Source organism: Gilliamella sp. W8128, assembly GCF_016100545.1.
In the GTDB taxonomy this organism is placed as follows: domain Bacteria; phylum Pseudomonadota; class Gammaproteobacteria; order Enterobacterales; family Orbaceae; genus Gilliamella; species Gilliamella apis.
Map to the genome: position 1 here is coordinate 57,672 of NZ_JACFSE010000001.1, position 57,671 is coordinate 115,342.

Here is a 57,671-nt window from a genome sequence, read left to right on the forward strand (position 1 = left end):
TCAGTCGGTGACCGAATTATTGGTGTAGGGCAAAGTAATTCTGCTATTGAAGATGTCATCGGTTGGCGTTTAGATGATATTGTTGACAAAATCCGTGGACCTAAAAATACCGTAGTAAAATTAGAAATTTTACCAGCGGGTAATAATAGTAAACCGAAAGTGATCGAAATCACTCGTGATAAAATTCATTTTGAAGATCGTGAAGCTAAATTAAAAACTATCAATAATAGCCGTGGAAAAATCGGTGTGATTGAAATACCAAGTTTTTATATTGGCTTGACCAAAAAAGTTGAATCATTAATCCTCGAAGCCAATAGTGAAAAACTACAAGGTCTAGTTATTGATTTACGAGATAACGGTGGTGGTTCATTAGCTGAAGTTATTGAATTAACAGGATTATTTATTGACAGTGGTCCAGTTGTACAAGTACGGGATAATTTACAAAAGATCACCACTTACGATGACAAAAATAAAGGTATTGAATACACAGGCCCAGTTGTTGTCATGATCAATCGTTATAGTGCATCAGCCTCAGAAATTTTTTCAGCAGCGATGCAAGATTATGGCCGAGCAGTTATTGTTGGTGAAACGACTTATGGTAAAGGAACAGTACAAACTTCTCGTAACATTTCATATCCTGTAGATGCGCGATTACACCCTAAATGGCCAGAACTTGGTGGTGCACAATACACGGTACAAAAATTTTACCGTATTAATGGTGGCAGTACTCAGTTAAAAGGTGTTGTACCTGATATCGAAATGACAAAAAGCCAATATGTCGATGATATGGGGGAACGATTCTTAGATAATGCCATGCCGTGGGATAAAATCCCATCAGCTGATTATCTCACTGTTGCTAACATTAAACCTTTATTAGCTAACTTAAAATCACAGCATCAAGCTCGAATTGCTAATAATCCTGAATTTAATTATATAGAAGAGGATATTAAGCGGTTTAATGATAAAAAAGATGATCAATATGTGGTTTCTTTAAATAAAAATGAGCGAGAAACTGAACAAAAAACTAACGATGATCGTGATTTAAAAAGAATGAATGAACGTTTAAACCGTGCTGGTTTAGCGCCAATTACTAAACTAAAAGATCTACCTAAAGGTTATAAACAGCCTGATGCATTTCTAGATGAGGCACTCGAAATCTTACTTGATTTAATACCAAATTATCCTAATCTTGAAGCTAGTAAGGTTAGAGGTGGATTTCTTTCTTTAGATAAACCAATTGAGTAGTTATAAACAAAAAGTAAGGAATAAGTATGATGAGTATTAATTTAAAATATGCTTTAGTTGCAACGGTTCTTATTTTAGCTGTTTTATTAGTATTCGGAACCATCGTTTACATGAATTAACACTTGATTAATTGTTTGCAGATAATTATAGTATGCACCCTGCTTTCAAAAAGCAGGGCTAAATTAAGGTGAGGTGTCCGAGTGGTTGAAGGAGCACGCCTGGAAAGTGTGTATACGGCAACGTATCAAGGGTTCGAATCCCTTCCTCACCGCCATGAATATTTATTCAGTCATCGAAGGAAAGAGCCATTAGGTTCTTTAGCATTGCCAACAAAATCTATTAATATGGTCTTGGCATTTACCTCAGCTTTAATGACCTGACGTGACGATTAATCTCTTCCTCTCCACGATCTTTCGGAGTTACTATGGAAAACTTACGCACTGTTCAGGATTATATACGCTGGACCACTTCGCAACTTAGTCAATCAGACATCTTTTTAGGCCATGGCACCGATAACCCTATCGATGAAGCTAAACAACTTATTTTAGCTACCCTAGGCTTATCACTATTTATTCCTCCTGAGTTTTATGCCGCAAATCTGACTAATGATGAAAAACAACAACTAAATGAGATCATCAACAAACGTATTAATGATCGCTTACCTACACCTTACCTCACTAATCAAGCGTGGTTTTGTGGTCATAGTTTTTACGTTGATGAAAGAGTCTTAATCCCACGTTCTCCTATTGGTGAACTGATTAATAATCAGTTTAAAGATATAATCAGTAGTGAACCAAAAAATATTTTAGATCTCTGTACTGGTAGTGGGTGTATTGGTATTGCTTGTGCTTATGCATTTCCTGATGCTCAAGTTGATATTACCGATATTTCATTAGAAGCATTAGATGTCGCTCAAACTAATATTGAATTGCATGATATGCAATATCAAGTTACACCAATTTTATCCGATCTATTTAATCAATTAGAGAACAAAAAATACGACCTAATTGTGACTAATCCTCCTTACGTTGATAATGAAGATATGAATGATCTTCCTGACGAGTTTTTATATGAACCAAAATTAGCACTCGAAGCAGGATTTGATGGATTAGACTTAGCAAAAAGAATTTTACACGATGCTTGTGACTATCTAACACCTGATGGAGTATTAGTCTGCGAAGTTGGTAATAGCTGGGTGTCTTTACAACAACAATATCCAGATGTACCCTTTAACTGGATCAGTTTTGAGCATGGTGGATTTGGCGTATTTGCAATCACTCAGGCTGACTTGAAGACTTATCAGCACTATTTTAAATAAATTAACTATAAAATAAAAAAATTGGAATAAGAACTATGGCAGGAAATTCAATCGGTAAATTATTTAAAGTCACAACCTTTGGTGAATCACATGGTTCTGCATTAGGTTGCATTGTTGATGGCGTGCCACCAGGAATGAATTTAAGCGAATCCGATATGCAACACGATCTTGATCGCCGTCGTCCTGGTTCATCTCGTTACACTACGCAACGTCGAGAAGCTGATCAAGTAAAAATCCTATCCGGGGTATTTGAAGGTGTGACTACCGGTACCAGTATCGGATTATTAATTGAAAACACCGACCAACGTTCACAAGATTACAGCAAAATAAAAGATATTTTTAGACCGAGTCACGCCGATTATACCTACCAAAAAAAATATGGTATTCGGGATTATCGTGGTGGTGGTCGATCATCGGCACGCGAAACTGCCATGCGTGTAGCGGCCGGTGCTATTGCTAAAAAATATTTACATGAAAAGTTAGGTATTACTATTCGTGGTTATTTAGCACAAATGGGTGATATCGAGTGCCAATTAAATGATTGGCAACAAGTTGATCAAAATCCTTTTTTCTGCCCAGATGAAAGTAAACTAGAAGCACTTGATCAATTATTAAGACAGCTCAAAAAAGAGGGCGATTCAGTTGGCGCTAAAGTCTGCATTGTGGCTGAAAATGTTCCGGTAGGTTTAGGTGAACCAGTCTTTGATAAATTAGATGCTGATCTTGCCCATGCATTAATGAGCATTAATGCAGTAAAAGGGGTTGAAATTGGTGATGGTTTTGCTGCAGTTAATAAACGTGGCAGTGAAAATCGTGACGAAATAACTCCGCAAGGATTTTTATCAAATCATGCCGGTGGTATTTTGGGGGGAATTAGTTCGGGTCAAACTATCATTAGCAGCATAGCATTAAAACCAACCCCAAGTATTGAAATTGCCGGACAATCAATTAATATTAATGGCGAAAGTGTTGAAGTTTCAACCCATGGCAGACATGATCCTTGTGTCGGTATTCGAGCAGTGCCTATTGCTGAAGCAATGGTCGCTATCGTATTAATGGATCATTATCTTCGCTATCGGGCTCAATGTAGTGATGTAAAATAATCATGAGTTACGAATTACTGGCTTTACTTTTTTTAATTGCGACGTTAGCAGGCTTTATTGATTCAATTGCTGGTGGCGGTGGACTATTAACGGTACCGGCACTACTGGCTGTAGGATTACCACCAGCTAGTGCGTTAGCCACTAATAAATTACAAAGTTGTGGCGGTTCGTTTTCTGCTAGTTTCTATTTTATTCGCCAGCGTATGGTTGATTTAAAACAGCAAAAATGGGCGATTGCTTGTGCATTCATTGGTTCCGCTATTGGCACATTATCAGTCATGCATATACAAGCGGATTTCTTAAAATTATTATTACCAATATTAACCATTAGCGTAGGACTTTATTTTCTACTATCACCAACAATCGGAGATAGTGATCGTAATAGTCGGCTTTCAATTTTACAATTTGCTTTGATTCCTGCGTTGATTATTGGCTTTTATGATGGATTTTTTGGGCCCGGTGCAGGATCATTCTATGCACTCGCATATATTACTCTGGCTGGATTCAATTTAACTAAAGCAACCGCTCATACCAAAGTACTCAATTTTACCTCTAATTTAGCAGGATTAATCTTCTTTATTGCTGGCGGTGAAGTAGTATGGTCAATTGGTTTAGTTATGTTAGTTGGCCAATTTATCGGCGCAAGATTAGGGGCAAAAATGGTTATAGCTAAAGGACGAAAATTAATAAGACCAATGTTAATTACCGTTTCAACCATCATGAGCATCAAATTAATTTATGAAAACTTCTTTTAATCATCGCTAATAAAATTTAGAACCAGTTTTAGTACCATCAATAAGCTAACAACCAAGAATACATTAGCCAATTAAAAACCCCGTTCCTCAAAATTTTGCGGAACGGGGTTTTTAAAACCTAAATCCCGCCAATAAATCGCTAACGTTAGTTATAACATCAGCTATTACTGATAATAAACGTTTATTTTTATAAATTAGTTTAGTGCTTCTTATTTAGCGACATTCGCAACGTGCTGACAACTGAGAGAGGTTAGCATGACAAACAGGGATGTTTGGCAAGGCTGTGTTTTGTCAGGAACAAATCACAGCCGGTGCGTTAAGACCGAACGAAGGCGGAAGGCAGTCACATCGTGACCACTTGCGTGGTCGCCGCGGGAGATTGTAAAGAGGGTTGGCGGCAACCCTCTTAACTCGGACGTATTCACCGTATAGAAACAACCACAAAACAACAAAACGTCCGAAACTCAAAGAATAAAAAATTTTGAGGAACGGGGTTTTTAAAGCCAAAATCCCGCCAATAAATCGCTAACGTTAGTTATAACATCAACTAGTAACCAAAAAAGTTGAGGAGAGGGGTTTTTAAAGCCTAAAATCCCGTCCAAGTTTCCCCGAAATCGGTTTTAAGCAAGTAATTAAGACATAATATTACATTAATCTTTACAAAAGTTAACAATTAAACCATCAAAAAAAGTTGCATGGTTTTTTGCAATCACTATACTTTTATAGCATATTTATACGAATGGATAAATTTTATGCCATTAGGCTTAAAATTTTAAATAAATCATAAAATTGGATTGACAAGGATATCTGATATGGATTATAATTTTCAACACGCAACACGCAACACGCAACCTGCCCAACCTATAATTTCACGTCTCTAAAGTTAAGCTCACACCGTTTATTATTTCACTGCAGTTTATTATTTCCGCAATTTCCGAAATTCCGGCAAAATTTTTCAAAATTTCTTGGTTTAGCCTTTTTATCTCGGCCGATGGTTTTGGTATTAACCATGGTTGTATTACAGTCTATCTCTTTTGCTAATTATGCATTAACCACAAAAACGACCAATATTATTTATGGCTCAGCACCTTATTTAACCTTTGATGGTGGTCGTACCCGGATAACAAATAGCGAAGCGCTACTTGGGATATCGCTTTCTGATGGAAGAACATTTACTCCGACAACCAATAATTCGAGTTTTGACAATCCTATCGTTTTACCTGTTATTGGTCAGAGTTCTAATGATATTGGTATGTTAGTACCAAGGGATACTAATTCTATTGCATTAAGTTCACTTATTGGCGCACCGTATAATTATTGGGGTGATGATGATGGCGATGGTCAGGGAGTTAATGGTATCACCGCTACCGGTAGTTTGAATTTATCTATTGTTGATAAATTCAATCATCGTGTTGCCCGTAATGAAGTGCTGACTGTTTGTAACGGTAAAGCGCCATATAAATTAACTTTATCTAATACTAGCGGTAGATTAACAACACGTTATGGTATACCTAATGAAAGTCGTTTTAATGCAGGTAATGCCACTTATTATATTAATCCTAAGACATTGTCAGCGATTTGTGGTGCAAGACCTCGTTCCGTGTTGGAGGGTAACGGTCTTTCTGCTGCCGTTTGGGACTGGATATATGGTTTTCTACCACAGTCAGTTACGCCGTCGTCTTATGGTTCAAACTTTCCGACTGCTGGTGCTAATGGTCTGTATTTTATTTTATATATTGGTGGTGTTGGTCGGTCCTTATCTTGGGCGCCGGTTAAGCATAGTGGTATTACGGCGACGATGACCGATGAACTTGTCTTATCTGATGGACGCCAACAAGTTAAAGTCACCCTAACGGGTCCTGTTGCTCCATCATCGCAATGGCAATCAGAAAATCCACGTAGAATTGACAAACCATCTTTACCGCAGACATTTGAGATAGTCGGTCGTGATAGAAGTGGTAATGCGGTGGTCAAATATGGATTTGTGTTAAAGCAGTGGTTTGTTAATCGTGGTAGTTATGTAAGTACCTCTTCTAGTGTGGAATCTTGGTGTAATAAGATTGGATACCGTCTTCCAAAGGTCAGGGATTTAACAAATGCGACTTGTCAACCAAGAAGGGGGCAGAGTCAAGATGTGTGTCAAGGTGTAGAAAGTGCAACGCCTTCGTCACCTGATCATAGGGTCCGGCGTCACATTGGTACAGGATTGTTATCGGAATGGGGGGAGATGTACGTGTACGCTGGTGCTAACTTCTTCAAAGGTTACTTTTGGGCGACAGCTGATTACAATTTTGTAATTAAACAGGGCTCTGATACTACCGAGGATCCCACTGGTATTATTTGGTTCTTGCCGACGTTGACTGAAAGCTTCCGCGGACTTTGTGTCTATCCTTAGCTATTATTTTTTAGTTCTTAGGTATTAAAGTTGAGGATAAGAAAAATAATGTTAGGACATTAAACAATCATTGCCATGCCAAGGCAATGGTGTTGACGTTGACGAAGTCGGCGATAAAAAACGATTTTGTGTCGCGACATTGGCAATGTGCTGACAACTGAGTGAGGTTAGCATGGCAAAAATGGATGTTTGCCAAGGCGGTGCTTTGTCAGGAACAAATCACAGCCGGTGCGTTAAGACCGAACGAAGGCGGAAGGCAGTCACATCGTGACCACTTGCGTAGTCGCCGCGGGAGATAGTAAAGAGGGTTGGCGGCAACCCTCTTAACTCGGACGTAATCACCGTATAGAATTAGCCACCAAACAACAAAACGTCCGAAACTCAAACAACTAAAAAAATTTGAGGAACGGGGTTTTTAAATGCAAAATACCTTCTAAAAACGATTATAAAATTGTCAAAATCAAAAACCTAATCTGCAAATTATTAATATTAAAAATAGTGATTTTTTAAGAGGGGATAAAGGGTCTATTATTTCTAATAAACAGCAAATAACCGATGCTGTTTTCGAGTTATCAGTGTCCTTCTTTACAAAAGTTAACAATTAAACCTCCAAAAAAAGTTGCATGGTTTTTTGCAATCACTATACTTTTATAGCATATTTATACGAATGGATAAATTTTGTGCCGTTAGGCTTAAAATTTTAAATAAATCATAAAATTGGATTGACAAGGACATCTGATATGGATTATAATTTTCAACACACAACACACAACACACAACCTGCCCAACCTATAAATTCACCTATCTAAAGTTAAGCTCACATCGTTTATTATTTCACAGTAGTTTATTATTTCGACAATTTCCAAAATTTCCGCAATTCCGGCAAAATTTTTCAAAATTACTTGGTTTCGCCTGTTTATCTCGGCCGATGGTTTTGGTTTTAACCGTAGTTATTTTACAATCTATCTCTTTTTCTAATTATGCATTAACCACTAAAACGACCAATATTATTTATGGCTCAGCTCCTTATTTAACCTTTGATGGTGGTCGTACCCGGGTAACAAATACTGAAGCGCTACTCGGGATATCTCTTTCTGATGGTAGAACATTTACTCCGACAACCAATGATTCAAGTGACAATCCTATCGAGTTACCTGTTGAGGGTCAGAGTTTTGCGGATATTGGTATGTTAGTACCAACGGATACTGATTCTATTGCATTAAGTTCACTTATTGGCACACCCTATAATTATTGGGGGGATGATGATGGCGATGGTCAGGGAGTTAATGGTGTCACCGCTACCGGTAGTTTATATTTATCTATTGCTGATAAAGACAATAATCCTGTTGCCCGTAATAAAGTGCCGACTATTTGTAAAGCGCCATATAAATTAACCTTATCTAATGGTGAAGGTAGATTAACAACACGTTATGGCGTGCCTAATGAAAGTCGTTTTAGTGCAAGTAATGCCACTTATTATATTAAACCTAAGACAGCGCCAGCGATTTGTTTTGCAAGACCTAACTTAGATGAGGGAAGGTATATTTCTGCTGCCGTTTGGAACCGTAATAAGGGTTTTCTAACCCAGTCAGTTACACCGTCGTCTTATGGTTTAAACTTCCCGACTACTGGTGCTCATAATTTGTATTTTGATTTAGATATTAGTGGTAATAATCAGGCCTTATCTTGGGCGCCGGTTTCTCATGGTGGTATTACGGCGACGATGACCGATTCAACAAGTACCAGCGTTCGAGTCACCCTAACAGGTCCTGTTGCTACACCATCGCAATGGAGTTCAGATAATCCAGGTAGAATCGATAGCCTATCTTTACCGCAGGTATTTGAGTTAGTCGGTCGTGATAGCAGTGGTAATGCGGTGGTCAAATATGGATTTAAGTTAAAGCAGTGGTTTGTTCATCGTGGAAATAGGAACCAATATAGCGCTTCTAGTGCATCATATTGGTGTAATAGGATTGGAGGATATCGTCTCCCAAAGGTCAGGGATTTAACTAATGCGAAATCTGGTATGGTAGGATGTCAAAGTGCAACGCCTTCGCCATCTACTAATTATTACTCGCGTTACATAGGTGCAGGATTGTTCACGGAATGGGGGAAGACACCCTATTACGCTGGTGCCAACTTCGGCACTTATGTCTATTGGACGAATGATGTGTTTAATAATAGTAACCGTCTCTGTGTGGTTTCGACTCATGGTCGTGTTTATACCGCTCCTAGGGAAAACACCCTCGGCACCTTCGGACTCTGTGTCTATCCTTAACTATTATTTCTTAGTTCTTAGGTATTGAAGCTGAGGATAAGAAAAATAACGTTAGGACGATAAAAAGCGATTTTGTAGCGCGACATTGGCAATGTGCTGACAACTGAGCGAGGTTAGCATGGCAAACAGGATGTTTGGCAAGGAGCGTTAAAAGCGAACGCAGGCGGAAGGTAGTCACATCGTGACCACTTGCGTGGTCGCCGCGGGAGATTGTAAAGAGGGTTGGCGGCAACCCTCTTAACTCGGACGTAATCACCGTATAGAAACAACTACAAAACAACAAACGTCCGAAACTCAAACAACCAAAAATTTTGAGGAACGGGGTTTTTGAAACCCAAAAATCCCGTCCAAGTTTCTCCGAAATCGGTTTTAAGCAAGTAATTAAGACATAATATTACATTAATCTTTACAAAAGTTAACAATTAAACCATCAAAAAAAGTTGCATGGTTTTTTGCAATCACTATACTTTTATAGCATATTTATACGAATGGATAAATTTTATGCCATTAGGCTTAAAATTTTAAATAAATCATAAAATTGGATTGACAAGGATATCTGATATGGATTATAATTTTCAACACACAACACACAACACACAACCTGCCCAACCTATAAATTCACCTTTCTAAAGTTAAGCTCATACCGTTTATTATTTCACCGCAGTTTATTATTTCGACAATTTCGAAAATTTCCGAAATTCCGGCAAAATTTTTCAAAATTTCTTGGTTTAGTCTTTTTATCTCGGCCGATGGTTTTGGTTTTAACCGTAGTTATTTTACAATCTATCTCTTTTTCTAATTATGCATTAACCACAAAAACGACCAATATCATTTATGGTTCAGCACCTTATTTAACCTTTGATGGAGGTCGTACCCGGGTAACCAATACCGAATCGCTACTCGGGATATCCCTTTCTGATGGAAGAACATTTACTCCGACAACCAATAATTCAGAAAGAAATCCTATCGTTTTACCTGTTGTTGGTCAGAGTTTTAATGATATTGGTATGTTAGTACCAAGGAATACTGATTCTATTGCATTAAGCTCACTTATTGGCACACCGTATAATTATTGGGGAGATGATGATGGCGATGGTCAGGGGATTGATGGTATCACCGCTACCGGTAGTTTAAATTTATCTATTGTTGATAACTTCAATCATCCTGTTGCCCGTAATGAAGTACTGACTATTTGTAAAGCGCCATATAAATTAACCTTATCTAATGGTGAAGGCACATTAAAAACACGTTATGGTGTACCTAATGAAAGTCGTTTTACGGCAGGTAATGCCACTTATTATATTAATCCTAAGGCATCGCCAGTGATTTGTTTTGCAAGACCTAACCTAGGAGACAGATACACAAGGCAAGGTCTTTCTGCTGACATATGGAACCCTGATAAGGGTTTTCTACCACAGTCAGTTACGCCGTCGTCTTATGGTTTAAACTTCCCGACTACTGGTGCTAATAATTTATATTTTTATTTAGATATTGGTGGTAGTAATCAGGCCTTATCTTGGGCTCCGGTTTCTCATGATAAGATTACTGCTACTATGACCGATTCAACAAGTACCAGCGTTAAAGTCACCCTAACGGGTCCTTATGCTACAGAACGGCAACAAGAAGTAGATGCTGCAAGTTTCATCGACAGACCATCTTTACCGCAGACATTTGAGTTAGTCGGTCGTGATAGCAGTGGTAATGCGGTTGTCAAATATGGATTTGAGTTAAAGCAGTGGTTTGTTAATCGTGGTGGTTATCAGCATACGGATACTTTTTCTTGGTGTGGTCGTATGAGAGCTCGTTATATTAGGGTTAAAGATTTAACAAATGCGTCTTGTCGGGGAGTTGGTTTATATTCTAGCTGCCAAAGTGCAACGCCTTCGTCACCAGATAATAGTTTTCGTCGTCACATTGGTGCAGGATTTTTCACGGAATGGGGGAGGGTGGAAAGTTACGCTAATGCCGGTTTCCGCAACGACTATCCGACGGAGGATTATAATGGTCGACCTGTGCATAATGGATATGGGCGTTTTTCGGTTTACACGAGTGGTAGGATATATGAAGAGTCTGCCGGCCGCGATGTATACGGACTCTGTGTCTATCCTAATACTTTTTAGCTATTATTTCTTAGTTCTTAGGTATTAAAGCAGAGGATAAGAAAAATAACGTTAGAGCGATAAAAAACGATTTTGTGGTGCGACATTCGCAATGTGCTGACAACTGAGAGAGGTTAGCATGGCAAACAGGGATGTTTGGCAAGGAGCGTTAAGACCGAACGAAGGCGGAAGGCAGTCACATCGTGACCACTTGCGTGGTCGCCGCGGGAGATTGTAAAGAGGGTTGGCGCCAACCCTCTTAACTCGGACGTATTCACCGTATAGAATTAGCCACCAAACAACAAACGTCCGAAACTCAGCGAACCAAAAAAATTGAGGAACGGGGTTTTTGAACCTTAAATTCCTACTTATTACTAACCCTTTTTTTTAACTTAAAATAAAATGATTAAAAATCAATATGTTGAAAAATGGCTCAAAAAAGGGTTTTTATTGGTAAAAATGGACTTTGTCTTTTTGCCAACTGCATTTATAGTATATTGGATTCTAGTTCACTGCCGTGTAGGTAGCTTAGAAATTGAACATCGCCGATAATGCTATTTAATTGGTGTTCACTACCGTGTAGGTAGCTTAAAGCTATTGCTAAATAAGCTAAAAACTGAACTCATATGTTCAGTTTTTTTGTATACTAACTTTTTGTATTCACTCGATAAGAGAAAATATAGGCAATAACAGCAATAATGCCAAATACAAGAGATAGAAAAAACATTATCTGATAGGCGCAATTCACTGAAATTATTTGACCTAGAGTTAGGTTGATTAATATTCCTGATAATACGCTTCCAAATGCACCTCCAATTTGCTGTATAACACGAGTGATAGCACTTGTGTCCTTAATTTGATTTTTTTCACAAAACTCGAATGGAGAAGAGAGAACAGCAATCGTGGCAACGCCTAATCCGGAGCCTCGAACAGTAAAACCGATGATTTCAGAGGCGCTTCCACCAACTTGAATTATTAATATACTTATTGCTGATATTATTAAACCTATACCAATAATTAGAAATGAATTTATCTCACTTAGTGATTTATAAACAAATTTTCTCGCCAACCAAGCTCCTACACCTTGTAGGGCAAGCAACATTCCAATATAAGTAATAGATATATGATCATTTATTGCTTGTATTAAAGGAAAAAAGATCATAAAACCGAAAAAGATAACTGATGTCAGAAATCCCATAATTATTGCCAGAGAGTATTGATGGCAATTAAATGCACTTAAATTGATTAGTTTATTGTCTGACTTATTATTAGTAACAAGCGAAACCATCATCAAACCAATACCTAAAACCAGCATAATAATATTAGAAATATCAAAAAAATGCCCAGAAGTAATATTTTTAATAGAGATAAAAAATAATATTAAAGCAATTAAAAATGTCATAAATACATAAATATTCATATTATATTTAGATGTTTTATTCTCTGGTATTGTCGTCCCACCAAAGAAAAAAGCTAAAAGCGCCAAAGGTATGTTGATAAAAAAAGCAATTCTCCAATTTAATTGTTCCGATAAGATTGCGCCAAAAACTGGTCCTAGTGCTGGGGCAAAGACTGACGGAATGGCAATCAATGCCATAACCGGCTTTAGCCTTTGCTTAGCAAAATGAGTCGCTATTATCGATTGAGTGATAGGTATTAATATTCCTGCACCAAAACCTTGTAGGCATCTAAACAGGATTAAAGAAACCAGATTATATGAAAATCCAACTAATATAGAACTAATAAGAAAAATAAAAATTGAGCTGACCCATGCGTTCTTGAGCCCAAAATTTTCATGTATATAAGGTGATAGTAATATGCCAGCTGCGCAAGCAAGCATATATATGGTAATCGCCCATTGTATATAAGCATAAGAGGCATTAATGTCATTCGAAATTGCGGGTAAAATAACATTAACAATACTGCTATCTAATAATGGCAATATACTAGATAGAGTCATCGCAAATACTAACTTTCTTTCTGAAATGGTCAGGTCTAGCGATTGTTTCATATTAAACCCTTTCCATATTATATTTAGTTGCGCCTTGTGTATCTATTCCGTCGAATGTTGATGATTTAATTTCTTTATAATTTTTATGTTTTCCTTTCATGTATCTGTTTCCTTGTTAAAACCAGATTATTAAGCAATTAATAAATTTCAAAATTACCAATTAATTCGTCTAAAAAACGATTATTTTGTTGATTTACAACTTATCTATTTATTGCTAACGTGTTACCTTCAATTTAATTGAGCAGATTTTAGGATAGCCAGTAGAATAGTGTTTTACTAGCCAATTTAAGCCACAAAATATCCCATCGGGGCCATATAAATGAATACTCCACTCATTTCTCCACTGCTTGCTTCTTCTGATAGCGAACCGATGATCATATCAACAGCCAGCCACTCTTCACAAAGAGTGACACAACGTCATGGTCATTCGAGAGGACAGTTACTTGGCACATTACAGGGATTAATTTCAATTGAAGCAGAAAGTAGTCAATGGATAGTGCCCGCAACTCATGCTGTCTGGATCCCCCCGAATGTACAACATAGTCTTCTTGGAACGCATGGACAATTTGAAGGATGGAGCATCTATATACAAAAAAATGCATGTTCTAAACTACCTATCAAACCATGCATTTTAGAATTATCTGATTTATTGCGCGAAGCAATTAACCGAACCATGTCATGGCATAACTCAGAACTGCAACCAGAACAGAAGCGGTTAATTGCCGTGATACTTGACGAGATTAGAATCAGTCCGCAAGTTGAGTTAGCACTGCCAATGCCAAAAGATATGCGTCTGTTAAAAATCGCTTTAGCTTTGTCTGATAATCCTAGTGATGATAGAAACGTTAATGAATGGGGCGTTTGGGCTGGTATTTCCCGACGTTCATTAACACGTCGATTTACCAATGAAACCGGATTTAATTTTACAGAATGGCGTCAGAAGCTGCGCATGTTAAAAGCGTTAGAATTGCTAGCTACTGGAAAATCAATTACAGAAATATCTTTATATTTAGGTTATGACAATATTAGTGGGTTTATTGCTATTTTCCGACGAAATTTTGGGGTAACACCAGGTAATTATCAAAGAACCATGCGAAACCATCTCTGATGGCAAAACTTTACTTATACTACTATTCAAAATGATAATCATATTAATGATAAATTAATCAAATAAATTTTTCTAAGTCTCGTAATGTAATTAGAAAAACCCTCAATTAAACAATTTATTATATGATTTAAGTATTAACTTAAAAAGAAAATAGCTTACTATAAGATTCACGCCATATAGGTGGTAAAATCATTTATTGAATCTCTTAGATAATTATTTAAAAGACTCGTTTTATACATAAAACAATGTTAATTTATTGCTATCTAGAACTTGAGATTATTTTCTTATTATCATGGATTTGATTCATTCGTCTGATCTTAAAACGACTCTACTCTGGACTGTTGGCGATAAAAGTCAATTTAATCAACAAGGCCGAATACCAACTAATCGTACTAAGCGCAATATATTACGCAATGATAGTGAAAATAGTTGGCAATATGCCACATCTATCCAACTTATCGCAACCATTGCTGCGCTATTGCATGATTTGGGTAAGGCGACAGTCGGCTTTCAAGATAAATTACGGCAAAGTCGATCGGCAGGTGATCCGTATCGTCATGAGTGGATTTCATTACAGTTATTCTTATTGATGATTCGTGATTGTACCACTAATCAAGAGGTTTTAACCCGTTTAGCTAATTTTGCCGATTATCAACAACTTAAACCAGATTGGCATCATGATCTTACTAGCACAGAGAATAATGACCTCTCTCAATTACCATTATTAGCCCAATGGATTGGCTGGTTAATTGTGTCACACCATCGTATGCCGTTTTTAACATCTGTTAGTAAGGAAGATATAGAAAATAAAGATCCAAAAAACGACATAAAAAATCAAGAAATGGATATTTCGGGATTAACTATAGATGACTTCTTTAGTACTTTTACCGCGGTTAAAAACTGGGTTAGAAATAGTAATATTGAAGACAGCGCCGATTTTTGGCAACTTAAAAGTGATATAACTCTAAGCCAATCTTGGCTTAAAAAATTAAGTCGCTATGCAAGCAGGGCAATTCATCACACTCCTTTAATGCAACTAACCAATGTTGATTCATTGTTATTACATTTATCACGATTAAGCCTTATGGTTGCTGACCATAACTATTCCAGCATATCAATCAATGACAAAGAAGCCCAAAGTGTTAAAGATATTCTTATCGCCAATACCAATAAAAGCCAGCACGCCAATCAACGATTAGATGATCATCTATTAGGTGTTGCTAATTCTAGCGCTCGTTTTGCTCGCTTGCTACCTAAAATCAACACTGAATTACCAGCAATTAATCAGCATAAACCATTTACGCAACGCACTACGATTAAACGCTTTCAATGGCAAAACCATGCTTTTGATTTAGCTAAAAGTTATCAACAATTAAGTGATGATAATGGCTTTTTTGGCGTCAATATGGCATCGACCGGCTGTGGTAAAACCTTAGCTAATGGGCGAATTATGTATGCATTATCAAATCCACAGCGTGGGGTACGATTTACTATTGCTTTAGGATTACGTGTATTAACCTTACAAACTGGTAAAGCGTTACGAGAAAGATTGCATTTGACCGATGAACATTTGGCTATTTTGGTTGGTGGTCGGGCAACAAAGACCCTATTTGAGTTAGAAAATCAAGCGAAAATTGATAAAAATAAAAATGATAAAGATAAAGATAAAGATAAAGAGATTAATCCCGAAACTCTTGGTTGTGAATCGACAGAATCATTAGTCGATGAATATATTGATGTGGCAGAGAGTGGTATTGCTGACTGTGAACTCGGTACCATTATCGAAAACAGTAAGGCTCGTCAATTAATCTATGCGCCGATTGTGACATGTACCGTTGATCACTTAATGCAAGCTAGCGAATGTCTCAGAGGTGGCAAATATATTGCCCCTACCTTAAGGTTGCTTACCGCAGATTTAATTTTAGATGAACCGGATGATTTTGATCAGCGAGATTTACCAGCTTTGGCAAGGTTAGTTCATTTAGCCGGGCTTTATGGCAGTAAAGTGTTACTCTCATCAGCCACCTTAACGCCAGACCTTATTGCTGGTTTATTTGATGCTTATCAAGCCGGTCGAAAAATTTGGAATCAGAATACAGGAAGGTCTAATCAGGGGATTATTTGTGGATGGTTTGATGAATATCAGCAGTCAGTCGAACAAATAGCTGATACTGTTAATTTTAAACATCATCATACGAAGTTTATCGAAAAAAGAATAGATAAGTTGCAACAAGGGACAATTCGTCGTCGAGGACAAATTTTAGAATTATTAAATTACTCATTACATAAAAAAGAAAATTCAGATCTCGGTTATGCTCTATTGGCGCAACAGTTATTAGATCAAGCTTATCATTTTCATTTACAGCATCATCAACAAGATCCGCAAACCAACAAAAAAATTAGTCTCGGTTTAATGCGCTTTGCGCACATTGATGATGTGATGTCGCTCACTAAGCAAATCTACCAGCAAACTGACTTACCGGCAAATGTTGAATTTCATCTGGTGGTTTATCATGCCAGACAACTACTACTATTGCGCAGTCAATTAGAAGAAAAACTGGATAGAATTTTAAACCGTGGTGATGCTAATAAATTATTTGAACAACCTGAAATCCGTGCAGCAATAAAAGACAGTGATAAACAACATCATATTTTTATCGTCATCGGCACACCGGTTACTGAAGTTGGGCGTGACCATGATTATGATTGGGCAATTGTTGAGCCATCTTCAATGCGTTCAATTATTCAGTTAGTAGGACGAGTTTGGCGGCATAGACCGGAAAAAATAGCCAAAAGTGCCAATGTGGCGATTTTAGGCAGTAATTTAGAAGCAATGAAAAACGGCAACAATTTAGGGGTTAATATTGCTTGCTTTACTAAACCGGGGTTTGAACAAGAACCATTGTTTTTATTAAAAACCCATAAGACTGAGCAACTGATAACGTCAGAACAATTAAAAAATATTAATGCGATTCCTCGTATTATGACTGATTCGCAAGCAGGCTTAACACTAGCAGAATTAGAACATAAGGTTATGGCCCATTTATTTCCAATCAATGCGCGCAAAAGTAATTATGTTACCAGTTATTGGCAAACTGATTTGGCACATCACCATTGTGTCCATCTACAGTTAATCTCGCCTTTTAGGCTGCAAGAGCAACCACAAGATGAGTTTATTTGCCAACTTGATGATAACGGTGAATACCGATTTAGTTATGCCGAAATCGCTTGGCAAAAGCCACTTCAACTATCAGTAAAAACGCTAAGTAACAAAATTAGATTTGACGAAAAATGGTCATTTAACAATTCACAAATTCAACCTTGGTTATCCAATACTGTTGAAAAAGCTATTGGCGAAATTGAGAAACATTTTCCTGATAAAAATCAATATTTGCTTGCTAACGAATTTTGCAAGGTAAATTTAAATAGTAAATTAAACTGGTATTTCCACCCTTGTTTTGGATTCTATGAAGATAAAAGCTAGGGTATGACCGATGAAAATTGATGTTGATGTTTAAAAATATAAGGAGGGCTAATGAATAATATTTCTTGGCAAGATATAAGAAAGGTCATTATCGACTTTCTTCAGCAACGGCTTGCTAATAACAGCAGTTATAAAAGTGAACTGACTAAATTAGAAAAAGCTAAACAAGCGGGCGATCAAAAAGCTGTTAATGAATCTCAACAGAAGATATTAGAACTTAGTAAAAGATTTGATTTTGAAAATTGGATGGAAGATGCTGCAATGCGAAGAATCTTTTGGATCTCCATTTGTCACCACTCTTCTAAAGCCATTCATTCTTCAAGTTTAGGTGATAATGTTAACAATTTTACAATTATCAACCCAAGTGAACAGCAATATGTATCTTCATCAACACCAACACATTTAGTAGCTGATAGTTCAGGAAATGCTGCCGGTTTAGATATATTTTCTCTATTGAATCAATGTATTAATGGCGATAAAACATTATTAGAATTAATTATTGATGATCATCCAGCTGTACTAAAAGGGCTATCTGATGATGAGCAGAAAGCAGCAATCTATTTAGCCAATTTTAAGAAAGTTATTTTTAATGATTTTGAAAAACCGAAAGCTGACGAACTTAATAAGCAACTTTATTGGCCGAATAGTGAAGAGAGTTATTTGTCACAACAAGAAGATAATTATCGTTTGCTTGTTCCTCTGCATCCCACATCTTTGTGTAATGTAGTCTATCAAAAAGTACAAACCCGCTTTTCCGAAGAAAATAGACAAGCTCGTGAACAACGGCGCTTGAAAGAGGCCGAACATCAGCCCTATTTTACTTTTCATGAGCTTGCGGTGGTTAAACTTGGGGGGAGTAATCCACAAGGGGTAAGTCAGTTAACCAGCAAGCAAGGTGGACGTAATTATTTACTGCCATCAATGCCTCCAAAGTTTGAAAATAAGGACTTTTTTTCGATAACAGAGAATCTACGTACCATTTTCAATGGCTCATTACAATATATTTGCCGATCTGGATTTAGATCCTTATATGAATCTATAGAAGCATCGAAAAATAGCGTTGAAATAAGGAATAAACGTAAACAAAGTTTTGAAAAAATTCTTACTATTTTATTAAAGTTTGCTAAACATATCCAAACGACGATGCCTGTGGGATGGAGCCGAGATTGCTCTCTCAAAGCTCACCAAACTTATTGGCTTGATCCAAAACGTAAAGAACTTGAAGGGCAAGAAGATTTCAAACGACAATATGAACAAGGTGAATGGTTAATTAGCCTTGAAAGAGATTTTGCAAAGTGGATTGAAAATGCTCTGGAACAAAAATTTACTAATAACAAAGAAGAGTTTTCTGAAATCGAATTTAAAGAGTGGTGTCGCGAATTTAGCGGAGCAGTAAAAGCGAGTCAACGTAAGAAGGAGGGAATCTTTTAATGGCATCATTACGTTATTATTTGTTCTTTGACCATATTAAAGTTCACAACGCCAATGCAATTTCTAGTCCATTAACTTATGGTTTTCCGGCTATCTCGGGCTTTTTAGGGGCGATCCATGCCTTAAATCGAAAAATTGAGTCGGATCATCCTATTTATTTAGATGGCGTATTAATCGCTTGTCATGGGTGTGATGTACAAGTTTATCGACCTAATAATTATACTGATTATACATTTCGACTCACTCGCAACCCACTAGCTAAAAATGGTGATACCCGCTCGATTATCGAAGAAGGGCGGGTTGATCTTGATGTTTCTTTAATTGTTGAAGTGAAAATTGAAGGACGTAGGGCATTATTTAGTAAGGAGCTACAGCAACAATTCGTCAAACAAGTTGAGCAAAAAATTTACCAACAACGTATTGCTGGTGGTTATATTACTGAAATTGCTTCAATAGAGTTATATTCTTCTTCTAACGCAGAAGATCGAGATATATTAATTAAAGCTTTATTACCAGCCTTTGTCTTGGTTGAAGCTCAGCAAGAGTTACAGGAAATTACTGCCGAGTTACAACAAAAAGATCCGAATGCCACTGCACTTGATGCGTTAGTTGAAACTGCCATGTTGCATCATCATCCGCAAGAAAAAGATCAATGGCAAACCACATCGGTCAAGCAGGGGCGAGGTTGGTTAGTGCCGATACCACTTGGTTATCAAGCTATTTCACCACTGTTTGACGCAGGAACGGTTGAACATGCCCGTAGTAATCAACATCCAACACAATTTGTCGAATGTATTTATGGATTAGGCAAGTGGGTATTTCCACTAAGATTACAAAACAATTTATCACAAGCGTTTTGGCGTTATAAATGCAGCGAACTGCAATCGAATGACGCAGATATTTATATTATTAATCAAGATTAATTAAACAAGTTTAGCATTAAAAAAGGAATGAATTATGAGTAAAGATAAAATCACTACCGCATCAGTATTAGCCTTTGAACGTAGTTTTGATATTTCTGATGCCATTTTTGCCCAACAAAATAGCCATGATGATCAAAAATTAACACCAGTTTTATTATCTGAAAAATCTGTTAGAGGTACCATTTCGAATCGGCTTAAAAATACTTTAGCAAGTGATCCGGCTAAATTAGATGCTGAAATTCAAAAACCTAATCCACAAACCATAGATATATCTGCACTTGATGCCGATAAAGATACCTTGGTGGTTAAATGGAGCTGTAAAGTGCTACCTTTCTTAGGTACACCTTCAGTTTGTAATAATATTGACTATCAAGAAGCATTAATAAAAACTACTCAAAGCTATATCAAAGAAGAAGGGATGCAAGCATTAGCTAAACGTTACGCTATCAATATATTAAATGGCCGTTGGTTATGGCGTAATCGTATGGCTGCCGAACAAATTAGTATTGCCATCACTTGTAAAGATGACGATAAAGTCATGATTGAAATTAGTGATGTTAAACAATATCAATTAAATTCATTTGATTATGATGATAAATCAGTAAACGAGCTTGCCGCTCTGATTGAAGCTGGCTTATTAGGCAAAGAGTTCGTTATCTTTAATATTCAAGCCAAATTAAAAATGGGATTAGGGCAAGAGGTCTATCCATCACAAGAAATGATTTTAGAGCCTGGTAAAAATAAAAGTAAAGTCCTGTATGAAAAAAATGGTCAAGCAGCAATGCACTCGCAAAAAATCAGCAATGCCATTCGAACCATTGATACTTGGTATGCTGAAAACGCCGAGTTCCCAATTGCCATTGAACCTTATGGTGCAGTTACCACTATGGGACATGCTTTTAGACAACCTAAACAAAAACAGGATTTTTATACCTTATTTGATAATTGGGTACTCAAAGGCGAAAAACCAACGCTTGAACAACAACATTATGTTATCGCAGTTCTGATTCGTGGTGGTGTATTTGGTGCTAGTGGTAAGGAGTAATATTATGCTTACTCACTATTTTGAACTACGGGCAATTCCGCAACTGGAGATAACTGAAACTGAAGTGATTAATCAAGTTATGCAATCACTGCATCAGGTATTAGTTAACCATCAAGGCAATATTGCGGTTAGTTTTCCTTGTTATAATGTCCACAGAACATTAGGCGGAATTATCCGGTTATTTGGCGATGAAGCGCAGTTGCAACAATTTAAAATGGCCTTACAACAGCAGGCCGTAGTTAGTGATTACACCTTAGCCTTGCCAATAACATCTGTACCAACTAGTGTTAAAGGTTACCTACGCTTAATTCGTATCAATCCTAAAGGACAAAGTGCTTTAAGACGAGCCGAAAAACGTTTAACCGCACAAGGTAAATGGTCAGCCGAAGTAAAAAGCAAAATGGTTGAAAAATGGGGCAGCCTTCATTTGAACTATCCACACCTTCATTTTGCTAGCAAAAGCACAGGGCAACATTTTATTATGTGGCTGAAACAACAAAAATGTGCAACGGCTGTTGAAGGAACATTTAATAGTTACGGACTCAGCAAAACAGCAACTATTCCTGATTTTTAACTAAATAATAAGGGCATTATTATAATGCCCTTAGCTACCAATATCTAACCATATTAACAGCATAAATTTTGAGGAGAGTACTTTTTGAAACTAAAAAATTTGAGGAAAGGGGGTTTTTGAAACTTAAATACCATGCAGTGTTAACCCTTTTTTTTAACTAAAAATAAACTGTTTAAAAATCAATTAATTGAAAAACTACCGAAAAAAAGGGTTTTTGCAAAGTAAAATAGACTTTGCCTTTTGCACAACAATGTTTATAGTATTTGGGGTTCTCTTCAAGGCTGCATAAGCCGTTTAGAAATTTTAAAACATAATCCTTGATTGTCTTAACTTCTTCTAGGCTGCATAAGCCGTTTAGAAACAAATACCAGTAACATTTTTAACCGCACCGTCCTTCTAGGCTGCATAAGCCTAAAAAATTTGAGGAACGGGGTTTTTTGAGTTTAAAATCCTTAATAACTGAAATGATCAGAATAGGTAAAAATATCTAAAACTAGGTAGGCAAGAATTATGAAATAAGGTTTTTGTGTATTGATGTTGTTGAGATTAAACTTTACAAAAGTTAACAATTTAGACTTTAAAAGAAGTTGCATAGATTATTTTCAGTCACTATACTTTAGGTGATTTTTAGCGCAATAATAGGCTGTTATTTAGTCAAATTAACTTAAAAAAGCCAAATAAAACATGGAATTACTTGACAAGGTTGTTGTTATGAACTATAATGTTAAACACCAAACACCAAACACCAAACCTGCCCAACTTATACTTTAAAATCATCTTGTTATTACAATCAACGTTTAGTCTTTTCTAATAATTTATTTTTTCCTCGATTTTTAAGGTTATTTTTATTTTCGCCGCTTTTTAGCGTTTTCGCCGTTACTTTAGTTTTATTCTTTTCATCAAGTAGTTATGCACTAACATCCCTAAGAGCCAGTACCGTAAAAGTTATTGCCGGCAATTCTCCCTATATTATATTAGGCGATGGTTTTAACCCTTTAACTGATTTGCGGCAAATAATAGGTTTGAATTTTCCTAATGGTCAAGGTGGTTATAATTGGATAAGCGCCTGGGATGCCGGGGTTGCCATCAAAGCACCGCCAGGTATGCATTTTAATCAAGTCATGTCGCATAGTGTCATCAGTGATGGCAATGCTCATCATATTCCTTATCTTACTATAGGTGATGCAGATGGTGATGAAGCGGGGGGGTATGTGTCAGGTTATCTAAAAGCGACATGGTATGAAAATGGCGCACAAATTCCGAATGATAGGTTAGGTAATGAATTATGGGGCTGTGGTGGGCCGTATAAATTAAGAGTAGAGGTTTGGGATATCCAAGCAAATACCCCTTATGGTGTACCGAATAATCGTTATTATGGTAATAGTTGGGTGGAATATACTGTCATTCCCCATAATTCCAGTATCTGCTATTTAAGACCAAATGATATGGGTAATTATGGTGGTTATGACGGAAATGTATTTCATAACTTTTGGGGCTTTTCTCGTTGGAGTGGCTTTCCGACCACGGGTTTTCAAAATGCGGCATTTACGTTAATAGGTGCAGGTGCAGACCAAAGTCGTTATCGCTGTTATTCACATAATGGGGGTGGCAAAATATGGTTATCCACTATTAATGGTTATGGCGCAAACTGCACGGTTAATTATGCGGCAGAAAAAAAATGGCAATTTATTGAAAATGGTACGCCGGTAATAACCATGGAGTACTTTAACGGTCGAGATTGGATTTGGATGGATAGTTTTACGATACCGGTACCGAGTAAATGGCCAGCGAAAATAAATCAAAACCTTCTTGAATTTACTAACCAGTTATCAGACGATATTAGCGATCCCGGAGATCGAAATATTTGGCATGGAGGTGCAGAACATGGACATTGGGAGCATATTCCCAAAACAACTTATAAAACATTAGATTATTGTCGTAACGATGACCACTCATCGCTCTTAAGATATAAAACAACAAGAGATGAAGCTTTAGATGATAATTTTCGTAGGGGATTGCTATATACACTAGAAGAATATAAAGGAAATAGTGATTGGAATCCAAATTTTATACGAGGAGTAGGCAGTTTTATGGGGGAATGGGGGGTATTGGGTAATTATAACTCTCTTTTTGCAAACGAGATATGGACCGCTACTAAAGCGACTTTTAATCCCGGTATAGGTCCTGCACGTTTTTATCCGCTTGGTTTGAGACAAAATGGTCAGGTTGTATTCAATACGGGCGGCAAAAAACAAGGAAATTCTAATATTATTAATATGGCTATTTTTAACAAAAGAGCGATATGCCGTGGAGATTAATTCTATAAAGTTAACGATTGATAATCTGGCAAATACAACGCAACAAATTGTACCTATCAATAAACATATAAATACAATAAGTTGCGTTTAACCTTTAACAAATCAGGCATCGAATGTAGATTGCCTGCATAGCATATCTTTGAAGAGCGTACTTTTTAAACCCAAAAATTTACGGAAAGGAGTTTTAAAAAGGTTAAAATAGTGCGTTAACGGCTTATCTGACTAATAATATTTACAAAAGTTAACAATTTAGACTTTAAAAGAAGTTGCATAGATTATTTTCAGTCACTATACTTTAGGTGATTTTTAGCGCAATAATAGGCTGTTATTTAGTCAAATTAACTTAAAAAAGCCAAATAAAACATGGAATTACTTGACAAGGCTGTTATTATGAACTATAATTTTAAACACCAAACACCAAACACCAAACCTGCCCAACTTATACTTTAAAATCATCTCGTTATTGCAATCAACGTTTAGTTTTTTCTAGTAGTTTATTTTTTCCTCGATTTTTGAGGTTATTTTTATTTTCGCCGCTTTTTAGCGTTTTCGCCGTTACTTTAGTTTTATTATTTTCATCAAGTAGTTATGCATTAACGTCCCTAAGAGCCAGTACCGTCAAAGTTATTACCGGGAATTCTCCCTATATTATATTAGGTGATGGTTTTAACCCTTTAACTGATTTGCGGCAAATAATAGGTTTGAATTTTCCTAATGGTCAAGGTGGTTATAATTGGATAAGTGCCTGGGATGCTGGGGTTGCCATAAAAGCACCGCCAGGTATGCATTTTAATCAAGTCTTGTCCCATAGTGTCATCAGTGATGGTAATGCTCATCATATCCCTTATCTTACTATAGGTGATGCAGATGGTGATGAAGCGGGTGGATATATATCAGGTTATCTAAAAGCGACATGGTATGAAAATGGTGCACAAATTCCGAATGATAGGTTAGGTAATGAATTGTGGGGATGCGGTGGGCCCTATAAATTAAGAGTAGAGGTTTGGGATATCCAAGCTAATACCCCTTATGGTGTGCCTAATAATCGTTATTATGGTAATAGTTGGGTGGAATATACTGTCATTCCCCATAATTCCAGTATTTGCTATTTAAGACCAAATGATATGGGTAATTATGGCGGTTATGATGGAAATGTATTTCATAACTTTTGGGGCTTTTCTCGTTGGAGTGGTTTCCCAACCACGGGTTTTCAAAATGCAGCATTTACGGCAATTGGACCAGGAGCGAATCAACTTTATTATCGTTGTTATTCACATAATGGGGCTGGTAAAATATGGTTATCGACCATCAATGGTTATGGTGCAAACTGCACGGTTAATTATGCATCAGAACAAAAATGGCATTTTGTTGAAAATGGTACACCGGTAATAACCATGGAATACTTTAACGGCCGAGATTGGATTTGGATGGATAGTTTTACGATTCCAGTGCCGACCAAATGGCCATCAATGTCTCATTCTCGAGTAATATTCAGTACCGGTTCTACACCATTTCAACAATTTACTGCTCGTACTGAATTTCCAGTATTAAGTTTTTGCACAGGAAGACCCTCAGGTTTTTGTAATGGTAAACCTTGTGATAGAGATCCGTTGACAATAAGAGAGGTAATAAATGAAGGATTTCGTCGAGAATATTTGTATAGTTCAAATGAAATCAGGATATCAAATAGTAATAATAGTTGGGACTTTATCCGTTCAGTAGGTAATTTTATGGGAGAATGGGGAGTATTAAAGAATTATAACATGATGTGGGGAGAAAATGGGATATGGGTTGCAGACCAAATTCGTGATAACACATATGCATTTTCTCCAACCTATATTTCGAGTGATGGGCGTTTATTGCCTTCTGTATTTGGAGGAAATTTGAAGGAACTTGATGTTATTTGTCGTTAAGAATAATCTCAATATGTTTAGGTAATTGCACGTTAAACACAACTAATTATGCATATTAGTAAAATAAATATGCATTTTTTATAATTAAAGGATCTAATATAGAATTAACCATATAGTTACATCTATTTTTTGAGGAATGGACTTTTTTAACCCTAAAATTTGAGGAGAGGAGTTTTGAAAAGGGTAAAACAGTGCGCTAACAGTTTATCTGACTAATAATATTTACAAAAGTTAACAATTTAGATTCTAAAATCAGTTGCATAGATTATTTTCAATCACTATACTTTTAGATGATTTTTAGTGCAATAATAGGCTGTTATTTAGTCAAATTAACTTAAAAAAGCCAAATAAAACATGGAATTACTTGACAAGGTTGTTGTTATGAACTATAATTTTAAACACCAAACACCAAACACCAAACCTGCCCAACTTATAATTTAAATTCATCTTGTTATTGCAATCAACGTTTAGTCTCTTCTAGTAGTTTATTTTTTTCTCGATTTTTAAGATCATTTTTATTCTCGCCGCTTTTTAGCGTTTTCGCCGTTACTTTATTTTTATTATTTTCATCAAGTAGTTATGCACTAACATCCCTAAGAGCCAGTACCGTCAAAGTTATTACCGGGAATTCTCCCTATATTATATTAGGCGATGGTTTTAACCCTTTAACTGATTTACGGCAAATAATAGGTTTGAATTTTCCTAATGGTCAAGGTGGTTATAATTGGATAAGCGCCTGGGATGCCGGGGTTGCCATTAAAGCGCCGCCCGGTATGCATTTTAATCAAGTCATGTCCCATAGTGTCGTTAGTGATGGTAATGCTCATCATATCCCTTATCTTACTATAGGTGATGCAGATGGTGATGAAGCGGGTGGGTATGTGTCAGGTTATCTAAAAGCAACATGGTATGAAAATGGCGCACAAATTCCGTATGAGTGGTTAGGTAATGAATTGTGGGGCTGCGGTGGGCCCTATAAATTAAGAGTAGAGGTTTGGGATATCCAAGCTAATACCCCTTATGGTGTGCCTAATAATCGTTATTATGGTAATAGCTGGGTGGAATATACCGTTATTCCCCATAATCCTAGTATTTGCTATTTAAGACCAAATGATATGGGTAATTATGGCGGTTATGATGGAAATATATTTCATAACTTTTGGGGCTTTTCACGTTGGAGTGGCTTCCCAACCACGGGTTTTCAATATGCGGCATTTACGTTAATCGGTGCCGGTGCGGACCAAAGTCGTTATCGATGTTATTCACATAATGGGGGCGGCAAAATATGGTTATCCACTATTAATGGTTATGGCGCAAACTGCACTGTTAATTATGCATCAGAACAAAAATGGCAATTTATTCAAAATGGTACGCCGGTAATAACCATGGAGTACTTTAACGGTCGAGATTGGATTTGGATGGATAATTTTACGATACCGGTGCCAAGTAAATGGCCATCGAAAGGAGGTAATAAGAGTAATTTTACCAATCATCTGGTGATTAACGCTATAAATGATCCTGGAGATCGGGATGTTTGGAATGGCGGTGCTGAACATGGACAATGGGTACATATTCCTAAAACAATTTATTACGTATTGGATTATTGTAGTGGCAGAGATAGTAACAGTGTAAAACGCCGAACCCAAACAGCGGAAGCGATGGATGACAATTTTCGCAGGGGATTGCTATATACGCTTGTAGAGCTTAAAGGTAATAATAATAGAGCAAGAGGTTTTGTTCGTGGCTTAGGTAATTTTATGGGCGAATGGGGGACATTGAACAGTTATAATTCATTTTGGGCAGATAAGATATGGACAGCAGATAGAAATGATGCTTACAAGCCTTTTTATGTTCAAGTCGATGGATACGCTGATTTACCAAGTATAATACGTAATCCTAAAGACGCATGGACAATTGCAGCTAGTCCATTATGTCGTGGAGATTAACCCGAGATTATGTTAATGACTACCAAAATTGCAAATATAACTTTATTTTAAAAACAATGATAAGTTGTGTTAACAATTTGAGGAGCGTACTTTTTAAAGCCCAAAATCTTCTAAAAAAACAATTCTACGGTATTAGGTTGCGCAAAAACAGCTATTTGCCTTTTGCTGTACAATCTCCCAGACTATGTTTATAGTAGTTTATATTTTGAATTAATATTGGTTTTAATTACTAACGATATTATGAAGCTTCAACAATTACGTTACATTTTAGAAATTGCCCGTTCAGGCTCAATCAATGAGGCTGCTAAAAATTTGTATATTACTCAACCAAGTTTATCAACTGCAGTGAAGGAGTTGGAAGCTGAATTTGGTATTGAAATTTTTGTACGGACATCTAAAGGAGTTTCATTATCGACTGATGGAGTTGAATTTTTAGGTTATGCAAAACAGGTTTTAGATCAAGCTCAGTTGCTAGAACAGCACTATGCTAAAAAAGTACCTTCCAAACAATTGTGTAGCATATCTACCCAACATTATGCATTTGCGGTAAACGCTTTTGTTAATTTAATCAAAAAGAATCATACTGATGAATATGAGTTTACCCTACGTGAAACTCGTACTTACGATATTATAACTGATGTGGCTAATTTACGTAGTGAAGTAGGTATTTTGTATCTAACTGATTTTAATCAAAAAGTTATTTTACGTTTGCTTAAAGAACATCGTTTAACTTTTAATCCACTATTTGAGGCTGATCCACATGTATTTATCAGTACCCATCATCCTTTGGCGGCCATGAAGTCTTTAACATTAGATGATTTAGAGGATTTTCCCTATCTTTCATTTGAACAAGGTGAATATAACTCTTTTTATTTTTCCGAAGAGATTTTAAGTACTGTGTATCATAAAAAGAGTATTCATGTCAGTGATAGGGCAACGTTATTTAATTTATTGCATGGATTAAATGGTTATACCATTAGTACCGGTGTGCTCAGTACTGATTTAAATGGTTCAGACATTCTATCTATCCCTTTAGATGTCGAAGAAAAGATATTAATTGGCTGGATAACATCACAAAAAGCACAGCTAAGTTTATCGGCACAAAATTATATCGAAGCGTTGAAAAAGCTTATTCAAGAAGAGTATGGTTTTAAGCTCAAATAAGCGTTTGCGATTAATAAATCAAATTGCTATTTCAGTAAATTCCAGTATAATTGCGCACGATTCATATATTTATTATATGGATGCCGAGGGATGTCTGAATTAGAGATCGGTCATTCCATTTTTTATATTTATTTTAAGAGGTTTATTATGTCTCTAACTGTAGAAGCTAAAGCGAAAATCGTTGCTGAATATGGTCGTGGTACTAACGACACTGGTTCAACTGAAGTTCAAGTTGCTCTTTTAACTGCACGCATTAATGACTTACAAGGTCATTTTTCTGAGCATAAAAAAGATCACCATAGCCGCCGTGGTTTATTACGCATGGTGTCTAGCCGTCGTAAATTATTAGATTATTTACGTCGTAAAGACTTTGAACGTTATAGCCAATTAATTCAAAGACTAGGTTTACGTCGCTAATTATTTATCTACTTGAAAAGAGGCCTAGGCCTCTTTTTTCGTTGTGAAAATTCAAGGCTTTGATATAATGCAGAGTCCGAAAAGCTAAATAAATGCTTTGAAGATAGAAATTAATAAAATAAAAGATTGTATCTCATGTTTCGCGCGACTAATGAGAGCTCTATAGTTTATAGATTTGTCATTAGTCGTGACAGTGAAATAATCTTTTGTTTAGTATCCCACACATAGTTGAAGTGTGTATCAATATGTTCCAGCGTCATGCTGCTTCCTGTCGAAATATCAAACTTCAACGTGATTTATTACAAGAGGACATTATTTTGTTTAATCCGACATATCAAAAATTCCAATATGGTCGCCATACTGTTACTTTAGAAACTGGTATTATGGCGCGTCAAGCAACTGCTGCAGTTATGGTTAACATGGACGATACTGCGGTATTTGTCACTGTAGTTGCTAATAAAAAAGTTAAAGAAGGACAAGACTTTTTCCCGTTAACCGTTAACTATCAAGAACGTACTTATGCTGCTGGTCGTATTCCTGGTGGCTTTTTCAAACGTGAAGGTCGCCCAAGTGAAGGCGAAACATTAATTGCCCGTTTAATCGACCGTCCACTTCGTCCTTTATTTCCTGAAGGTTTTGTTAATGAAATTCAAATCATTGCAACAGTGGTATCAGTGAATCCTGAAGTAAGCCCTGATTTAGTTGCTATGATTGGTGCATCAGCTGCACTTTGTTTATCTGGCGTTCCTTTCCATGGCCCAATTGGTGCTGCTCGTGTAGGCTTTATCAATGATGAATTTGTGTTAAATCCATCAGTAAAAGAATTAGCGACTAGTCGTTTAGATTTAGTTGTAGCCGGTACCAAAAGTGCGGTATTAATGGTTGAATCAGAAGCTGATCTGTTAACTGAAGACCAAATGTTAGCGGCAGTGGTATTTGGGCATGATCAACAACAAGTTGTAATTGATAATATCAATGAATTTGTGGCTAAAGCGAATTGTGAAAAATGGGATTGGGTTGCACCAGCTAAAAATGAAGAGCTATTTAATGCGGTTTCTGAGTTAGCTAAAGATCGTTTAGGTGAAGCCTATCGTATTACTGAAAAACAAGCTCGTTATGCGCAAATCGATTTAATTAAAGAAGAAGTGTTAGCAGCACTTAAAGAAAAAGATGAAGAGCTTGACGAAAATGAAGTTATTAACATTATTGTTGATTTAGAAAGCCAAATCGTTCGTCAACGTGTTATTGCTGGTGAGCCACGTATCGATGGTCGTGAAAAAGATATGATTCGTGCTCTGGATATTCGTACCAATGTATTACCTAGAACTCATGGTAGCGCATTATTTACTCGTGGCGAAACGCAAGCATTAGTTACCGCTACTTTAGGTACTGAACGTGATGCGCAGATCATTGATGAGTTAACTGGTGAATATACCGAACGTTTCCTTTTACATTATAACTTCCCTCCATATTCAGTTGGTGAAACAGGTATGGTTGGTTCACCAAAACGTCGTGAAATTGGTCATGGTCGTTTAGCAAAACGTGGTGTTGCTGCGGTAATGCCAAGCAAAGAAGAATTTCCATATACTGTACGTGTAGTTTCTGAAATTACTGAATCTAATGGTTCTTCTTCAATGGCTTCAGTTTGTGGTGCGTCATTAGCATTAATGGATGCTGGTGTTCCAATTAAATCTTCGGTTGCTGGTATTGCCATGGGCCTTGTTAAAGAAGGCGATAACTTTGTAGTATTATCTGATATTTTAGGTGATGAAGACCATCTTGGTGATATGGACTTTAAAGTAGCTGGTACCCGTGAAGGTGTAAGTGCACTACAAATGGATATCAAAATTGAAGGTATCACGAAAGAAATTATGCAAGTTGCCTTAAACCAAGCTAAAGGCGCTCGTTTGCATATTTTAGGGGTAATGGAACAAGCGATTAATAAACCTCGTCAAGAGATATCTGAATTTGCTCCTCGTATCTATACGATGAATGTTAATCCAGATAAAATTCGTGATATCATCGGTAAAGGTGGTGCAACGATTCGTGCATTAACTGAAGAAACCGGTACTACTATTGAAATTGCAGATGATGGTACAGTGAAAATTGCGGCATCGGATGGTAATAAAGCACAAGATGCAATCGCACGTATCAATAATTTAGTTGCTGATGTTGAAATTGGTAAAATCTATACCGGTAAAGTAACACGTATTGTTGATTTTGGTGCTTTCGTTTCAGTTATTGGTGGAAAAGAAGGACTTGTTCACGTTTCACAAATCGCTGATCATCGAGTGGAAAAAGTTGCAGACTACTTAAAAGTAGGTCAAGAAGTGAATGTTAAAGTACTAGAAATTGATCGCCAAGGTCGAATTCGTTTAAGTATGAAAGATGCGGTTGAGTCAGCGCCAGAAGTTGCGCCAACAGCTGAATAAAATATGATTCACTAGGAGCTTAATATGAGATTATTCAACCTGCGAATGTTGTGCTGTATTTTTGCAGTCATTATCTTGTCAGGTTGTTCTAATTCTCTGCCTTTACTTGCTGTTCCTGAGCAAGTTTCGTATGATGATGAGTTGAAAATAGCTGAAATAAGTCAACAGTTATCAAGACGAGATCTTGATACTGTTTCTCGAATGCAGCTGATTTTCGAACGAGGAATTGTTTACGATTCATTAGGTTTTAAAGCATTTGCACAAAGTGATTTTAATCACCTTTTAAGCTTCAATCCTGAGATCCCAGATGTTTATAATTTTCTTGGTACTTATGCGCTAAGAGATGGTGATTTCGATAACGCTATGATGGCATTTAATACTACACTAGAATTAGATCCTTCTTATGCTTTTGGTTATTTGAATCGAGCAATTACTTTATATCGTACAGGACATTATCAAGCTGCACAGCTTGATGCACAAAAATTCTATCAATATGACGTCAACGAACCTGTTCGCGTTTTATGGCTTTATTTGATTGAAAAAGAAATAGATAAACAAGCTGCCTTAACTCAGTTACAAAATCGTTACGATAAACTAAACGATAAAATGAGTTATGGTGGTGATATCATTGCATTTTATTTAGGTAATATTAGTGAATCTAAATTAATGCAAAACCTTCAACAAGGTGTTGAAAATGACCGGCAATTAGCCGAACGCCTATGTGAAGCGTACTTTTATTTAGGTAAATATTACCAAGGTAAAGGTAACAATGAGCGTGCCAAAATATTATTTAAATATGCTTTAGCTAATAATATTTATAACTTTGTTGAACATCAACAGGCACTCTACGAAATTAAGTTACTTGAAGAAAAGTAACAAGGGTCATGCCAGTTTTAAAAGTGAAAATATTGTTATAGCGTAGTTCTGATTTGCCCATAATATTCTCAATTATTTTTATGCTATCTATCTTTTGTATTAAATAAAGTAATTATTTAAGCAACAGTTATGCATATTTGATTGCGTGATTATTGGCAGTTAGTTATTGGGGTGAGTTGTAAATTTTCAATTTAGTGAGCTGGCATAAATTTATATAGTGTTTTATTTAGGTAAGCTAATATTTTATGAGCAATATTGTAATCCTCATAAATTATCTTGATTAGTAATTATCAGGTGTGTTGCTAACTTAAAAGTAAGCCTATATATCCAATTTGCAAGCGAGTTTACATGACAACAGAAATATCTTTTATTGACCTTGGTTTATCTGAGGAAATCCTTAACGCATTAAATGATCTTGGTTTTACTAAACCATCGCCAATCCAAGCAGAATGTATTCCTTTACTTTTACAAGGGAACGATGTGTTGGGTATGGCACAAACTGGTAGTGGTAAAACAGCTGCTTTTTCCATTCCTTTCTTGATGAATATTGATGCTAATTTAAAAGCACCACAATTATTGGTTTTAGCACCAACTCGTGAATTGGCAATTCAAGTTGCTGATGCCTGTGCTGAATATGCAAAATATGTGAAAGGAGTAAAAGTTTTACCACTGTATGGTGGTCAACGTTATGACGTGCAATTACGTGCATTAAAACAAGGTCCACAAATTGTAGTGGGTACTCCAGGTCGATTATTAGATCATTTAAATCGTAAAACGTTAGATCTTTCAAATCTTAAAGGTTTAGTTTTAGATGAAGCCGACGAAATGTTAAGAATGGGCTTTATTGATGATGTTGAAAGTATTATGGCTACGATCCCAGAAGATCATCAAACAGCACTGTTTTCAGCAACAATGCCGGCACCAATTCGTCGTATTACTAAACGTTTTATGCATAATCCGAAAGAAGTGCAAATCAAAGGGACTAAGCAAACTGCACCAGATATCGATCAGAGTTATTGGTTAGTACGCGGTATGCGTAAAAACGAAGCAATTGTACGCTTTTTAGAAGCTGAAGATTTTGATGCAGCAATTATTTTTGTTCGTACCAAAACCGCTACTTTAGATGTCGCCGAAGTATTAGAAAAAAATGGTTATAGTTGTGCGGCATTGAATGGTGATATGACTCAGCAACTTCGTGAGCAAACGCTTGATCGTTTGCGTAATGGCCGATTAGATATCCTAATTGCAACTGATGTGGCTGCTCGAGGTTTAGATGTTGAGCGTATCAGTTTAGTTATTAACTATGATATCACTCTTGATTCGGAATCTTATGTTCACCGTATTGGGCGAACTGGTCGTGCAGGTCGTGCAGGACGAGCAATTTTGTTTGTTGATAGTCGTGAACGTCGATTGCTTAAAAATATTGAGCAAACTATCAAGAAACCAATTCCTGAAGTGGCATTACCATCTAAAGAGTTGCTTGAAAAACGTCGTTTAGCGAAATTTACTCAGAAAATTCAGCAACAATTAGAAAGTGCCGATTTAGATCAATATCAAGCGTTATTAGAGCAAATCCAAGCAGATAGTGGCGCAGATCTTGAAACGATTGCAACAGCATTATTGAGATTAGCTCAGAGTGATCGTCCGTTGATTCTACCGCCAGATCCAGTATTTAAACCATCAAGAGAATTTCGTGATCGTGATAATCGAAATGGTGAACGTCGCTTACGTGGCGATAATCGTGAATCACCAAAACGTCGTGAACGCCGAGATGTGGGTGAAATGGATATGTATCGTATCGAAATTGGTAAAGAAAACGGTGTTGAAGTTCGTCATATTGTTGGTGCAATTGCTAATGAAGCCGATATTAGTAGTCGCTATATTGGTAATATCAAACTTTATGAAACTTATTCAACCGTTGAGTTACCAAAAGGCATGCCGAAAGATATCCTTAAGCATTTTGAACGGGTTAGAGTACTTAATCAACCAATGAAAATGAGCTTGGTAGCAGGTAAGCCATCTGAAGCTAAACGTGGACGTAAAAGTAGTAAACCAGAATCTAATGACAAAGGTTTTGCGAAAAAACGTGGCCGTCCTAGTGCACCTAAGTTCTAATACTTTTTAGGTTAGATTCTTAAGAACCTCTGCCAAATGGCAGGGGTTTTTTATTGCTTATCTTTTAGATTGTTACCTGCATTTTTCGGCAAGGTGATAAAGTCAATCATTGCTAACAAGGTCATTACTGCTACCATTAATAGTGCTAACCTAAAATCTTCTACCATTAAACCAGTTTGGCTATGGCCATTATAGCTAGATGCAATAAATAGAAATAAAGCACTTAACACAATGCCGAGTACGTTATTTAGCTGCTGGAAAATGGTAGATAAAATGTTAGCGCTCTGTATTTCTGTTTTATCAATTTCTGAAAAACTAAGCGTGGTGATGGTAGTAAATTGAATAGAACGAGCACCACCGGAAAAGAATAGCACTAATATAATCCAGATGATAGGTGTTTGTGGCGTGAAAAGGGCACATAACACAAAACTTGAAGATAATAACAGCCCATTGATAATCAGAATTTTGCGGAAGCCAAACTTATGAATTAAAGGTGTATTTACTGTTTTAAGCAGGATATTGCCGGCAAATAATGATAGCAGTAGTGAACCAGCAGTTAACGGTGACCAACCAAAACCGACTTGAAACATTAGCGGTAAGATAAACGGAGCACTATTTAAGCCAATTCGTATTAATGAACCACCAAAAAAGGTCATTCTAAATGTACGTTTAGAAAAAGCATATAGACTAATTAATGGGTGTTGAGTATGAGCTAAATGATAGTAGGCAAAGATTAATATTAGGCTACCAACCAAAGATACTGTTACGCCTATCCAGAGACTACTATTTGAATGAGAAATCATTTCAAGCCCATAAACAAATAGTAAAAGGCCTAAACCACAGGTGATAAATCCAACACCGTCAAATGTACGTTTTTCAGGTAATTCTTTGGGTAATAATCGCTGAGCGAAAAATAGGGCGATAAAACCTAATGGGATATTAAGAAGAAATATCCAGTGCCATGTTAGATATTGAGCAAAGAAGCCACCAATAATCGGTCCCATTAATGGCGCAATTAAGCCTGGCCAAACTAAAATAGAAATAGTGCTGACTAAATGTTGTTTTTCCGTTCGACTTAATACCACCGTTCTGCCTACAGGCACCATTAATGATCCACCTAAACCTTGAATTAATCTTGCGACGGTAAACATGGTCAGATTAGTCGATATGGCACACAATATTGATGCTAACATAAATAAAACAATCGAAATCGAAAAGACTCGATAGGCGGTAAAACGGTTAGCGATCCAGCCACTGGCCGGTAAACCAATGGTAAGTGCAAGCATATAGGCACTAATCCCAATAGATAAATCTTGAGGATTGGTTAGAAATGATTTTGCCATAGCTGGAATTGCCGTGGTGATCACTGTAGCGTCTAGATTTTCCATGAAAAACGTTGCAGCGACTAAAATCGCCATTTTTCGGACGTGACTATTTTGTTGCATCATGTGGTTTGATTAATTCAGAAAAATAACAATAAAACTTTAATATACGCCAAATATTTGTGTTGTGGTAAAGGTTTTTAACATTTTGCCCTTAATTGTGATTAAGAGTATACTAATGCCATATTAATCGGTAAAACAGAGGTAGAGGTACACAATGACAGATTCTTTAAATAAATGTAAAGCTAACGAAACACCTGCATGTTGTTGCGTTGATGTAGGTACAATTATAGACAATGAAGATTGTAGTGCAGAATATGAGCATGTTTTTACATCTGAATCAGAAGCAAATGCCAAATTAGCTACATTAACTCAAGCTGCAAAAGCTGTTGAAACAGAGCCTTGTGAAATTAACAGCAGCATCGATAAAGTTGAAAATGGTTATAAATTAACAGCTAAATTTACTTTCTGCTGTGGCGCTGAATGTATGATTTTCCAATTGAAATTACGTTAATCATTCTTTTATGAAAGTTTGTATTATGAGACATGGTGAGGCAGGTTTTGCTGCTTCATCTGATGCAAGTCGTACTTTAACTGATTATGGTTTAAAACAAGCTTGTCAGGCTGGACTATGGCTTAATCAACAAAATTTTAAATTTGATTTAGGGTTAGTCAGTCCTTATTTAAGAGCCCAACAGACTTTCACTGAATTATCCTCACACTGCCGAGTTTCTCAATTCGAAACTGATAATCTTTTGGTACCTGGTGGTAGCCCTTCTCATATTGCTGATTTATTGATGACACTGCCCGATCGTGGTATCGATAATGTGATTATTGTTTCGCATCTACCTCTAGTTGGTTATTTGGTTAATGAGTTATGTCCAGATGTTTCACCGCCAATGTTTCCTACAGCTGCTATTGCTTGTGTTGATTTATCCGCCAATACGGCAGGAAAGCTAGAATGGTTTCATGTAGTGGAATAAAAAAGCTTAACTTATTTGATTTACCTTTAACTGGTCGAACGCTAATCGAAGCGTCAGCAGGAACAGGTAAAACCTATTCGCTCGCATTTATTTATCTGCGATTATTATTGGGGATTGGTAAAAACAGTTATCCCACACCTCTTGATGTTAATCAGATTTTAGTGGTGACCTTTACTAAAGCCGCTACTCAAGAACTGCGATCTCGTATCAGGCAAAATATTCAAGAATTACGATTAGGGTTGTTACAAGGTCATCATGATGATCCAATTTATCAACAATTAATTGATTTAGTTGATGATAGCAACCAAGCAATACAGAAATTAACCCAAGCACAACAATCAATGGATGATGCGGCGATTTATACGATTCATGGTTTTTGTCAACGTATATTGACTAGTCATGCTTTCGAATCAGGTGTACTGTTTGAACAAACATTGATAACTGATGAACAAGATCTAAAGTTACAAGTTGTGCAAGATTTTTGGCGTCACTACTTTGTTCCTCTCGACAAAGCATTAGCCTACCTGATTCTTGACTATTGGCAGGATCCAGAAAGATTGCTATCCGACATCAGACCTTATTTAAATTTTGAATTTGATGAACAGCAAGAAGAACATATTGATATCAGTGGCAAGATTCAGCAATTTTATCAAAAATATTTTCAGCAGATCAGTCTGATCAAAAAACAGTGGTTAGATTCAATTGCCGATCTGCCAGAAATAATTGCTCAATCAGGCGTTAATAAACAATCCTATAGTAGCCGTAATTTACCTAATTGGTTGGCTAAAGTTACTGCTTGGGCGCAGATGCCAATCCGTTCATTTAAACTACCTAGTGAGTTAACTAAATTTAGTCAGTCGATTTTAATTGAAAAAACTAAGCAAGGTAAAAATCCTCCGACTCATGCCGTTTTTGAGAGTATTGAAGCGCTATGTAATAGTTCTATTGATTTACGTGGCGAAGTTCTAATGGATATCGTTAAAGTCATTCAAAAGCGTATTTATATTCAGAAGATCAAACGTGGTGAAATGAGTTTTGATGATCTCTTAAGCCAGTTGAACCGAGCTCTACGTGCTAGAAATGGTAATCGATTAGCAGAGAGTATTGCGAAAAAATACTGTGTAGCGCTGATTGATGAATTTCAAGATACCGATCCGGTGCAGTATAAAATTTTTGATCGTATCTATAATCGTTATCCGAAAGAGACTGGGTTACTGTTTATTGGAGATCCTAAACAAGCGATTTATAGCTTCCGTGGTGCAGATATTTTTACTTATCTAAAAGCAAAATCATCAACTGGTGAAAATAATTTTACTATGCAGGTTAACCACCGTTCTTCATCATTGATGGTGAATGCAGTTAATTCGTTATTTAATCATCATGATAATCCGTTTATTTTTGAAAATATTCCATTTTTACCAATGGAAAGTGCCGAACGTAATCAACAAAAAGGTTTAATTATAAATAATCAGGAGGTTAATGCTTTAGCGGCATACTTATTACCTGATGAAGTTAGCACAAAAATGGATTATCAAGAACATATCGCCAACTGTTGTGCCAAGCAGATTGTGACGTGGTTGATGGATCCGACCATTTTATTGAAGGATAAAGATGGTCAACGACCAATTACAACTGCTGATATTGCCATTTTAGTCCGTACCGGATACGAAGCAGAGATCATCCAACAAAAGTTAACCAGTGTTGGGGTTAAAAGCGTTTATTTATCTAATCGGAGTAGTGTCTTTCTAGCTAAAGAGGCACAGGAGGTCCTGTGTTTATTACAAGCAGTGCTTATGCCAGAAAACGAATCGGCTCTACGCTTAGCTTTAATGACGACACTGTTGGGTCAAACCATGACTGAACTTGAGCAAATAACCGACGATCAAGATATATGGGAAGGTTTGATAGAGGAGTTTAAGCAATATCAGATTATCTGGCAATATTATGGTGTGTTAGTCATGTTGCGCCGGATGATGAAAAAACGTCAGTTAGCTGAAAATATATTAGCTAGCCCAAATGGTGAACGGACTTTAACTAATTTGATGCATCTAGGTGAATTATTGCAAGAAGCGGCCGACGAACTTGATAGCCCACATGCTTTGGTTCGTTGGTTATCAAGACAAATTGTCAGTCCTGATGCAAATTTAGAAAATCATGAACAACGATTGGAAAGTGATGAAAATTTAGTAAAAATTATCACTATTCATAAATCTAAAGGTTTAGAGTTTCCTATTGTTTGGTTACCATTTGCTGCTCAATTTCGAAATTCAGATAGTCAGTTTTATCATGACAAAAATAATGATTATCAACCAACTTATGCTTGGCTATTAACCGATGAAATAAAACAACAGATTGAAGATGAACGTTTAGCCGAAGATTTACGGTTACTTTATGTTGCTATGACACGTTCAATCTTTCATTGTAGCGTTGGTTTAGCATCATTAAAAAACAGTCAATCAGCAATTGATTATTTATTAAAAGGTGACTTACGTTCAATTGCTAAATTTGCTGATTTGGTTGAATTACAATTACCTATTTTAGGTGAGCAGTATAATGCTGAATTAGCTGCCAATCTCTCACTTACCGCCAATGTATTTAAACGTAAATTATCTAATAGTTGGCGTGTAACTAGCTATACCGAATTACAAAAGCATAATAATGTGGTTGGTTTTAATTCGACTATGCTTAGTGATTGGCGTGAAAATAATTTCGAACCCTCCGAGTCATTATCAACTAAAGAGCAATATGATATCCATCATTTTCCAAAAGGTGCATATGTTGGTACATTGTTGCATTCCATTATGGAAAATTTAACACCAACTAATGCCGAGGATTTGTGCGCTAGTACGATTAAAAAATTGAGTTTACCACCGCATTGGTTAACAGTGCTAAGTGATTGGTTACAACAGGTTTTAGCAACGAAACTAAATAAAAGACAAGATCAAGATGGGCCGTTATTAGCCGATGTTTTAAATAGCCAATGTATTAATGAATTACAATTTTATTTTCCCATTCGCAGTGCTGTGACCAGTAAGCAATTAGATAGTTTATGTAAAGAGTATGATGATTTATCCAAACAATGTCCTCCTTTAGATTTTGAAACTGTACAAGGCATGTTAAAAGGATTTATCGATTTAGTGTTTGAGTACCAGGGTAAATATTATATTGTAGATTATAAATCAAATTGGTTAGGTGATGGGGTAGAGGCTTATACCGAGTCAGCATTAAATCAAGTTATGTGTGAGCATCGTTATGAGCTGCAGTATCAAATTTATTGCTTAGCCCTGCATCGATTTTTACGCAGCCGTTTAGCAGATTATCGATATGAAACGCATTTTGGTGGTGTTTATTATCTATTTTTACGGGGACTTCCTAAACAAGGGATCTTTTATCATCTACCAAAGCAACAGTTTATAGAAAAACTCGATAAGTTATTTGATGGAAAAGATTTAACTTAAATAACTAGGCACAAATACTTGTGATTTTGCGATATCTGGACAACATAATGGCAAAGAAAATCAAATTAGTTTTGGTGTGCAAACTGAAGTTTGGTTTTAGGTAGTCTTATCTGGGTAAATAGGTCAATGTCGAAAACTGTTATTATAAAGTTTTCGACATTTCCTAGCGCCTTGTTCGTTTTAAGTTTAATATTAATTAGCGAATATTATTAACTGAGTATCGTTTAGTTAACGTTGGAATAAATACATTGATTAAGTTAGCTGGCGGAGGTTCTCCTTTTGCTAATTGTAATGCAAGTTCAGCTGCTTGTTCGGCCATTGTGTGTAATGGATAACGAATAGTTGTTAGCTTTGGATGTAAATATCTAGCAATTAAAAGATCATCAAAGCCAATGATCGAAATATCATCCGGAATTTTTATATCATTATCGTATAATACTGACATAGCACCAGCAGCCATTGAATCATTGTAACAGGCAATCGCCGTAATTTGTCGATTACGTTCTAAAAGAGACATCATTGCTTGTTCTCCTCCTTCTTCATTAGGAGAGCCGAAGGCAATGAAATTATCATTAATATCAATGTGATGCTCGATTAATGCATCTTTATAGCCTTGTAATCTATCTGCTGAGTCAGAGATGCTATGGTTGGAACATAAATACCCAATATTAGTATGACCATGCTGAATTAAATGTTTAACGGCTAGGTAGGAACCATAACGACTATCAAGAGCAATACAGCGTTTTTCAAAACCTTCCAATATTCGATTAATTAGAACCATACCAGGAATTTGCTGCATCAGCTTTATTAATTGATAATCCTCTAGCATTTTTGCATGCACGACTAAAGAAGAACAACGATGTTCTATAAGATTAGTTATAGCATTATATTCTTGTTTTTTATTGTGGTAACCATTACCAATCAGCAAAAAATGGCCGTTTTTCGCTGCAACTTTTTCAACAGTACTAATCATCGCGCCAGAAAATGGATCGGATAGGTCTGCCACCACAATGCCAATTGTCTTAGAGTTTTGTTGGGATAACGCTCGGGCGTTAGCATCAGGGTAATAATTTAATTTTTCCATGGATTTTTTTACTGTTTCACGTGTTTTATTACTGACATTGTCAGCGTTATTAATTACCCGTGATACCGTTGCAACGGAAACCTTTGCTAATTTTGCAACATCTTTTATTGTCGCCATAAAAAATCCTTTTAACTTTTTTTAACTTATTGCCAATATAGAGTTTTAGATTATTGATCGGTTAGAATAAATAGCTCGTAAATTGGCTGAAAACCTAAGATTCAAATATTACTATTACATTTGCTATTGTTGTTGCCCGTAATATTCTGAATATCAACTTAACTGGTTATAATAGAACAAAATTTTTAGTTTGCCAATAAGCTCATTTTTATATGAATTGTTTCAATAAAAAATATATTAATGTAGAAGATTGAAAATGCTAAGCTGTAAAATTTAACGAAAAAAGTAAACATTTTTGTTTGTTACTACTTCTATTCACATGGCGTAACTGGGGGGGTAGTTCTTGTAAATAAATATTCATTAATCAATGGTGTTGGATAATAAATTGTATAGCATAATTATTGACTATTAACTCTATATTTTGCTGAGTCCTAAATAATGTGATGATTTTTTTGATTTATTAACAATTATTGGATTATTGTTTTTTGATTTATATTTTAATGAATGTAATCGGTTTCATTTTTTGTTAATAAAATTTGAGATTATCAAATTTTTATTATAAATGGTTGTGCGAAAAGGCTACTTTTTGTGTTATCATGTTTTTATTGTGGGTAAAAATTTAAAATATCATGAAAAAACAGAATATTATTACTTTAATTTCTTTTATTGCTGTAGCTTTTAGTGCAAATGCAGTTGATAAATATGTTACTGAAAATGTTGATATTTATCTACGCCGAGGCCCTAGCTCTCAATATGCTTATTCAAACGCAGTTAAAGCCGGTCAAAAAGTAATTGAACTTGAAAAAAGTGCTGATGGTAAATATACACGAATACAGCTTCCTAATGGTAGTTCAGCTTGGATTGAGTCTAATAAATTAAAAGATCAACCTAGTTTTAAAGAACTTGTGCCATTATTAGAAGCACAACTTGCTGAGTATAAAGATAAAGTTGATAATGCAGAAAAAAATCAACAAAATGCCATCCAAGATTATGCCGAAAAACTACAAAAAGCTGAACAATCGATTGAAAGCTTACAAGCTAAGAATAATGAGTTAGAACAACTTAATAAACAGCAAGAGATGAAGCTTGAGTCTATGTTAAATCAAGTTGATGATAAGCGCCGTGATCTGATTGTAACTTGGTTTACTTATGGTGGATTAGTTGCTGGTGGTGGTTTCCTTCTAGGTCTTATTTTGCCGGCTATTATGCCTGGCCGTCGTAAAAAAGATCGTTGGATGCGTTAAATGTGTAAAATCTATCTTGTTGGCGGTTCAGTTAGAGATAGATTGTTACATCTACCTGTTGTTGATCGAGACTGGGTTGTGGTTGGTGCAACCCCAGATGAACTTTTAGCATTAGGTTATCAACAGGTTGGTAAAGATTTTCCTGTTTTTTTACATCCCAAAACTAAAGAAGAGTATGCTCTAGCTCGAACAGAGCGGAAATCAGGTAAAGGCTATACAGGCTTTATTTGTGACTTTAGTAAAGATATTACTTTAGAGCAAGATCTTATTCGACGAGATCTTACTATAAATGCGATTGCCATGGATCAAGAAGGCAATATAGTCGATCCTTATCATGGTGTTAATGATATTAAGCTTAAATTATTACGCCATGTTTCTCCTGCATTCAGAGAAGATCCCCTACGAGTTTTGCGAGTGGCCCGTTTTGCTGCCCGTTATCACCATTTAGGTTTCAGAATTGTTGCTGAAACGAATAATTTAATGAAAGAAATGGTCTCTGCTGGTGAAATAAATACCCTTACAGCAGAGCGAGTATGGAAAGAGACAGAAAAAGCACTAGCGACTGCGGATCCGCAAGTTTATTTTCAAGTACTGGAACAATGTGGTGCTTTAGCGTTATTATTTCCATCTCTCAAACTTTCCAGCGCTATTACTGATGCATTAAAAAAATCGACTTTATTGACTGATGATCTGACTGTGCGCTTTGCAGTCTTGTGTGGTGAGTTTGTATCCAAAACTGAGCTAGAAAAACTTTGTTTACAAATTAAAGCACCCAATCAATATACGAAATTAGCAATTATGGTGCAGCAATTTCACAATAGTGTTGCTAATGTGATACAGTTAACTGCGGAACAAATTATCGAATTGTTCAATAAAATAGATGTATGGCGCAATCCAGCCCATCTTAATCAATTGATAATTGCTAGCCAATCTTATGCTAAAACGGAATTATTTCCTCAAGCTCAATACCTTGAACAAGCATATAAATTAGCTCAAGCAGTCGATGTTCAAAATATAATTGCCGAAGGTTATACTGGAAAGTTAATTCATAATGAGTTACAAAAAAGGCGAATTGAAGTGATATTAAACGGTATTTGATTGCATCTTAATCAATCGTCACTTTTTTTTAAAATATCTAAAAAAAAGGGTTGACGATTTGCCGTAACACAAGCATAATGCGCCTCGCAGTGTTGGTTATGACGTTGCGAATGAAATGGCTACGTAGCTCAGCTGGTTAGAGCACATCACTCATAATGATGGGGTCACAGGTTCGAATCCCGTCGTAGCCACCATTAAGATTAGTTTGTACTTTTACCGAAAGTATACAGTGCGGGTGTGGCGAAATTGGTAGACGCACCAGATTTAGGTTCTGGCGCCGCAAGGTGTGTGAGTTCAAGTCTCTCCACCCGCACCATTTTAATCTTAATGTCTATCCTTTATTGGGGTATAGCCAAGCGGTAAGGCAGCGGGTTTTGATCCCGCCACGCCCAGGTTCGAATCCTGGTACCCCAGCCATTCCAATCTGCTCATATTTTTATATCCGACTTTTAGTCTATTTTTATATTGGAACTTTTCCTCTATAATCAATTCTATAAAATATGCGGAATTAGTAGATTTACTAGATATCTAATCTCCATTCATATTGGGGTATAGCCAAGCGGTAAGGCAGCGGGTTTTGATCCCGCCATGCCCAGGTTCGAATCCTGGTACCCCAGCCATTTAATTTTCAAACATTATCTATGTATCACTCTTTTGAGTGAATTGATTAATGTCAATTGATAGTCATAGTTAAAAAAATCAGCCACTAGTTATTTTTTGGATTAAGTTTATTTATCTTATTTAATATATAAATGATGAGTTGCTTTTAACAGTAAATACTAAAGTGGATTATCTGCTTTTTAAAAGCGAAATTAAAATTATTTTAACTATAATAACAATGAAAATTGCGTTATATCATCTTATAACGCAATTTATGAATAAATTTTCTATTTCAGCACACAAACAAAATATAATTCATTATCTTTCAACTGCCATTCAATAGCCCCTTTTGTTGAACCTACTGCATATTGGTTATTACTATCTCTTTCGTCTGAAGTCCAATATAAATGTCCTTTAGGGAAATGGTTACCGGGATAGGTGTGATGATAATAGTTTTCTTCGTTAGTTACATCACCCCATTCAGCTAAAAGATTGTTTCCAACCTGACGATAATAGTGATTTGTTGTAATGGCTAGACAATTATCTGAGTTATTATCAGATTGGCAAGCACCACCATTAGTTATAAGACTTTGGTCACTGTTGGTTAAATCTTCAATAGATGGAACGATATAGTTTCCCTGACAAACACTTGTATGTTGATTATAAGGATAAAAATCTTGGCTGGGTGCGGAGAACCATTTCTTAATAGTAAACGAATAAATATCTTCACCGTTGGATTTTATAGAAAATGTAGGATTTGCTTCTGTGGCTTCTCCTAGCAATTTAACTTGAACAGCCGTGTTAGCTAGGTGGCTATCTACATCATTATCACTAATTGTGTTTATTTGAACATTTACTCCTTTTGAACTATTTGATGATGTTATTGTCGATAAATCAAAAGGTGCACCAGCTATAAACATGAGAAATCGTGCTTGATCAAATCCAGTAGTTGGAAAACCACCAGCACTGACTTTATTGACGAAGCCAGAATCAACTATGTGTTGATTGTTATCACCCCAAGTTAAATGTGCCCAGTCACCAGTGTAATCTCGATTTTCGAAAGGGAATGAATATACAATTGATGGTCGATTTGCACAAACGGTAGGTTTGATCGCATTGTAAATCAAAAAGTCACTTTTAGGCGTAGAATAAATTGTATAATTTGGCATGCCATATTCAGAAACTAAAGCGATAGTGCCTGAAATTCTGATATATGGGTTCCACCCCAACCGTGCTAGCTCACAAAAGGTTCTATTTCTATCTGGCTCCAATAACAAATAGGATATATTGGCAGCTCGATAGAACCAATCTATTTTAAAACCGCCATCAGGTGGGGTTATTTTAGTTATAACATCGCCGTCATCATCAGAGACGTTCTGGCTATCAATTGGATTAGTAGGTGAAAATGGCATTATTATAGGTTCAAAACCATAATCAGACTTTAACATAGTTAACAATTGATTTGGTGTGGTTGTATTAGGATCAACTTGAGGGAAATTTATGGACTTTATTGTGTCGTTTAAACTATTTAATTCAGAGTTTATTGTTGTTTGTAATTTTACTCCAAAATAGTGAAAGTTTTGTTGATTATATTCTCGAGATCCATTTATGCCTATCGCATCTGGGTTAATAAAATAGGGAGCGGAACCATGAATAACCTCTACTGTTTTTGTATCCAATGCCAAAGCTAAACCGTTCATTAAAAATACTGAAATTAAAAAGAATATGATAAATCGTGTTAAGCATTGAAATTGAGAAAACAGTATAAATTTAAATCCTTTCAATAACATCATCTTACCTTACCTTTTAATTCTTAAATTTAAATAAAAAAGATACATTTATTGTGTTTAAATTATGCTGATACTTATTACTAAAAACTTAAATCGTGAAAAGCTTAATTCTTGGATAAAAATCTTTTTTATGAATTGCATTGTTAGGTAGAGCTTGAAACTAAAAGTTAATTTTTGTAAAAAATCCATGTGTAAAAATATGATATTTAACACATGGATAATTATGTAGTGGATCGTTATTTATATAAATTTACATAAACTGTTTGAGCGGTGCCGGCACGATTGGCAGAGACTTCTTTGACATAATAGAAATTAGCATCATTAGCGATAGCATATTTTTGTGCAGCAGCACTAATTTCGCTAGTATTATTAAATGTGCCATGGAAAACAATAGTTTGATAAGGTTTCATCACTTTGAAAGCATCACTAGTGATTTCATAAGCATCTTGACCTGCAATAGCTTTAGAGATAATAAAGTCACGGACTGGCGCATCTTTTTTAAATAAAGCAACATCAATTTCCTGCTCATTATTTTTAACATCATCGGCAGTAATTGAATACACATAAAATGCATAAGCATTTTTTTCTGCTGCTAATTTACTTGCTGAATCCATTATTTCAGAGGTATTGTTATAGTTACCTTTGTATTTAACTATTTCAAATGGTAAATAATAAAGTGCTTTAGAGCGAGGATAAAGCACAATACCATTATGGGTAGCTTCATCTTTGCTGACAGCAATAGGCGCATTTGATAAATAAATATCCGCATAAACAACAGCACGATCGGTTGAAGTACCAGTAGCTGGTTGTTCAATACCAGTGATATGATAATATTTTGCTCCAGCTTCATCAGCAGCTTTAGATATATCATCTGCTGCATTTTGTGCTTGTAAATAGCTACCAGTTACTGAAATTTCTTTATAAGGAATGAGGTTATGACTTTCTTCTGCTGTTAATGGTGATGCCGCATAAATATTGGCAACAGGTAGAGATAATAGTAAAGCTAATGCAATAGATGATTTATTAAAACGTTTCATAATAATGTCCTTCATATTTATGTTATAAAAATTAAAAAACAATTTGTAACGCTTATTCTATGGGGGTATTGCATGAGAGTTTTGAAAAACGAATAACGCTCTCGAAATAAATCTTTTACTAATTCTTTCAGACAGCTAGATAAAACAGGGTAGAAATGATAGAAATGAGAAATAACCGATTAATAGTATATATTAATCAAAATATTTGTGTAGGTACCACTTGGTTTTTTTTGAAAAAATTTTTCTTAAAGCATTTTATGTTAAAGTCAGAACTGAAGCATATTTAATTTAACTGTAATTTATAATTGAGTATTACTTTTGATGGTACTTATAAAACTATTAATAATTTGTGCAGTCAATCCCCAAATAACAAAATTATCATATTGATAAAAATGAACATCATGTTGCGACTTTTGTTGCCAATTTGTGGTTCGATTAGGTACCAATTCAAATGGAAAATTGTCATCAGGCTTAAAACCGACTAACATAGTAGCTTGTTTCGGTTGATGGTTAATAAACCAGTCAAGTGGAACCGTAAAAACAGATTCAACTTCATCTTGATTAAGTAGCAAGTTATCTAAAGATTCAATTTTTGCGACAAATGGATAAATCATCATACCTAACGAAGCAATAAATTTCGGCAATTGCCCCAAAATAGTTATTTGATCAATGGTAATGCCTAATTCTTCAAAGGTTTCACGTTTAGCTGTATATTCAGGGCTATCATCAGTTACTTCAACTCGACCACCAGGAAAACAAATATCCCCGGGTTGCCATTTAAGTTTCTTTGAACGTACTTGAAAAAGTAGGTGTAATTGATTTTTGATAGAGATAATGGGTATTAATACTGCTGCTTTATTAATGGTGTGAAATTGTTTTTTGGTTTTTTTTAAAGATTGTGATATTTTTTCGATTGTGGTCATAATATTTATTTCGTTTTATTTTTAGGTTTACATTCTTTTTACGTTATAATATAAAATTATTGGAGAAATTGTTCGTCAATAGTACATCTGTTTCACCTGAATAATACTATGCAATACGATATTAATAACATAAAAAAAGAACTTGATGATCTTGCTATTCTGAAACATGAGCGAGCTCGAAGTGGAATGCCTTTGGAATTCCAACGAGTTTTTACCTTGTTACCAGTGCTTTTTCATTTTCATCATCCAGATCTTCCCGGTTATCAAAATATAGATACCCCATCAGGTATTGCATACTATCAACCTTCAAATGAGATTATTGAACAACTACAACATTGTTTCAATTTTAAGAGCGCTACACAGACAAAATATTCTGACATATCTGCACTATATTCAATGGGGAGTACCTGCTCTATAGGACAGGCGGTTACCTCTGATCTAGATATATGGGTTTGTATCGAAAATAATTTATCTACAGTTAAAAAGCAAGCTTTAATAACGAAGTGTCGATTGATTGAAGAGTGGGCTGAGGAACTAGGTGTAAAACTTACATTATTTGTCGTTGATGTCGATCGATTTATCAACCAACATCATGAATGTTTGATGGGTGAAAACTGTGGTTCAGCACAACATATTTTATTGCTGGAAGAGTTCTATCGTTCCGCTAATCTTTTAGCTGGTAAACGACTACTATGGTTTGCAGTTCCAGCTGATTTTACTATTAATGATGTTACTTACCCAACTTATGAAAAATGTGTTCAAGCATTAGTGGTCGCTAATATAATCAAACGTGAAGAATGGATCGATTTTGGACCACTCACAGGATTGTCTGCTGAAGAGTATTTTGGTGCAAGTTTATGGCAACTCTATAAAAGTATTGATTCGCCATTTAAAGCTGTATTAAAAACATTACTACTTGAAGCTTATTCTTCAATCTATCCTGAAAATAGACCAATTGCTTATGAAATGCGCGAGTATATTCAAAAAGGTGAAATTCACGTTCATCATTATCTTGATTCATACTCTATGTTATTGGATCGAATTACTAATTATCTAATTGAAATTAGAGATTTTCAACGTCTTGAGTTGGTAAGGCATTGCTTTTATTTAAAAGTAAATGAAAAATTATCAGATAATGATCAGCCATTGTTATGGCGTCGAAAAATATTACTTGAATTAGTAAAACAATGGGGATGGACGAATAAGTTATTGGTAAAATTGGACGCCAGTAAAACATGGAAAATAGAACAAGTACGTGAAATACACGAAATATTGCTCCATACCATGATGACAGGTTATCGTAATTTACTCAATTTTGGTCGTCGTAATAACTTAGATTCACTTATTAGTCCACAAGACTTGGCTATACTGACTCGTAAATTATATGCATCTTTTGAAGTTTTACCGGGTAAAATTTCAACATTAAAACTTAATATTTCGGATAATCTGCAAGAAGATGTATTAACTTTTATCCATGTCAAAGAAGATCGTATCAATCGAGCTGGTTGGTATGTTTACAATCAAACACCTAAACTAAATTCTATTATTGGTCACCAATACTTAGAATATAGTAAATACTTGGTTAAATTAGTTGGTTGGTGTTACTTTAATGGTTTAATTTCTGATTCAACCAATTTTTATTATTATGATGGTGATGAGCGAGATAATCAAAAAATAACCAAGCTCATCGAAGATCTGAAAAATTATTTTCCGATAGATGTACCTGCCGCAACTGAAGAACAGTTATATGGGCCTTGTGAAATACGCCATTTGGCGATTATCTTGAATTTAGAAGATGATCCAACTATTAATTTAGAACTTGAAGATGAAATTAGTACTAATGTTTTAAATTATGGCAAGCAAGAGTTAAGTTTAGTTGGTTCTATAGATTTACTTTATCGTAACTCATGGAATGAAATTCGGGTATTACATTTTAGTGGTTCTTTATGTGTGCTGGAAGCCATAAAAGCGTTACTTAATCGTATGCATAAAGATGCTGATTTACCTAATTCGGTCGAAATTTTTTGTTATAGTAAACATCTTAGTCATGAAGTCTGTAAACAAATGAAAAAACTGATGGATGACTGTGTTGATTTACGATTGACGACTACTAAAAATAACTTAACCCAAGTCAAACCACTTAGAATAGATGGTGCTTCATGGTATCTATTTTTTGAACGATTTGGCGTTTCATTTCATCAATTCGAAAATGCTATTGATTTTTATGGAGCGGTATCGAATAATAAAGTTCAAGGTAGGCCGTTAAATATCTTAGATGAAAGTAATGAATTACCTAAAGAGATAGATAGCGTCGCTTATGAAGGTATTATTCAATTCTTCTTTGAAGATACCACTACAGGATTTGATTTATATATTTTAAATGAACATAATCAAATAGAAATATACCGTAATTGTAATGGTACTAAAGAAAATATGGTTAAAGATATCAATGATTTTTATGTATTATCTGATGACCGTTTTACTTTCACTACCAGTAGTTCAGTTAATTTTAATTTACCGCAATTTTATCAAATCACATATAACGATGCGGGCGAGCGCGAAATCTTCTTATTGAATTAATTATCTAAAAAATTTTTTATCTAAAAATTTAATAAAATCATTGTCTTTTAGTATATAAATAATTAAAAATGAAAATGATTGGTTAAAAAAATGAAATTTCTATTAAAATAATGGGAACTTTTTTTAAATTTACGAATCTAACTGTTAGAGTGCACAGTTTTGGGCCAACTAATAGTTATTAACATAATGAGGAATGGCCTTTAATGGGGGAGCAAATAACAGACCAAGTTTTAGTTGATCGCGTTTTAAACGGAGATAAAAATGCGTTTAATTTACTTGTCGTTCGTTATCAAAATAAGCTAGCTCATTTGGTATCACGTTATGTTTTACCTTCTGAGGTCCCTGATGTTGTGCAAGAAACCTTTATCAAAGCTTATCGTTCGTTAAGCTCTTTTAAAGGGGAAAGTATTTTTTATACTTGGTTGTACCGAATTGCGGTTAATACAGCAAAAAATTATTTAATTTCGCAAGGTCGACGACCGCCATCTTCGGATATTGATGCTAGTGAAGCTGAAAGTTACGAAGGTGCCGACTCATTGAGAGATGTCGATAACCCAGAAAGTTTAGTTCTTTCTAAAGAAGTTGAAAAAGTTGTATTTGAAGCAATTGAAGCATTACCTGATGATTTGAGAACTGCTATCACATTACGTGAAATTGACGGTCTAAGTTATGAGGAAATTGCCGAAATTATGGGAACACCGGTTGGAACAGTTAGATCACGTATTTTTAGAGCTCGTGATGCTATTGATGAAAAAATTAAACCTTTAATTGGTTAAATAAATTAAGTAGCAAGAAATTTAAGGTATCTACTATGCAAATAGAACAGAAACAGCAACTTTCATTATTAATGGACGGTGAGTTAACTGATCAACACTTTGTTGAGATGGTTAGCCATGATGAAAGTTTGCAATCCTGCTGGCATCGTTATCATATTGCAAGAGACGCAATGCGAGGAGAATTGCACGGTAGTTCATTAACATTAGATATTACCAATCAAGTTGCTATGGCAATTGCTGATGATGACTTATATCCACAATTAACTGAGCAGCCATCCCAAAGTGAGATTTCAATTCCAAAAGCCGAAAATCTATTCTGGATTCGAATGAAAGATATTATGGCTAAAGTTAGTCAAATTGGATTAGCGGCTTGTGTTACCTTAGCTATTATTGCGGGAGTCCAATATCATCAAGGTCAATCAGATGATGTTAGTGGTGCGCCTACGCTAAATACTATCCCTATGGGAGTAAACGTTGCGCCTGTTGGTGGTATACAACAACATAATGATCAGCAACTTCTTGAAAAAAGACAATATGATAAGATTAGGTTGTTGGTTCAAGATTATGAATTACAAAAAAGGTTAAATGCCCGTTAACTAAAAATGAATTTTCTTTATTCTTTGATAAAATTTATGTTAAAACAGAGTAATAATTTTTTTATTACTCTGTTTTTTATATTTTTTTCCGCATCTGTTATGGCGGAAGAAACGCATGATGCGTTGAGTTTACTCAATAAAATGACCAAAGCTGTGCAGACGCGTGACTATCAAATTCATTTTATTGCGCAAGATAAAGATCAATATGCAACTACCTTTGAATATAATCATTTAGGTGCTGACAAAAAAGAAAATATCAATGCTCAACTGCTTTATCTTGAAGGTCCAGCTAAAGAGATAATTTTACATAATAATACCACTAGTTATTTTCAACCTGATAGTCCTTCTTTTTCGATTTCAAGTTCCCGCATTACAGAGGCTTTTCCTGACGTTATTTATAATGATTTTAATTCATTAGCTAATATTTATGACTTTATTTTATTAGGTAAGACTAGAACGGCTAATCGAGGTGCTCAATTAGTCAAAGTCATTGCTAAAGATAAAGATCGTTATAGTTATGTTATATGGATCGATGATGAAAATTTTTTACCACTACGCATTGATTTGTTAGATGAAGATAATGATATTATTAATCAATTAAAAGTGGTTGATCTTGATAAAGAATTTGATGCAAAAAAATTTAAAAATTATATTGATAATCGAACCTACCCAATTTTATTATCAATTGAAAAACAGAATAATCTTCTTGATGCTTGGCGTTTAGCATGGTTACCTAAAGGGTTTAAAGAGATTGCTGCTTATAATGTTAACTTTTATAGTTCTGATATAGCGACTAAGCTGTTTTCTGATGGTGTATTTTCATTTACTGTAAATGTTTCTTTAGAGCAGGCCAGTCAATTAAATCAAATTATTCAGCAAGGTGGCCGAACGATTTTCTCAACTAACATGGGTAATAAAAATATCATAATTATTGGTAATTTACCTCAAGTAACAATAGAAAAAATTGCACAAAATATTGTTGAGAAATCACCGGAAAACTCTCGATAACACTATGCTTACTCACTATTAATGTGTAGAATGTCTGCTTTCAAATTCGTGATTATTTGACTTGTTATTTATAGCCGATAACATTAATGATAATTAACAGTACATAACTAAAATATAACTTATTGATATGAATAAAAATATCCGCAATTTTTCAATTATTGCTCATATTGACCATGGTAAATCAACGCTTTCTGATCGTATTATCCAAATTTGTGGTGGACTTTCTGATCGCGAAATGGAAGCTCAAGTTCTAGATTCGATGGATTTGGAACGTGAACGAGGTATTACGATTAAAGCTCAAAGTGTTACTTTAGATTTTCATGCTAAAGATGGCCAAACATATCAGCTGAATTTTATTGATACTCCTGGACATGTTGACTTCTCTTATGAAGTATCACGTTCGTTAGCAGCATGTGAAGGAGCATTATTGGTAGTCGATGCTGGACAAGGTGTTGAAGCGCAAACACTTGCCAATTGTTATACGGCACTTGATATGGATCTAGAAGTTGTACCAGTACTTAATAAAATCGATTTACCTGCGGCTGAACCTGAACGAGTGGCGGAAGAGATTGAAGACATTGTTGGTATAGATGCTAGCAATGCAGTTAGGTGTTCCGCGAAAACCGGTGTTGGAGTGGTTGATGTACTTGAACAACTTGTTCATGATATTCCTGCACCCGAAGGTGACTCAAATGCACCATTACAAGCGCTAATTATTGACTCATGGTTTGATAACTACCTAGGTGTTGTATCACTAATTCGTATTAAAAATGGTGAACTACGAAAAGGTGAGAAAATCAAAGTTATGAGTACCGGAATGACTTATAATGTTGATCGTTTAGGTATCTTTACACCAAAACAAGTTGATAAAGACTGTTTACATTGCGGTGAAGTAGGTTGGGTGGTGTGTGCTATTAAAGATATTTTAGGTGCACCAGTCGGTGATACCTTAACATCGGCCAGAGCACCTGCTGAGAAAGCATTACCAGGTTTTAAGAAAGTAAAACCACAAGTCTATGCAGGTTTATTCCCAACTAGTTCAGATGATTACGAAGCATTTCGTGATGCATTAGGTAAATTAAGTCTTAATGATGCTTCACTTTTTTATGAGCCAGAAAATTCAGGCGCATTAGGATTTGGTTTCCGTTGTGGTTTCCTTGGCTTGTTGCATATGGAAATCATTCAAGAACGGTTAGAACGCGAATATAACCTTGATCTTATTACTACAGCTCCAACGGTAGTTTATGAGGTTTTAACTACTCAAAATGAGATCATTTATGTTGATAGCCCTGCTAAACTACCGGCCGTAAACAATATTCAAGAACTACGTGAGCCGATAGCTGAATGTAACATTTTAGTACCACAAACTTACTTAGGTAATGTAATAACATTATGTGCTGAAAAACGTGGTGTACAAGTTAATATGGTTTATCATGGCAATCAAGTTGCATTAACTTATGAAATACCAATGACCGAAGTTGTATTGGATTTCTTTGATAAACTTAAATCGACTTCACGTGGCTATGCATCTTTAGATTATAGTTTTAAGCGTTTCCAAGTTGCTGATATGGTAAGACTTGATGTATTAATCAATGGTGAACGAGTTGATGCATTAGCGCTTATCACGCACAAAGATAATGCACCTTACCGTGGCCGAGAACTAGTGGAAAAGATGAAAGATCTTATCCCTCGTCAACAGTTTGATATAGCAATTCAAGCGGCAATTGGTAATCATGTAATAGCACGTTCTACAGTAAAACAATTACGCAAAAACGTATTAGCCAAATGTTATGGCGGTGACGTTAGTCGTAAAAAGAAACTTTTACAGAAGCAAAAAGAGGGTAAAAAACGTATGAAGCAAGTAGGTAATGTTGAACTACCTCAAGAAGCGTTTTTAGCAATTTTGCATGTAGGAAAAGATTAATCAGTTAAAGAGGAAAACAAATGGCTGGAACATTTGCCATCATATTAACATTAGCAACTTTTATTACCGCTATCTTCTGGTTTTTAGAAAAATTTAGATGGAAACCAGCTAGACAACGTAAAGTAGAAGAAGTGCGTAAAGCCCATAATGGTGAGGTTGATGGGCGAGTCCTTGCTGAGGTTGGAAAACCAAAAGGTTGGGTTGAAAGCTTAGCATCTTTTTTTCCGGTTTTATTCGTGGTTTTTGTTATTCGTTCATTTATTTATGAACCCTTTCAGATTCCTTCAGGATCGATGATGCAAACTTTATTAATTGGTGATTTTATTGCGGTTGAAAAATTTTCTTATGGCTTAAAAAATCCAATTAACAATAAAGTACTAATTGCTACAGGAAAACCCCAAAGAGGGGATGTTGCTGTATTTAAGCATCCTAACATACCGCAAATGGATCTAATTAAACGTGTGGTTGGTTTACCTGGTGATAAGATTGTTTATCTGGTTAATGAAAAGAAAATAGTTATTTATCCTGCTTGTCAAACAACGGATAGTAATTGTGTTGGTCAACGATCTGAGCCATTAGATTTGCACTATACTCAACCACAGCCAAGCAATTGGAAACAAGTACACGAAAAAGATAAATCTAACCCAAGTTTTTATACCTTGGAACAATATAAGGACAAAGGTATTGTTGATTCTCAATCCATAAGAACGTTTGATATAAAAATTCAACAAGAAACCTTGGGTAACAAGTCGCATGATATTTTAACCACGTCAGGAATAGAGGAAGATCCGAGTTATTATTATCATCAAAAAGGTCAACCGGTTGCTACTTGGGTAGTACCACAAGGTAACTACTTTATGATGGGCGATAATCGTGATAATAGTGGTGATAGCCGATATTTTGGTTTTGTTCCCGAAGAAAACTTTGTTGGTCGTGCAACCGCTATTTGGATTAGCTTTGAAAAACAACCTGACGAATGGCCTACAGGAATTCGATTCAGCCGTATCGGTGGGCTCCATTAACTGTGATAACTATGAAAAATTTGAATCAAATACAACAATCGATTGGTTATCAGTTTAAAGATACATCTTTACTACAACTCGCACTGACTCATCGCAGTGCGAATAAAATGCATAATGAACGGCTAGAGTTTTTAGGTGATTCAATCCTTAGTTTTGTTATTGCTGATGAGCTTTATCATCGATTTAGCAAGCAAGATGAAGGAGATCTTAGCCAAATGAGAGCAAGTTTAGTTTGTGGCCAAACTCTTGCTGAAATGGGTAAAGAGTTTAAATTAGGTGATTATCTTATTTTAGGTCAAGGCGAATTAAAAAGTGGTGGTTATCGCCGTGAGTCGATTATTTCTGATGCCGTGGAAGCTATCATCGGTGCTGTTTACTTAGATAGCGATATTGAAAATATTCGGCAGTTAATTTTAGCTTGGTATACAACTCGTTTAAACGAAATTAAACCCGGCATTAAGCAAAAAGATGCTAAAACACGATTACAGGAATATTTGCAAGGTATTCGACATGAACGACCATGCTATTTAATTCTTGAAGTTACTGGTGATAATCATGAGCAAGAGTTTCTCATTCAATGTAAAATTGACAATGATGATCATCAATATTTAGGCCGAGGTTTAAGCCGTCGTAAGGCTGAACAAGCCGCTGCTCAAGAAGCACTAAACCAATTAGGTATAAAATGACAGAATCAAAACAACATTGTGGATTTGTTGCCATAGTCGGTAGACCAAATGTCGGCAAATCAACTTTATTAAATCAACTACTTGGCCAAAAAGTATCAATCACTTCACGCAAGGCACAAACTACACGTCACCGTATTGTAGGTATTGATACTCAAGATGATGATCAAATTATCTATATTGATACCCCCGGTCTTCATATTGAAGAAAAAAGAGCGATTAACCGGTTAATGAATCGAGCTGCTAGCAGTTCAATTGGTGATGTTGAATTGGTTATCTTTGTTGTTGAAGGCACACACTGGACTGATGATGATGAAATGGTTGCAGGCAAACTTAAAGATTGTAAAGCGCCTGTATTACTGGTGATCAATAAAATTGACAATGTTACAGATAAAACTCAGCTGTTGCCCCATATT

Annotated in this window: 41 protein-coding genes and 5 tRNA genes (2 of these 46 cut by a window edge); 40 read left to right on the forward strand and 6 right to left on the reverse strand. The window is 35.7% G+C overall.

What is annotated here, in order from left to right; all coding sequences use genetic code 11:
• The 9 genes from prc to H3U97_RS00335 form a co-directional block, all read left to right on the forward strand.
• A protein-coding gene (gene prc / locus H3U97_RS00295) for a carboxy terminal-processing peptidase (RefSeq protein WP_198197482.1) crosses the window boundary here: on the forward strand, positions 1-1,245 show its 3' portion. Its footprint begins 828 nt before the window's first position; 1,245 of the gene's 2,073 nt are visible here — the last part of the coding sequence; its start codon lies off the left edge, out of view; it ends in the stop codon at positions 1,243-1,245.
• A gap of 29 nt (positions 1,246-1,274) precedes the next feature.
• Complete coding sequence (locus H3U97_RS11495; RefSeq protein ID WP_108720847.1) at positions 1,275-1,364, forward strand: YnhF family membrane protein; 90 nt, start codon at positions 1,275-1,277, stop codon at positions 1,362-1,364.
• Positions 1,365-1,431: 67 nt separating this feature from the next.
• A tRNA-Ser gene (locus H3U97_RS00305) sits at positions 1,432-1,519 on the forward strand.
• Between the two features lie 150 nt (positions 1,520-1,669).
• A complete protein-coding gene (gene prmB, locus H3U97_RS00310) occupies positions 1,670-2,563 on the forward strand; it encodes a 50S ribosomal protein L3 N(5)-glutamine methyltransferase (protein WP_198197486.1) in 894 nt (297 codons plus the stop codon).
• 35 nt (positions 2,564-2,598) lie between these two features.
• Positions 2,599-3,666 carry a chorismate synthase gene (gene aroC, locus H3U97_RS00315; protein WP_198197488.1) on the forward strand — a complete coding sequence of 356 codons (1,068 nt, stop codon included), beginning with the start codon at positions 2,599-2,601 and terminating at the stop codon, positions 3,664-3,666.
• A 2-nt stretch (positions 3,667-3,668) separates the two neighbouring features.
• Complete coding sequence (locus tag H3U97_RS00320) at positions 3,669-4,421, forward strand: TSUP family transporter (RefSeq protein ID WP_065650772.1); 753 nt, start codon at positions 3,669-3,671, stop codon at positions 4,419-4,421.
• Between the two features lie 991 nt (positions 4,422-5,412).
• A complete protein-coding gene (locus H3U97_RS00325) occupies positions 5,413-6,816 on the forward strand; it encodes a hypothetical protein (RefSeq protein WP_198197490.1) in 1,404 nt (467 codons plus the stop codon).
• Between the two features lie 928 nt (positions 6,817-7,744).
• Positions 7,745-9,094, forward strand: coding sequence for a hypothetical protein (locus H3U97_RS00330; RefSeq protein WP_198197492.1), 1,350 nt, complete (start codon positions 7,745-7,747; stop codon positions 9,092-9,094).
• A gap of 749 nt (positions 9,095-9,843) precedes the next feature.
• Positions 9,844-11,214: a hypothetical protein gene (locus tag H3U97_RS00335; RefSeq protein ID WP_198197494.1), complete on the forward strand. Its 1,371-nt coding sequence runs from the start codon at positions 9,844-9,846 to the stop codon at positions 11,212-11,214.
• Between the two features lie 625 nt (positions 11,215-11,839).
• Here H3U97_RS00335 and H3U97_RS00340 read toward each other — a convergent pair.
• A complete protein-coding gene (locus H3U97_RS00340) occupies positions 11,840-13,204 on the reverse strand; it encodes an MFS transporter (protein ID WP_198197496.1) in 1,365 nt (454 codons plus the stop codon).
• A 319-nt stretch (positions 13,205-13,523) separates the two neighbouring features.
• Between H3U97_RS00340 and H3U97_RS00345 the strand changes: the two genes are divergently transcribed.
• The 14 genes from H3U97_RS00345 (at position 13,524) to H3U97_RS00410 (ending at position 34,950) form a co-directional block, all read left to right on the forward strand.
• The gene (locus H3U97_RS00345; protein ID WP_065578578.1) at positions 13,524-14,312 is read left to right on the forward strand and encodes a helix-turn-helix domain-containing protein; all 789 of its coding nucleotides are present in this window, start codon (positions 13,524-13,526) and stop codon (positions 14,310-14,312) included.
• 298 nt (positions 14,313-14,610) lie between these two features.
• Positions 14,611-17,796 (forward strand): type I-F CRISPR-associated helicase Cas3f, encoded by a 3,186-nt coding sequence (cas3f, locus tag H3U97_RS00350; RefSeq protein WP_232343692.1) that lies wholly within the window; start codon positions 14,611-14,613, stop codon positions 17,794-17,796.
• Between the two features lie 51 nt (positions 17,797-17,847).
• Positions 17,848-19,227: a type I-F CRISPR-associated protein Csy1 gene (gene csy1 / locus H3U97_RS00355; protein ID WP_198197500.1), complete on the forward strand. Its 1,380-nt coding sequence runs from the start codon at positions 17,848-17,850 to the stop codon at positions 19,225-19,227.
• Entirely contained in the window at positions 19,227-20,150 is a 924-nt protein-coding gene (gene csy2 / locus H3U97_RS00360) for a type I-F CRISPR-associated protein Csy2 (RefSeq protein ID WP_198197502.1), read from the forward strand. Before csy1 ends, csy2 begins: the two co-directional genes overlap by 1 nt.
• A gap of 34 nt (positions 20,151-20,184) precedes the next feature.
• Positions 20,185-21,195, forward strand: coding sequence for a type I-F CRISPR-associated protein Csy3 (gene csy3, locus H3U97_RS00365; RefSeq protein WP_198197505.1), 1,011 nt, complete (start codon positions 20,185-20,187; stop codon positions 21,193-21,195).
• 4 nt (positions 21,196-21,199) lie between these two features.
• Positions 21,200-21,769 (forward strand): type I-F CRISPR-associated endoribonuclease Cas6/Csy4, encoded by a 570-nt coding sequence (cas6f, locus tag H3U97_RS00370; protein ID WP_198197507.1) that lies wholly within the window; start codon positions 21,200-21,202, stop codon positions 21,767-21,769.
• Positions 21,770-22,791: 1,022 nt separating this feature from the next.
• The gene (locus tag H3U97_RS00375; RefSeq protein WP_198197509.1) at positions 22,792-24,087 is read left to right on the forward strand and encodes a hypothetical protein; all 1,296 of its coding nucleotides are present in this window, start codon (positions 22,792-22,794) and stop codon (positions 24,085-24,087) included.
• 512 nt (positions 24,088-24,599) lie between these two features.
• The gene (locus tag H3U97_RS00380) at positions 24,600-26,000 is read left to right on the forward strand and encodes a hypothetical protein (protein ID WP_232343693.1); all 1,401 of its coding nucleotides are present in this window, start codon (positions 24,600-24,602) and stop codon (positions 25,998-26,000) included.
• A 692-nt stretch (positions 26,001-26,692) separates the two neighbouring features.
• On the forward strand, positions 26,693-27,946 hold the full coding sequence (locus H3U97_RS00385) for a hypothetical protein (protein WP_198197513.1): 1,254 nt from the start codon (positions 26,693-26,695) through the stop codon (positions 27,944-27,946).
• Positions 27,947-28,186: 240 nt separating this feature from the next.
• The gene (locus tag H3U97_RS00390; RefSeq protein ID WP_065578586.1) at positions 28,187-29,110 is read left to right on the forward strand and encodes a LysR family transcriptional regulator; all 924 of its coding nucleotides are present in this window, start codon (positions 28,187-28,189) and stop codon (positions 29,108-29,110) included.
• A gap of 147 nt (positions 29,111-29,257) precedes the next feature.
• A complete protein-coding gene (gene rpsO / locus H3U97_RS00395) occupies positions 29,258-29,527 on the forward strand; it encodes a 30S ribosomal protein S15 (RefSeq protein WP_065578587.1) in 270 nt (89 codons plus the stop codon).
• Positions 29,528-29,844: 317 nt separating this feature from the next.
• Positions 29,845-31,959, forward strand: a complete 2,115-nt coding sequence (gene pnp / locus H3U97_RS00400; protein ID WP_065651776.1) for a polyribonucleotide nucleotidyltransferase — start codon at positions 29,845-29,847, stop codon at positions 31,957-31,959.
• A 24-nt stretch (positions 31,960-31,983) separates the two neighbouring features.
• Positions 31,984-32,835 (forward strand): lipoprotein NlpI, encoded by an 852-nt coding sequence (gene nlpI, locus H3U97_RS00405; RefSeq protein ID WP_110453134.1) that lies wholly within the window; start codon positions 31,984-31,986, stop codon positions 32,833-32,835.
• 348 nt (positions 32,836-33,183) lie between these two features.
• On the forward strand, positions 33,184-34,950 hold the full coding sequence (locus tag H3U97_RS00410; protein ID WP_198197515.1) for a DEAD/DEAH family ATP-dependent RNA helicase: 1,767 nt from the start codon (positions 33,184-33,186) through the stop codon (positions 34,948-34,950).
• 50 nt (positions 34,951-35,000) lie between these two features.
• Here the strand turns inward: H3U97_RS00410 and H3U97_RS00415 are convergent, their stop codons facing one another.
• Complete coding sequence (locus H3U97_RS00415; RefSeq protein ID WP_232343695.1) at positions 35,001-36,398, reverse strand: MFS transporter; 1,398 nt, start codon at positions 36,396-36,398, stop codon at positions 35,001-35,003.
• Between the two features lie 151 nt (positions 36,399-36,549).
• On the opposite strand from H3U97_RS00415, the gene H3U97_RS00420 reads away from it, so the two are divergent.
• The 3 genes from H3U97_RS00420 to recB are packed head-to-tail and all read left to right on the forward strand — an operon-like array spanning position 36,550 to position 40,773.
• The gene (locus tag H3U97_RS00420; protein ID WP_065651730.1) at positions 36,550-36,846 is read left to right on the forward strand and encodes a YfcZ/YiiS family protein; all 297 of its coding nucleotides are present in this window, start codon (positions 36,550-36,552) and stop codon (positions 36,844-36,846) included.
• A 25-nt stretch (positions 36,847-36,871) separates the two neighbouring features.
• Positions 36,872-37,315 carry a phosphohistidine phosphatase SixA gene (gene sixA, locus H3U97_RS00425; RefSeq protein ID WP_198197519.1) on the forward strand — a complete coding sequence of 148 codons (444 nt, stop codon included), beginning with the start codon at positions 36,872-36,874 and terminating at the stop codon, positions 37,313-37,315.
• Positions 37,294-40,773, forward strand: a complete 3,480-nt coding sequence (gene recB, locus H3U97_RS00430) for an exodeoxyribonuclease V subunit beta (protein ID WP_198197521.1) — start codon at positions 37,294-37,296, stop codon at positions 40,771-40,773. The genes sixA and recB overlap by 22 nt, the downstream gene beginning before the upstream one ends.
• 196 nt (positions 40,774-40,969) lie before the next feature.
• Here recB and H3U97_RS00435 read toward each other — a convergent pair whose 3' ends face one another.
• Positions 40,970-41,974, reverse strand: a complete 1,005-nt coding sequence (locus tag H3U97_RS00435) for a substrate-binding domain-containing protein (RefSeq protein WP_198191824.1) — start codon at positions 41,972-41,974, stop codon at positions 40,970-40,972.
• A gap of 629 nt (positions 41,975-42,603) precedes the next feature.
• On the opposite strand from H3U97_RS00435, the gene H3U97_RS00440 reads away from it, so the two are divergent.
• The 6 genes from H3U97_RS00440 to H3U97_RS00465 all read left to right on the forward strand — a co-directional run bounded on the left by H3U97_RS00440 (position 42,604) and on the right by H3U97_RS00465 (position 44,936).
• Entirely contained in the window at positions 42,604-43,218 is a 615-nt protein-coding gene (locus tag H3U97_RS00440; RefSeq protein ID WP_198197523.1) for a TIGR04211 family SH3 domain-containing protein, read from the forward strand.
• On the forward strand, positions 43,219-44,316 hold the full coding sequence (locus H3U97_RS00445; RefSeq protein WP_198197525.1) for a multifunctional CCA tRNA nucleotidyl transferase/2'3'-cyclic phosphodiesterase/2'nucleotidase/phosphatase: 1,098 nt from the start codon (positions 43,219-43,221) through the stop codon (positions 44,314-44,316).
• 117 nt (positions 44,317-44,433) lie between these two features.
• Positions 44,434-44,510: transfer RNA gene (locus H3U97_RS00450), tRNA-Met, on the forward strand.
• A 37-nt stretch (positions 44,511-44,547) separates the two neighbouring features.
• Positions 44,548-44,632: transfer RNA gene (locus tag H3U97_RS00455), tRNA-Leu, on the forward strand.
• Between the two features lie 26 nt (positions 44,633-44,658).
• Positions 44,659-44,733 (forward strand) — tRNA-Gln (locus H3U97_RS00460).
• Positions 44,734-44,861: 128 nt separating this feature from the next.
• Positions 44,862-44,936 (forward strand) — tRNA-Gln (locus H3U97_RS00465).
• Between the two features lie 267 nt (positions 44,937-45,203).
• Here the strand turns inward: H3U97_RS00465 and H3U97_RS00470 are convergent.
• From H3U97_RS00470 to H3U97_RS00480, 3 genes are all read right to left on the reverse strand, one after another.
• Positions 45,204-46,616, reverse strand: coding sequence for a hypothetical protein (locus H3U97_RS00470; protein ID WP_232343696.1), 1,413 nt, complete (start codon positions 46,614-46,616; stop codon positions 45,204-45,206).
• Between the two features lie 326 nt (positions 46,617-46,942).
• Positions 46,943-47,743, reverse strand: a complete 801-nt coding sequence (locus H3U97_RS00475; RefSeq protein WP_198197529.1) for a YdgH/BhsA/McbA-like domain containing protein — start codon at positions 47,741-47,743, stop codon at positions 46,943-46,945.
• Between the two features lie 299 nt (positions 47,744-48,042).
• Entirely contained in the window at positions 48,043-48,666 is a 624-nt protein-coding gene (locus H3U97_RS00480) for a CoA pyrophosphatase (RefSeq protein WP_198197531.1), read from the reverse strand.
• Between the two features lie 108 nt (positions 48,667-48,774).
• On the opposite strand from H3U97_RS00480, the gene H3U97_RS00485 reads away from it, so the two are divergent.
• From H3U97_RS00485 to era, 8 genes are all read left to right on the forward strand, one after another.
• Complete coding sequence (locus H3U97_RS00485; RefSeq protein WP_198197533.1) at positions 48,775-51,246, forward strand: class I adenylate cyclase; 2,472 nt, start codon at positions 48,775-48,777, stop codon at positions 51,244-51,246.
• A 203-nt stretch (positions 51,247-51,449) separates the two neighbouring features.
• Positions 51,450-52,022 carry an RNA polymerase sigma factor RpoE gene (rpoE, locus tag H3U97_RS00490; protein WP_065614532.1) on the forward strand — a complete coding sequence of 191 codons (573 nt, stop codon included), beginning with the start codon at positions 51,450-51,452 and terminating at the stop codon, positions 52,020-52,022.
• 35 nt (positions 52,023-52,057) lie between these two features.
• Complete coding sequence (locus H3U97_RS00495; RefSeq protein WP_065578600.1) at positions 52,058-52,618, forward strand: RseA family anti-sigma factor; 561 nt, start codon at positions 52,058-52,060, stop codon at positions 52,616-52,618.
• Between the two features lie 99 nt (positions 52,619-52,717).
• Positions 52,718-53,626, forward strand: a complete 909-nt coding sequence (locus H3U97_RS00500; RefSeq protein WP_165755148.1) for a MucB/RseB C-terminal domain-containing protein — start codon at positions 52,718-52,720, stop codon at positions 53,624-53,626.
• Positions 53,627-53,753: 127 nt separating this feature from the next.
• The gene (gene lepA, locus H3U97_RS00505; RefSeq protein WP_065578602.1) at positions 53,754-55,550 is read left to right on the forward strand and encodes a translation elongation factor 4; all 1,797 of its coding nucleotides are present in this window, start codon (positions 53,754-53,756) and stop codon (positions 55,548-55,550) included.
• A gap of 20 nt (positions 55,551-55,570) precedes the next feature.
• Positions 55,571-56,572 carry a signal peptidase I gene (gene lepB, locus H3U97_RS00510; RefSeq protein WP_065578603.1) on the forward strand — a complete coding sequence of 334 codons (1,002 nt, stop codon included), beginning with the start codon at positions 55,571-55,573 and terminating at the stop codon, positions 56,570-56,572.
• Positions 56,573-56,583: 11 nt separating this feature from the next.
• The gene (gene rnc, locus H3U97_RS00515) at positions 56,584-57,258 is read left to right on the forward strand and encodes a ribonuclease III (RefSeq protein WP_065578604.1); all 675 of its coding nucleotides are present in this window, start codon (positions 56,584-56,586) and stop codon (positions 57,256-57,258) included.
• Positions 57,255-57,671, forward strand: partial view of a GTPase Era gene (gene era, locus H3U97_RS00520; protein ID WP_198197535.1) — the 5' portion only. Its footprint extends 489 nt past the window's final position; only the first 417 of its 906 coding nucleotides appear in the window; the start codon lies at positions 57,255-57,257; its stop codon lies off the right edge, out of view. The genes rnc and era overlap by 4 nt, the downstream gene beginning before the upstream one ends.

What these genes read in the sequence shown, in the direction of transcription:
- H3U97_RS00495 (WP_065578600.1), top strand. Translation starts at nt 52,058, where the DNA reads ATGCAAATAGAACAGAAACAGCAACTTTCATTATTAATGGACGGTGAG.
- H3U97_RS00325 (WP_198197490.1), top strand. Translation starts at nt 5,413, where the DNA reads ATGGTTTTGGTATTAACCATGGTTGTATTACAGTCTATCTCTTTTGCT.
- H3U97_RS00440 (WP_198197523.1), top strand. Translation starts at nt 42,604, where the DNA reads ATGAAAAAACAGAATATTATTACTTTAATTTCTTTTATTGCTGTAGCT.
- rnc (WP_065578604.1), top strand. Translation starts at nt 56,584, where the DNA reads ATGAAAAATTTGAATCAAATACAACAATCGATTGGTTATCAGTTTAAA.
- H3U97_RS00470 (WP_232343696.1), bottom strand. Translation starts at nt 46,616, where the DNA reads ATGAACGGTTTAGCTTTGGCATTGGATACAAAAACAGTAGAGGTTATT.
- H3U97_RS11495 (WP_108720847.1), top strand. Translation starts at nt 1,275, where the DNA reads ATGAGTATTAATTTAAAATATGCTTTAGTTGCAACGGTTCTTATTTTA.
- lepA (WP_065578602.1), top strand. Translation starts at nt 53,754, where the DNA reads ATGAATAAAAATATCCGCAATTTTTCAATTATTGCTCATATTGACCAT.
- H3U97_RS00485 (WP_198197533.1), top strand. Translation starts at nt 48,775, where the DNA reads ATGCAATACGATATTAATAACATAAAAAAAGAACTTGATGATCTTGCT.
- H3U97_RS00500 (WP_165755148.1), top strand. Translation starts at nt 52,718, where the DNA reads ATGGCGGAAGAAACGCATGATGCGTTGAGTTTACTCAATAAAATGACC.
- sixA (WP_198197519.1), top strand. Translation starts at nt 36,872, where the DNA reads ATGAGACATGGTGAGGCAGGTTTTGCTGCTTCATCTGATGCAAGTCGT.
- rpoE (WP_065614532.1), top strand. Translation starts at nt 51,450, where the DNA reads ATGGGGGAGCAAATAACAGACCAAGTTTTAGTTGATCGCGTTTTAAAC.
- lepB (WP_065578603.1), top strand. Translation starts at nt 55,571, where the DNA reads ATGGCTGGAACATTTGCCATCATATTAACATTAGCAACTTTTATTACC.
- H3U97_RS00475 (WP_198197529.1), bottom strand. Translation starts at nt 47,743, where the DNA reads ATGAAACGTTTTAATAAATCATCTATTGCATTAGCTTTACTATTATCT.
- H3U97_RS00390 (WP_065578586.1), top strand. Translation starts at nt 28,187, where the DNA reads ATGAAGCTTCAACAATTACGTTACATTTTAGAAATTGCCCGTTCAGGC.
- aroC (WP_198197488.1), top strand. Translation starts at nt 2,599, where the DNA reads ATGGCAGGAAATTCAATCGGTAAATTATTTAAAGTCACAACCTTTGGT.
- H3U97_RS00345 (WP_065578578.1), top strand. Translation starts at nt 13,524, where the DNA reads ATGAATACTCCACTCATTTCTCCACTGCTTGCTTCTTCTGATAGCGAA.
- H3U97_RS00435 (WP_198191824.1), bottom strand. Translation starts at nt 41,974, where the DNA reads ATGGCGACAATAAAAGATGTTGCAAAATTAGCAAAGGTTTCCGTTGCA.
- H3U97_RS00335 (WP_198197494.1), top strand. Translation starts at nt 9,844, where the DNA reads ATGGTTTTGGTTTTAACCGTAGTTATTTTACAATCTATCTCTTTTTCT.
- cas6f (WP_198197507.1), top strand. Translation starts at nt 21,200, where the DNA reads ATGCTTACTCACTATTTTGAACTACGGGCAATTCCGCAACTGGAGATA.
- recB (WP_198197521.1), top strand. Translation starts at nt 37,294, where the DNA reads ATGGTTTCATGTAGTGGAATAAAAAAGCTTAACTTATTTGATTTACCT.
- H3U97_RS00420 (WP_065651730.1), top strand. Translation starts at nt 36,550, where the DNA reads ATGACAGATTCTTTAAATAAATGTAAAGCTAACGAAACACCTGCATGT.
- H3U97_RS00340 (WP_198197496.1), bottom strand. Translation starts at nt 13,204, where the DNA reads ATGAAACAATCGCTAGACCTGACCATTTCAGAAAGAAAGTTAGTATTT.
- H3U97_RS00330 (WP_198197492.1), top strand. Translation starts at nt 7,745, where the DNA reads ATGGTTTTGGTTTTAACCGTAGTTATTTTACAATCTATCTCTTTTTCT.
- prmB (WP_198197486.1), top strand. Translation starts at nt 1,670, where the DNA reads ATGGAAAACTTACGCACTGTTCAGGATTATATACGCTGGACCACTTCG.
- H3U97_RS00445 (WP_198197525.1), top strand. Translation starts at nt 43,219, where the DNA reads ATGTGTAAAATCTATCTTGTTGGCGGTTCAGTTAGAGATAGATTGTTA.
- H3U97_RS00480 (WP_198197531.1), bottom strand. Translation starts at nt 48,666, where the DNA reads ATGACCACAATCGAAAAAATATCACAATCTTTAAAAAAAACCAAAAAA.
- H3U97_RS00320 (WP_065650772.1), top strand. Translation starts at nt 3,669, where the DNA reads ATGAGTTACGAATTACTGGCTTTACTTTTTTTAATTGCGACGTTAGCA.
- H3U97_RS00410 (WP_198197515.1), top strand. Translation starts at nt 33,184, where the DNA reads ATGACAACAGAAATATCTTTTATTGACCTTGGTTTATCTGAGGAAATC.
- csy3 (WP_198197505.1), top strand. Translation starts at nt 20,185, where the DNA reads ATGAGTAAAGATAAAATCACTACCGCATCAGTATTAGCCTTTGAACGT.
- H3U97_RS00415 (WP_232343695.1), bottom strand. Translation starts at nt 36,398, where the DNA reads ATGATGCAACAAAATAGTCACGTCCGAAAAATGGCGATTTTAGTCGCT.
- nlpI (WP_110453134.1), top strand. Translation starts at nt 31,984, where the DNA reads ATGAGATTATTCAACCTGCGAATGTTGTGCTGTATTTTTGCAGTCATT.
- csy2 (WP_198197502.1), top strand. Translation starts at nt 19,227, where the DNA reads ATGGCATCATTACGTTATTATTTGTTCTTTGACCATATTAAAGTTCAC.
- rpsO (WP_065578587.1), top strand. Translation starts at nt 29,258, where the DNA reads ATGTCTCTAACTGTAGAAGCTAAAGCGAAAATCGTTGCTGAATATGGT.
- csy1 (WP_198197500.1), top strand. Translation starts at nt 17,848, where the DNA reads ATGAATAATATTTCTTGGCAAGATATAAGAAAGGTCATTATCGACTTT.